Origin of the sequence: Acuticoccus sediminis (assembly GCF_003258595.1) — a bacterium.
GTDB classification, from domain to species: Bacteria; Pseudomonadota; Alphaproteobacteria; order Rhizobiales; family Amorphaceae; genus Acuticoccus; species Acuticoccus sediminis.
The window spans coordinates 1-57671 of the sequence record NZ_QHHQ01000012.1; the positions used below are offsets into that span (position 1 = coordinate 1).

Sequence of the window (57671 nt, forward strand, 5' to 3'; positions counted from 1 at the left end):
CACCTTGATGCCGCCGCTACCCGGCCCGGGGCCTCGTCTCCGCCCGGCCGGCTCCGGAAATCCGGCGCCGCGCCATGGCCCCCGGCGAGGGTCCGGGCCCCCGCCGTCACCCCTGCGGCCGGGCGGGGCCCGCTTGCCCACACATATCCACAGCCGATTCCCGGCCGCGGGCGTTTTTTTCAGCGCCCCCAGCGCATCGCGAGTCGGCTCTCGCGCATCAGCAGCAGCGCGCCGACGAGGAAGCAGAGCGCGCCCAGCCACAACGTGGCCGTCGAGGCGGCGGTTATCCACAGCGGCTCCGGTCCGCTGGGGATAAAGGCCAGGACCGCGGAGGCCATGAAGGCGGCGCATCCGAGGAGGTTGATGGTCACGATCCACCAGTCGAGGTCCCTCGGCCGGATGCTCCAGTAGGCGTGGCCCGCCTCGATGTAGGCGAGGTATCCCGACACCAGGAACAGGCCGGAGCCGACCAGATCCGGCCCCCAGATGGCGAGCTCGCGGACGAGCCACCCCTCGGGCGCGAGGAGCGCGTCGCCGGTGTTGAAGTTGAAGGCGACGGTGCCGACGAACTGGGTGAAGGTGCTGATCCAGCCCGGGCTGTGCGGGTGCCAGCCGATGAGGGCGACGCGCCCCCGCCGCCGCGTCGCGGCCGCCGCGGCGGTGCTCGCGACCGCCGGATCGGGGTGGAAGGCGGGGGCGTTCGCGGCCTGGAAGTGCTGCAGGTAGCCGGCCGTCGTGAACGGGATCGAGCCGAGGAAGAAGACGACGTTGATCGCCATCGTGGAGGCGCCACCGAACGTCTCCGGGGCGAGCGTCATCGTGCTCCCGGCGAGGAACAGGAAGGCCCCCACGGCAAAGAGCAGCCCCGTCAGCCAGTTGTAGAAGGGCCGCTGCCAGAACGGCAGGGCGGCCGCGTCGAGCCCGCGCGCGGCCGGCTTCGTGCCCTTGCGGTGCTCGCGCGCCCGCCAGACGAAGGGCCGGCCGCCGTGGCGGTAGCGGCGCAGGGTGACGAAGGGCCAGGGCCCCTTGCGGTGCTCGTGCCCCCCGCCCGCCGGCGCGCCCGGCCCCGTCCCGCCCCCCTGGACGGGTCGGTCCGGCGCGACGTCAGTGCGCAAACCCGGACGCCTCTTCGCTGGTGAGCGGTGCGGTGATCGGGTGGGCCGCGAAGTGGGCGAGCGCGGCCTTCATGTCCTCGACGAGGAGGGCGCAGAGGTCGTAGCTGACGCCGTTGCGCACGAGAATGCGCTGGATCGCCTGGTTCTGGCAGTTGGCGGGCAGCGTGTAGGCCGGCACCTGCCAGCCGCGCACGCGCAGCCGGTCGGCGAGGTCGAAGAGGGTGAAGCCGGGGTCGGCCCCCTCCCTGATCTTCCAGGAGACGGCGGGGATGCCGCGGTTCATGTCGCCGCCGTAGACGATCTCGAACGGGCCCATCCCGGCGATCTCCCCGGCGAGGAAGGTGGCGGAGCGGTAGCAGGCGGTGTGGACCTTGCGGTAGCCGTCGCGGCCGAGGCGCAGGAAGTTGTAGTACTGGCAGACGATCTGCCCGCCCGGGCGGGAGAAGTTCAGCGCGATGTCGCGCATGTTGCCGCCGAGATAGTTGACCCAGAAGACCATCTCGTCGGGCAGGTCCTTCTCCTCGCGCCACAGGACCCAGCCGACGCCGAGCGGGGCGAGGCCGAACTTGTGGCCGGACGCGTTGATGGAGCGCACGCGCGGCAGGCGGAAGTCCCAGGGAAGGTCCGGCGCGCAGAACGGCGCCAGGAATCCGCCGGAGGCGCCGTCGACGTGGATCGGGATGTCGAGCCCGGTCTGCGCCTGGTAGGCGTCGAGGGCGTCGCTGACGGCCTTCACCGGCTCGAACTCGCCGGTGAAGGTGACGCCGAGGGTCGGCACGACGCCGATGGTGTTCTCGTCGCAGCGGGCGAGCACCTCCTCGGGCGTCATGAGCAGGCGCCCCGGGTCCATCGGGATCTCGCGGTGCTCGACGTCCCAGTAGCGGGTGAACTTGTGCCAGCAGACCTGCACCGGGCCGGTGACGAGGTTGGGCCTGTCCGTGGGCCGGCCGGCGGCACGCTGGCGCGCCTCCCACCGGCGCTTCATGGCGAGGCCGCCGAGCATGGCCGCCTCGCTGGAGCCGGTGGTGGAGCAGCCGACGGCCTCCCCGCCGCCCGATCCCGGCGCGCCGCGCGCGGCCGGGGCGTTCCAGAGGTCGGCGAGCATCGCCACGCAGCGCGCCTCGATCTCGGCGGTCTGCGGATACTCGTCCTTGTCGATCATGTTCTTGTCGATGCAGTCGTCCATCAGGCGATGGACTTCCGGCTCCTCCCAGGTCTGGCAGAAGGTCGCCAGGTTCTGCCGGGAATTGCCGTCCAGCATCAGCTCGTCGTGGACCGCGGCATAGATCCGCCGCGGATCGCGGGAGATGGCCGGAAAGACCGACTTGGGAAGCGCGGAGGCGAGGTCCGCCGCGCCGTAGGTCTCGTCGTTGCCGCTTCCCGTGTCCTCGGAAAGGAGATCGTCCGCCATCTCGTGCCTCTTTCGATTCGCATCGGGGTGGTCCCGGGAAAGAGGCCTAGCGCATCATAAGATCTTATTGAAATCGTCGGCATCCCGGACCGGCACGCCGGACGGGGTGCGGGAGACGGCCCGTTGCGGCGGGGTCAGTGGACGCCGACGCCGGCGTCCTCGGCGCGGAGCCGGCCGAGAAGCTCGACCATCGGGGTGTCGAGGCCGAAGGCGTCGGCGACGAGGTTCTGCTCGGAGACGTAGGCCACCGACTCGACGCCCCGGTACTCGACGCGGACGCGGTAGAAGGGCTGGTCGCGGTCGGGGCGGTTCTCGGCCGGGATGGCCTGGAACCACGCCTCGGTCTCGGCGAACACGGGATCGGCGTCGACGATCACGCCGGCATAGTCGAAGGTCCGGTGACGGACGGCCTGACCGATGTTGAAGCGTGCGGCTTTGATGATCGTCATGATCCTGTCTCACTCTGGGCAGGTCCCGGGACCGGCGGTACACGAAGTCTTCGAGCGGGGGGACGACATCTTGGGGGCCTGGGCCCCGGCGTCGGCACCGCTCACGGTCCAGAACGCGGCAAGGGGGCGATCGGGTTTCATGGCGGAGCACCGCGAAACCCAGCTTCGTGCAAGATATCGCCTGTCCCGGCCGCGCCATCGGGGCGCCTGACCGAAAGATCGCGCAGATGACCCATCGGCGCTCAACATGTTTCACTTGAATGATTTATAGAGCTCTCGCATCATAACCGTCAGGGATCCCCGCGACGTCTTGCGTAAAGGTGGTATACGCGCCGCCGACATCGTCGTTCGGGCCTCTCGCCGCGTTCTCTTCCCGTCCCGCATCGGGGGAAAGGTTCTGCGTCCCATGGCCCGCACGACATCTTCGCTTGTCCGCCTCGTTGCCAGTCTCGCGGTCGCCGCGACCGTATTCGCGGCCGAAGCGACGCCCGCCCGCGCCGCGCCGCAGGCGCTGATCACCGCCTCTGCCGTGTCGACGACGGTGACGCCCGCGGAGTGGGCCGCCTACCGCGCCCGCTTCGTCCACGGCGACGGGCGGGTCGTGGACGTCGAGAAGGGCGGCCACACCCACTCCGAGGGGCAGGGCTACGGCATGCTCCTCGCCATGCGCGCCGACGACCGGGAGACCTTCGACCGGATCGCGGACTTCACCTTCCGCCGCATGCGCGGGCGCACGGACGGGCTCGTCTCCTGGCTCTACCACCCGCAGATGTCGCCCCGGATCCTCGACACCAACAACGCGTCCGACGGGGACATCCTGATCGCCTACGCGCTGATCCTCGCCGGGCTGAAGTGGGACGACGCGCGCTACCTCGCGGCGGCGATGCCCATGGTGACGGCGATCGGCGACCGCCTGCTGGAGCGGCGCGGCGGCTATGTGCGGGTGAAGCCAGCGGCGTTCGGCTTCGATCCCGGCCAGCACCCGGGCGGGGCCGTGGTGAACCTCTCCTACTATGTCTACGGCGCCTTCCTCGCCTTCGAGGCGGTCGACGACCGCCATCCCTGGCGCGAGGCCTGGCAGAGCGGGCTGATGCTGACCGAGGCCTCCCTCGCCGGGGACGAGCGCCTCGCGCCGGACTGGATCGCGCTGGAGGCCGGCGCCGCGCCGCGGCCCGCCCGGGGCCACGCCGCCAGGTCGAGCTACGACGCGGTTCGGGTGCCGCTCTACATGGCGCTCGGCGGCCGGGTCCCGGCCCGCTACTTCGCGCCGTTCGACCGGTCCTGGAACCTCAGGGGGCACGGCATCCCGAAGGACTACGACATCGCCTCCGGACGGGTGGTCGCCGAGATGGACGAGCCGGGCTACCGCGCGATCGCCGGGCTCGCGGCCTGCGCGGCGCGCGGCGTGCCCCTCCCCCGCGCGGTGCAGCGCTTCAAGCCGCGGACCTATTATTCCTCGACGCTGCATCTCCTCGCGCTGTCGGCCGCGCGGGCGCACTACGGCGGGTGCACGGCCCCCGCCGTCGCCTCGGCGGCCGGGCCGGACGGCGGCCCGAGGCAGGTGGCGCTCGCCGCGCCCGCCCGTCTGCGTCTGCGCTAGGGCCGGGACCTCGGTCCGGTTCCGGGAGGCCGGAGCCTCCGGCGGGCTCGGGACCCACCAGCGATCAGGTCCCGCCTGACCGCCGGAACCGCCGTCGCGCTTGCCCCCTGGCAGCGTCCGCGACCCGGCGCAAGGGCAAGCGGCTTCGCCGGCCTCCGGCCCCTTGCACCGGCTCCCGGACACTGCCTTTCAGGGGGCGCGACGGCGGCTCCGACGATCAGGCTCCCGCCCCGGATGGCGTGAGCGCCGCGCAAGGGGAGCGTTGCCCCTATGGAGGGCACGCCTCGCGGACATTCGCAGCCGGGGCCTCTGCGCTGCGCCGGATGCGCCGGATGTTCCGGCGTCTCGAGAACGTGGGGCGCTCCCTCCCCGGTCCGGAACGCGGGCCTCACCCCGTCTCCTCGCCGCGCGCGAAGAACTGGCCGACCTTGCGCAGCGGCTTGGCGACGAGCGCCCGGTCGACCCGGCCGGACCCGAGCCAGCGCCGGCGCGCCATCAGCGCCTCGAGATTGTGCCGGAGATGGGCCGCGAGGGAGGCCGTGCTGGCACCCCCCGTCATCATGTCGACGAGGACGCCGCGAACCCTCGCGATCCGGAAGTCGTGGAGCTCGACGGCGCGCAGCATGTAGTCGTAGTCGGCCGCCGTCTCCAGCGAGAGGTCGAAGGGACCGACCGCCTCGGCGACCGCCCGGCGGACGTAGAAGGTGGGGTGGGCGGGCATCCAGCCGGAGCGGAAGCCCCCCGCGGCCTCCGCCGGGGCGCGCCAGCGGCGCACGACCCGCTTGCGCCCGTGGTCGGCGACGAAGTCGAGGTCGCCGTGCACGATGTCGGCATGGCGCAGGGCGTCGGCGATGCGCGAGAGGGCGGTGCGGTCGTGATAGGCGTCGTCGGCGTTGAGGACGCCGACCGCCTCGCCCCGGTAGCGGCGGAGGCCGGCGTTCAGCGCGTCGTACATGCCCCGGTCGGGCGCCGAGGCGACGCGGATGCGCGGATCGCCGAACCGGGCGACCATGCCGAGAGTACCATCTGTGGATGCACCGTCGAGGATCAGGTGCTCGAAGTCCGCGTGGTCCTGGGCGAGGACGCTCTCGATCGTGTGCGCGATCGTCGCCGAGGCGTTCCGGCAGGGGGTCAATATGCTGATCTTCATGGAATGATTTGCCTCCTTCCGGCCGGCCGTGCGGTCGTGCCCGCCAGCGCGCCCCGGAGACCCTCACGCGTCCTCCCGTCCCCGGAACCGGCCTGCGCCCTCGGAGCATCGATTCCATAGATACAATTTTAAAGCGAGTAATAAATGCAGCCGGTCCGGACGGCGGAGAGGCCGGCCGGCGCAAGGACCGGGCCGTGCAAGGGCAGGGAGGCGCAGGGACCGGGAGGCGCAAGGGCCGGGAGGCGCAAGGGCCGGGAGGCGGACGCGCGCGACCGCGGCGCGTCCCGTCCGGAACGCGCCGTCAGCCGTGCGGGCGTGCGGTGGCGCGGGAGCGCGGCCGCAGAGGCGCTACTGGACGTTCTCGCAGAAGGCGGCCGCGCCGGCGCCGGGCTCGCCCGCGCGCGGCCCCGTCTCGGGCGCGAACTGCATCTCCAGCATCGCCCCGTTGATCGGCCGGCCGAGGCCGTAGCCCTGCAGGTGCGAGCAGCCGCAGCTCAGCGCCTCGCGCATGATCTCGTAGCTCTCCACGCCCTCGGCGCACACGCTCATGCCGAGCGAGTGGGCGAGCGCCGCCGTCGAGGACAGGATGCTGCGCGCGTCCTCGTCCTTGTCGGCCCGCACGACGAAGGAGCGGTCGATCTTGATCTGGTCGAAGAGGCCGCCCTGCAGGCGCTTCAGCGAGGAATAGCCGATGCCGAAGTCGTCCACGCTGATGGAGTAGCCGCGCATCTTGAGGCGCATCAGGACCGCCTTGTCGTCCAGCAGGGAGGCGAACTCGCCCTCCTCGGTCAGCTCGAGGATGATCTGGCTCGGGTCGACGTCGTGGCGCTGGGTGATGTCCTCGATGAGGCGGGGCAATTCGCGGTTGCCGAGCAGGAGCGGCGGGATGTTCACCGCGACGCGCGGGGTGAAGCCGCTCTGCCGCCAGGTCAGGATCTGCTCGCACACCAGGGTCAGCATCGCGCAGGTGAAGCGCTCCCAGGTGGCGACCGAATGGATCCGCGGCAGGAAGTCCCCCGGCATCAGCAGGCCGGCGACGGGGTGCTCCCAGCGCGCCAGCGCCTCCACGCTCCACAGCGACAGGCGCCGCCCCTCGGAGACGGAGAAGATCGGCTGGTAGTGGGCCCGCAGCTGGCCCTCCGCGAGGGCGGTCTCGATGTCGTAGTCGTCCGGCTCGCCTTCGAGGCGGCCGATGTGCTCGCAGATGCACGCCTCGAGCGCGGCGAAGTCGATCGGCTTGCCGAACACGCCGATGACGTCGACCCCGTACTCCTTGGCGAGGGCGCAGGCGAGCTGGCGGGTGCGCTCGTCCTGACCGCTGACCAGCACCAGGGCGGGACGCCCCTCGAGGCCCGCGAGCTTGGCGAAGAACTCCACGCCGTCGCAGTCGGGCATGATGAGGTCGCAGACGACGACGTCGACCGGCGAGCGGGCGAGCTCGTCGATCAGCTCCAGCCCGTTCCCCCAGACCGAGGTCGACAGACCCGCGCTGGACAGCACCATCGACAAAAGCGTGCGGATGTCCGCCTCGTCATCGAGAATGGCGACACGCTTCGATGTCATCACTCGTTTCCTCTCCTGGACTGCGCTCGACCGCGGGACCGGACCGGTCCCCCCGCGCGCATGGGCGCAGACGATTCTCTGGTGACCTGTCCACGCCGCGGTGGACCGTCGCGCCGCTTGGCTGGGGCACACGTCCCGCCCGGGTGGGACCACGGGAGCGGGACGATCGTGCCCCGGTCTCAGAACGCCCGAGCATCCCGTCCGTCCCCGGCCGGGCGCGCGGTGCTCTAGTCGATGACGTAGCCGACCCGGTGGACCGTGCGGATGATCGGCTCGTTGTCGGACCGCAGCTTGCGGCGAATGCTCGACACGTGCACGTCGATGCGGCGGTCGAGCGGATCGCGATGCCCGGCGCCGACGACGAAGTTGTAGATGTCGTCCCGCGACAGGACCTGGCCGCGCCGCTCCAGCAGCACCTGGAGGGTGCGGAACTCCGGCTCGGACAGGTAGGGGCTCTTCTTGTCGGACGCGCGGGTGACGGAGCGGCCGGCGATATCGACCGTCCAGCCGGCCACCTGGTAGGTGGTGGGCGCCTCGGTCACCACCGACACCGCGCTGGAGACGCGGCGGGCGTGGCGCTTGACGCGGGCGACGAACTCGCGCGCCTCGAAGGGTTTGACGATGTAGTCGTCGGCGCCGAGCTCGATGCCGACGACGCGGTCCATCGAGGTGCCGCGGCCGGAGACCACCACCACCGCGGTCGACGGCTTGTCGGCGAGCATCCGCACGAAGTCGAGGCCGTCGCCGTCGCTGAGGCGCAGGTCGACGAGGGCGACGGTGAAGCTCTGCCGCTCGATCAGGGTGTAGGCTTCCGCCAGATGACCCGCACAGGAGACGGCGAAGCCCTCGTCCTCGAGCAGGGTCGCGATGATCTCCCGGATGCTCGGATCATCTTCGAGGACCAGAACCGAGGATTGCGATTTGCCGTGAGTCGACGACTTATCCTGCCGTGTCAATTTATCTGCGGACGGTGTATCGAACGAATACACAGCGCGGCCTCCGGGAGCGATCCGAACCGCAGATGCCGTATTCAGACCATCAATCACTCCCATAAATGGCATTTTTCAACCGCCACCGTCAACGAAACTGATTTTCGATCGCGCAGAATTCCGTCACGAATAGGACTTTCGTGAAATAAGTTTCGCAGACGTTGCGCCGCCGCCACAGTCGTCCGTCCCGCCGTCGCCCCCCGCTCCGGCCAGAAAACGCCGGCGCCTAGCGGCGCACCGGCGCCCGGGAGCCGATCAGCACCGACACCGGCGTCACCCGCGGGAGCGGCGCAGCCCGGGCCACCGGGGCGCTCTCGCTCGAGCAGGCGTCCGTCCGGCGCACCGCCACCAGGCCGAGAAGGTGCAGGCTCGAGGCGAAGTAGGTCGTCGAGCGGTAGTGCATCAGCGCCGGCGGGATCGGCACGCCCCGGCTGGCGCAGGCCGACAGCGCCGCGATCATGCGGTAGCCGGGGTCGGCCATCGGCGCGATGGCCGCGTCCGACATCAGGTCGCGGTCGGACGGCGCGCCCGGGCCGTAGCGGTTCCAGGCGACGTCCTGCGCCGACAGGTCGAAGCCGGAGATGTCGGCGTAGGCCATGTAGAGCGGGATGCGGACCGCGTCGTAGGAGGCGCGGCGGGCGAATCCCTCGGCCATCCGCACGCTGCCGCGCGAGACCGACACCCAGTTCGGCACCAGGTTGCGGCGGCCGGTGCGGGCCTCCGCCGTCAGCGTCTTGCCGTGCCGGGCGAGCGCCGCCCAGGGATAGTCCGGCTGCACCACCGCGAAGAGGTCGAACGCGGCGTAGAAGTAGTAGGAGAGGTTGACGACCGGGCCGCGGTTGCCGGGGATGCTGTCGAAGCCGTAGGCGGCGGGCTTCAGGATCGGCTCGCCGCCCTCCCAGGCGATCAGCTTGCGGCCGATGTCGCGCACGATCCGGTCGGCCGCCACGGCATATTCCGGTGCCTGCCAGCGCGCCGCGCCGCGCAGCAGCGCGTAGGCGACGAGGACGTCGCCGTCCGTGGCGTTGTTGCGGTCGGTGACGTGCGGCGACTGGTCCGGCAGGTAGCGCCAGGCCAGCAGGGCGTCGTCGCCGCGGACCTGCAGCTCGCGCCGGGTGAAGCGCCAGATCCGGTCGAAGGTCTCGCGGTCGTCCGCGTGGACGGCGAGGATCAGGCCGTAGCCCTGGCCCTCGGAGTGGCTGATGCCGCCGTTCTCGACGTCGACGACGCGCCCGTCCCCGGCGACGAAGGCGGCCTTGTAGCTGGCCCATTCCTGGGGCGTGAGGAGGACCGCGTCCGGCCCCGCGACGGTGCGCCGGGCCGTGCCGGCCCGCTGGCCGGCCTCGTGCAGCCGCGCCGCCGCCACGTCCTCGCTGGAGACGCGGAACCAGTCCGCGGCCGCCGGCCCGGTGAGGGCGGCGAGCGCCATCACGACGATTGCAAAGGCGGCGGCAATTTTGTTACGGAGCCCGCACGGTGCGGAACGGAGAGCCATCGTCGTCGCTCGGAATGAACTGTGCACGTCGAGCACAATCCCGAGTTTAAAGCTCTCCTTCAGTACTATTGTTTTTCATGACTATGCGGTCTTATCGCGTGGTCGGAACTATTGTGCGCCCCGCACGGCAAATGTGGCGCTCGTGCGGAGTTGCGCGTCGCCTGTGCGACCTGCGTGATGGTCGCAGCCGTATAGTAAACGGCGTTTAACATTTTCCCATGATGTTCGGATTTTGTAGGATGCCCGGCGGTCCGGCCCGGCGCGTCCGGGGCCGGCGCGGCGGGCTTCGCCGCCCCTGTGGCGCCTGTCCGCCGACGTGTCCGGCGCGGCGCGGGGTGTCCGGCGGGGCGTCCGGCGGGTCGGGAGCCCGTCCCTGACAAAACCGGCACATCTCGCCGACACCGCTCGCCAAGTGCCGATAAACGGCGCCAAAGCGTTGTCTCTTTGTGCGCGCGAGGGCGGCCGCCGCGGCCGGGCGCGGCGATGCCCGGCGCCTCCGGGGAGGGTGCCCGCGCCCGCCCGGCCGTGGGACGCCGGCCCCGCGCCGCCCTGGCGCGGCCGCCTTCGCCGCAGCCTGGGATTGCAATGTTAGCCGAAGGTGGTCTCGTGCTGCGCCGCGCCGTCCTCGCGCACGACCGTCGCGGCGAGGGCGCGGGCGAGCTCGGCGAGGGTGTAGGGCTTGGTCAGCATCTTGCTCCTGGCGATCAGGGCGTGGTCGTCCAGCGAGCCGTGCGTGTAACCCGAGCAGAACAGGATCGGCAGGCACGGCCAGCGCTTGTGCGCCGTGGTGGCGAGGTCGAAGCCGGACATGCCGCCGGGCAGCACGATGTCGGTGAAGAGCACGTCGAACATGTCGCGCCGGGTCTCCAGCACGCGCACCGCGTCGATGGCGGTGCCGACCGTGGTCGGCCGATGCCCGAGCGCCTCCAGCATGGCGACGGAGTTGTCCTGCACGCGCGGGTCGTCCTCGACGAGGAGGATGTCGAGCGGGCGCGTGGTGCGCAGCTCCTCGGGTTGCAGCGGATCCTCCTCGCCCACTTCGTAGGAGCGCGGCAGGTAGAGGCGCACGGTCGTGCCGGTGCCCTCCTCGGAGTAGATCTGCAGGCTGCCGCCGGACTGCTTGACGAAGCCGTAGGTCATCGACAGGCCCAGTCCCGCGCCGGTTTTCCCCTCCGTCGCCTTGGTCGAGTAGAACGGCTCGATCGCCCGGCGCATCACCTCCGGCGACATGCCGCTGCCGTTGTCGGAGACCGACAGCACGATGAACTCGCCCTGCAGGCCGTCGGTCTGGGAGGCGACGTAGCTGTCGTCGAGGCTGGCGTTGCGCACGTCCACGACGATCCGCCCGATGCCCGGCTGGCAGGCGTCGCGGGCGTTGATGCACAGGTTGAGGAGCGCGCTGTCGAGCTTGGCCGGGTCGACGTCGGCGAGCCACAGGCCCGGCTCCATCTCGATCGACAGGCTGTACTGCTCGCCGATCGCCCGCTCGATGAGGGGGCGCGACTCGTCGATGAGGGCGGCGACGTCGGTCGCGGTCGGGTCGAGGGTCTGGCGCCGCGCGAAGGCGAGGAGCTGGCTGACGAGGTCGCGCCCGCGCTCGGCCGCGCCGCGGTTCATCTCCACGAGCTTCAGCGCCGCCGGGTTCTCCTTGAGGCGCACCTTGAGGAGGTCGGCCGAGCCCATGATGACGGTGAGCAGGTTGTTGAAGTCGTGGGCGATGCCGCCGGTGAGCTGGCCGATCGCGTCGAGGCGCGTCGCGGTCTGCATCTTCTCCGACAGGACCATCTTCTCGGACATGTCCTGGTAGACGACGAGGACGCCGTCCTTCATGCGGCCCTTGCCGACGATGAGCACCTTGTGGGCGAGCACGGTGATGTTGAGGCCGGAGCGGGACTTGTAGACGACCCGGCCCGACCAGGAGCCGCTGCGCATCATGCGCTCGGTGCGCGCGGCGTGCTCCTCCGGGTCGATCTGCAGGAGGTCGACCATGCTGGCGCCGAGCGCCTCGTCGCGGGTCCAGCCGAAGGTGCGCTCGGCCTGGCGGTTCCAGAACACGATCCGGCCCTCCGTGTCGTAGACGACGAAGGCCTCCCGCGCGTGGGAGAGGATCTCGAGCACCCACTCGAGCGCCGCCTCGCGGTCGCGCTGCACGGTGAGGTCCTGGATGATGCCGGCGAGGCGGCGCGGCTTGCCGTCGACGATCTCGGTGTCGCCCGCGGCGCTGACGCGCCGGACGCTGCCGTCGGGACGCACGATGTCGGCCTCGAAGGAATAGGCCTGGCCGGTCTCCATCGCCTGCCCGACGGCGCGCTCGATGACGCCGCGGTCCTCGGCGGCATAGAAGGTGATCGCCTCCTCGAGGGTGGGCATGCGCTTGCGCGCGAGGCCGTGGATCTCGAACACCTCGTCGGACCAGGTCAGCTCGCGGGTCTCGAGGTCGAGCGACCAGGCGCCGATGTGGCTCAGCCGCTCGATCTGCTGCCCGAGGGTCTCCCGGCGCCCCTGCTCGCGGACGAGCTGCTCCTCGAAGCGGTGGGCGTTGCGGGCGGCGGCGGCGGCCTGCAGCACGCTCGACGCGACGGCCGCGAGGTGGCCGAGCTGCTCGGCGAGGCGGGCGTCGGCGCGGTGCGGCACGGTGTCGAACACGCAGATCGTGCCGATGTCGTGGACCCCGTCGAGGGAGATGGGGTGGGACGCGTAGAACCGGACATTATTCTCAAGCCAGACGTCCCGGGCCGGCCCCGTGGCGTCCTTCAGGTCCTCGATGACGAGCATCTCGCCGAGCGCGATGGCCTCGTTGCAGAGCGCCTGCCCGCGCGCCAGGTCCAGGAACGGCGCGTCGACGGAGGAGAGCCAGTATTGCGTGTGTCTGTCGAGAACGGTGACGCCAGCACGCGGCAGCCCGGTCAGGCTGACCGCGAGCGCGGTGACATGATCCAGGTTGCTGACATGATCCTCGAAGAGCAGACCACTCGCATGGATGGCAGCCAGTCGTCCCTCTTCATTGACCGGTCTAGGATACGCCTCGAACGACATCACGTGATCTGGTTTACGTCGCGCAAAATCCTTGGAAATTTTGCATACGCTGACAATTCCCGCACTGTCCAGAGAAATTTAACCTAGCGCTGCAGGACGTCGCCGCGAAATTAACGCATTCCATCTGAAATCATTCACATGCGCATTGTTTCCAGGCCGCAACACCGGCCGCCGATCCGCAGGGTCGCCCGATGTCCCGGCCACGCCCGGCGACGTTACACGCATGGCGGGAGCGGCGCCACAACCGAACGCCCGCCCCGCGCGCGCCTCGCGCTGAAGGCCCTGCGGCGAAGACAATGGTCCTGCGGACCGCCGGAGACCGGCGCGCCCCGCGCTTGCCGGCGCCGGAGCGATCGTGCAGGGGCCGGACCGCGCCCGCGCCGTCGGCACGCTCTGCTGGGAGGGCCATTTCAGGGACGGGCGCGCGCCGCTCGCCTGCGTCGTCGGCGAGGACTGGCTGCTCGAGCGGGACGCCTCGGGGGCGCTGGGGTTCGTGCTGTGGCTGAACACCATGCACCACGTCCTGGAGCACTCCTCGGTCCAGCGCCTGACGCTCTGACGCGCCCCCGGCACCCCCGCCTCCCGCGCCCAGCCCCCTGCGCTCCCCCCCGCGCACGCGCCGACGGGCGCGAGTTGCCAGGATCCCGGGATCGGCGGATGATGCCGCATCGGGCGGGGGCGGCTGGGACAGCCGGAGGGCTCTGGGGGGTCGGATGCTGCGGCGTGACGTCCTGAAGCTGCTGGCCTTGCTGATCGCCGCCGGGCCGGCCCGCGCCCAGCCCGGCCGCGTCCACCGCGTCGGCTTCCTGTGGCAGGGGCGGCGGGGGACCGACGATTCCCCGCGCGAGGGGCTCGTCAACGGCCTTGCGGCCCTCGGCTACCGCGAGGGCGTCGACCTCGAGATCCACGCCCTCTACGCCGACGAGCATCCCGAGCGCCTGCCGGACCTTGTCGCCGCCCTCGTCGCGGCCGACGTCGACGTGATCCGCGCGCCCGGCACGATCGTGACCGAGGCGGCGATGGCCGGGACGCGGACGATCCCCATCGTCACCACCGCCGCCGACATCCTCGGCGCCGGCTTCGTCGAGAGCCTCGCCCGCCCGGGCGGCAACGTCACCGGCGTCAGCCTCTCGCTCGGCCCCGAGAACACCGGCAAGCGGGTCGAGATCCTGAAGGACCTCGTGCCCAGCATGGCCCGGGTCGGCTTCCTGCACGATCCGGCGAGCCGCTCCAGCGCCGACGACCTCGCCTGGCTCCGGGCGAACGCGGACGGGCTCGGCGTCGAGGTGGTCGCCGTCGGGGCGACGCGCTCGAAGGATTTCGAGGCCGCGTTCGCGCAGCTCGCCTCGGCCGGCGCCGAGGGGCTCATCGTCGACACCGCGCCGGTGATGACGGGCAACCGCGCCATGCTCGTCGCCCTCGCCGAGGCGCACCGCCTGCCGGCCATCTACGGCCGGCCGGAGTACGTGGCCGCGGGCGGGCTGATGGCCTTCGGCATCTCGCTGCCCGAGGTGCAGGCGCGCGTCGCCTCGATCGTCGACCGCATCCTGCGCGGAGCCGATCCGGCGACGATCCCCGTCGAGCAGCCGACCCGCTTCGAGCTCCTCGTCAACCTCGGCGCCGCCCGCCGCCTCGGCCTCGTCCTGCCCCAGGCGGTCCTCGCCCGCGCCGACGACATCGTCGAGTGACCCCTCGCCGCCCGGCCACGCCGTCGCGAGCGGGTATTTCAACCCATGGGGTTGGTCCGCAGGAGCAGCAATCATCGATGGAAATCGAGGCGCCACCCGTCCGGTTTGTTTTGGGTATGCCTTTCGGAAACCATCTGCCGGGTGGTTCACAAAACAGGCCTTGACGGTTCAAAGCGAACCATCTTACAGTGAACCATGCAAAGCGAACCGAAAGGCCCCGTGAGACCCTGATGGTCGTCCGCGCCTACCTCCGCGCCTCCACCGAGGACCAGAACGCCGAGCGCGCCCGCGCCGAGCTCGAGGCCTTCGCCGCCGAGCACGGCCTCCACATCACCTCCTCCTACGTCGAGAACGAGAGCGGGGCGACGCTCGCCCGGCCGGAGCTCTTCCGCCTGCTGCGCGACGCCAGGGCCGGCGACGTCCTCCTCATCGAGCAGGTCGACCGCCTCTCCCGCCTCACCTCGGCCGACTGGCAGTCCCTGCGCGCGGAGATCGACCGGCGGCAGATCCGCGTCGTCGCGCTCGACCTGCCGACGAGCTGGAGCCAGCTCGAGACGCGGCCCGACGACTTCACCGCCCGCATGTTCGCCGCCATCAACCAGATGATGCTCGACGTCCTCGCCGCCGTCGCCCGCAAGGACTACGAGGACCGCCGCCGCCGCCAGGCCCAGGGCCAGGCGCGCGCCAAGGCGGAGGGGCGCTACAAGGGCCGCCCGGAGAACGTGAAGCGCAACACCGCCATCGCCGAGATGCTGCGCCGCGGCGCGTCCTGGAGCCAGGTCCAGCACGCGACCGGCTGCTCGCGCGCCACCATCGCCAAGATCGCCAAGCGGATGAAGGCGGCCGCCGCGTAGCCGCCGCCCGTCCGTCCGTGCAGCCCGCGCGCCCGCGACCCGCGCCCGCAAGGCTGTTGATCTTGTCCGCATCGCCAGACTATCGCGGGAGGCCCCGGCCGACCGTGGCCGGGCTGAGGGGGAGGGGCGCTCCCGAGCTTGCCGTGACGACCGCCCGGAGCTGAAGAAAGGCACCTATGGCCACCGTGGCGCTCTACCCGGCCCTGACCAGCGCGGACGACGCCAGGGACGTCATCCCCCGCCTCGCCGCCCACCTCGCCCCGGTCCTGGCGCGGGTCGAGGCGGTGTCGGTCGCCTCGACCCTCGGCCCGCTGCAGCTCTCGGGCCTCGCGCCGCCGTCGTCGCTGGCCCTGCCGGCCTCGTCCGACGCGCTCGGCGACAGGCTCACCGTCTACCCGGCGAGGGGCATGGACGAGGCGGCCTGGACGAGCCTCATCGGCGCCGCCGACACATTATATATATGGCAGGTCCCGCGCGCCGGGACGGGCCCCTTCGCCACCCTCGAGGCGCTGCGGGCGGCCGCCCCCGGCACCGCCCTCGTGCTCGCCGACCCGGAGGTGACGCCGGACGACACCGCGCGCCTCGCGGCCATGACCCTCGCCCTGTCCGGCGCCGCCGGGACCCTCGCGGCCGAGAGCGAGGCGAAGCGCGCGGCCCTCGCCGGGCGCATCGGCGCGAGCGTGGCCCATCTCGTCGGCGCCGGCGCGTCGGCCGCCCAGCTCCGCCACTTCGACCTCCGGGAGGGCGACGTCGTCGCCGCCGGCGCGCTCGCCGTCGAGCCGGAGCGCTTCGCCGCCCTCGCCCCGCGGATCGTCTGCGCGGGGGACAGCGCCCTCCACGTCGGCCCGTCCGCCGCGGCGGTGCGCGTGCGCGCGGCCCTCGACGCCGCGCTCGAGGCGCACGACTTCACCCTCGTCGTGCCGCTGCGGGACCTGCCGGCCCACCTCGCTGCCATCGCGCCGGCGCACCATGGCCGGGTGATCGGCCTGCCGCTCGAGGCGGACGCGCCGGACGACGCGCTCGGCTTCATGCTGGCGTTCGCCGCCGCTCTTTATGAGAGCGTCACCGTGTCGGGCTGGGACGGCCTCGCCGTGCCGCGGGCGCTCGCGGCGAGCCTGAGCGCCGCCCATCCCGCCCACTGCGCCGCCCGCCTCCACCCCGGCGACGCCGATGGGGCGGACGCCGCGCTCGAGGGGATCGCCGCCGCGGCCGAGGCGCGGGGCGTCGCCATCGCCGCGCTCACCGCCTCGGACCGGCCGGCGCTGCTGCGCCGGGGCGCCGCCGAGCCCCGCGCCGCGGCGCCGCTCGCCGACCCGGACGGGCCGGTCACGGTCCTCTCCCTCGCCCCGGGGCTCGTCGACGCCGCCGGCCGCGCCTTCGCCGCCGAGGTCCGGCTGGCGGCCGAGCTCGCCGCGCGCGGCGTCCGCCACCGCGTGGCGGCGAGCCAGCACATGCGGCCCGACGCGGCGCCGGAGCTCGACATCGACCCGGCCCTCTCCCTCTCCTGCCGCACCCTCGGCACCGCGGCCGAGCGCGATCCCGCGGCGCTCCCCGTCCTGACGGCCCGCGTCGCGGCCGAGTTCGCCCGCACCGTCGACCGCGCGCTCGCCGGGGCGCCGGGCCCGCTCCTCGTCACCCTCGACGAGGGCAGCCTCGCCCACCTCGCGATCCTCGCGCGGCTCGCCGAGGGGCGGCCGGCGATGCGCGTCCTCGTCCACCTCTCGAGCCTGAGGACGGAGGAGATCCGGGCGACCGACTTCACCGTCCGGCACGCCGCGGCACTTTACGCCCTCGCCGCGAACGACGCGGTGCAGGCGACGGTCCCGACCGTCCACCAGCGCGACGCGCTCGTGGCGCGGACCGGCATCGCCCTTTCCGTCGCCCCGCGTCCCTCCCCGTTCTTCGCCGACGCCGAGGCGCGAGAGAGGGCGGCCGCGCCGCTGGCCCGTCCGGCGGGCGGGACGCCGCTTCGCATCCTCCTGCCGGCGGCGCGCGCGGCGGAAGGGGCTGCGCTGTCGGCCGGGATCGGCGCGGCGCTGCGCGTCCTCTTCACGGGCGAGCCGCTCAGCCTCGTCTTCGGCACCGACCCGCTGGCGGCGGCCGGGTCGTGGGCGCTCAAGGACGCGCTCGGCCCGTTCGAGGTGCTGCCGCCGGGCCTCTCCGGCGGGGCGTTCGTCGACGCCCTCGCGGCGGCGGACGCCGTCGTCCTCCCGCTGCTGCCGCCCGGCTTCGCCGACCGCCCGACCGACCTCGCCGCCGCCTGCCTCTATGCCGGAACGCCGGTCGCGACGTGCTCGGGCACGTGGCTCGCCGCGTTCGTCGCCGACCACCACGGCGGCATGGTGGTCGACGCGCCGGTCCCGCGCACGCTCGCCGAGGCGGCGGCCCGGCTCGCCCGCGCCGGGCGTGCCGGCCGGCTCGCCTTCGGCCACGGGGTCGAGACGTGCCTCGCGGCGCACTCCTGGTCGGGCCTCGCGGACCGGATCCTCGCGGCGGCGCCGCTGGCGAAGGGGGCGGCGTGGCGGCGGAGCGAGGCGGCCCACGTCGAGGCGATCGACGCGGGCGCCCTCCCCCTCGTCACCGCGCAGCGCGGCGCCGGGATCGACTATGGCCGCCTTTTCAATACCCTGGCGCTCGCGCCGGCGGCCTCGCGCACGCTCTGGAGCGGCCTGCGGACCGACGGGTTCGGGGTACCCCCGGACCCGGAGACGGACCTTTCAGCGGGCCTTTCGGGCACCCTGATCGTGGCCGACCCCTACGTCTACGCCGCCGCGCGGGCGGGCGCGGGCGGGGCGTGGCAGGTGGTCGACGCGCGGCCGCTGGAGCCGGACGCGCGGATCGCCCCGCTCACCGCGGCGACGGCCGGGGCGCTCGACGCCGCCGGCCCCGAGACCGCGCTCATCCTTCTGGAGAGCTTCGACGAGGGGATGGCCCCGGCGCTCTGGCGGGCGCTGGCGCGGGCGCCTCGCGCGGGTGTCGTGCTGGGCGTCGCCCGCCCGGCGTTCGACCGGCCGGGCCGCGTCGCCGCCCACCTCGGCGAGGAGCTGGAGCGGCTCGGCTTCACCGTCGCGCTGGTGGAGCGCCGCCCGGACGGCAGCGGGGCCGCGGCGCTCTGGCGGGCGACGCTCGGCCCCGTCTGGCCGGCGACGCCGAGTGTCCCGGCGGACGTGGTCGCCGTGCGCGGCGCGGGCGCCGCGGCGCTGAAGGCGGCCTTCGCCGCCGCCCTGACGATGCCCGACACCGGGCGCCTTCCGCCGGCCGAGATCGGGGCCGCCGCCCCGGCGGAGCCGGCGCAGGCCCTGCCGCTGAGCCCGGAGACGACACTGAAGGCGGTGCGCGACCCGGACACCGACGGCTGGACGCTCGCGAGCCTCGTCGCCGCCGGCGCGGCGGAGGACGGGTTCGTGCCGTTCGCCGAGGCGGAGGCGGCGGACAAGCGCGTCCACAGCGCCGGGGTGCGGATCGAGGCCGACACGCCGCTGACGGTGAGCGTCGAGGTGCAGCCGCTCACCACGCGCTACGTCACCCTGGCGCTCGCCGACCCCGGCAACCGCCCCCTCGCGGCGGCGGTGTTCGATCTGGTGGAGGACGAGGTCCTCTCGGTGACGCGCGACTCGCGTGCCGTGCCGGTGACCCCGAGCGCCGGGCTCGCCGCCGACGGCGCGGTGCGGCGGATCTGGCTGTCGCTGGAGGAGCTGGAGGCGGTCGGCCCGGTCATCACGCAGGTGGTGCTGCGCGAGGACGCCTCCGGCTCGGTCCATTATGTCGGCACGCCGCGGCGGCGGATCGGGCTGCGCCACCTGGTGGTGGAGCGGCGCGCCGAGCCGAGCGTCCTGCCGGACGAAGGCCTCGCCCCTCTGGCTCCTCCGTCCCCCGGCGCGCCGGCGGTCCCGGCGGCGGGCGAGCCGGCCCCCGCCTCCGGTCCGGCCCCGGCAGCCCCGGCGCCCCGGCAGGAGCGCTTCGCCGCCGACCTCATGGCGCGCCAGGTGGGCGCGGACCCGGCGACGGCCTGGGTCGCCGCCGAGACGGCGGAGGTCGAGGCGGCGCCGGAGGGCCTCGCCTTCGCGCGCAACGGCTGCCCGTACACGGGCCAGCTGGCGACGGTCGTCGACGTCGGCCGGTCCGGGCCCTACCGGATCGCGTTCGACTTCGCGGCGGTGGAGCCGGAGGTCCACATCGTGGTGAACGACAAGGTGGTGCAGCGGATCAACGATCCGGGCGCGGTGACCGTCGAGGTCGGCGCGACGACGCCGAGGATCGCGATCGAGCTGCGGGCCGCCAACTCGCACATGGGCCGCTTCGTCCTGAAGGGTCTCACGGTCGAGGCCGCGGCCTGAGCTGCGGCGATGCCCGAACGGCGCACCGCGCTCCCCTCGCGCGGCGCCCGCATGATCCGGGGCGGGAGCCTGATCGCCGGAGCCGCCGTCGCGCCCCCTGAAAGGCAGTGTCCGGGGCCCGGTGCAAGGGGCCGGAGGCCGGCGAAGCCGCTTGCCCTTGCGCCGGGTCCCGGACGCTGCCAGGGGGCAAGCGCGACGGTGGTTCCGGCGGTCAGGCGGGACTTGATCGCTGGTGGGACCCGAGCCCGCCGGAGGCTCCGGCCTTCCGGACCCGGCGCCTAGTCCTCGAAGATGGCGACGGCGCGGGTGAAGCCGGCGGAGGCGCCTTTGATCTTGAAGGGGAAGCAGGCGACCCTGAAGCCGCTCGCCGGCAGCGTCTCGAGGTTGGCGAGCTTTTCCATGTGGCAGTAGCCGGTCGTCATCGACGCCCGGTGCCCTTCCCAGATGATCGAGGGATCGTGCGTCTCGGCCCATCGCCTGGCGGTGTGGACGAAGGGCGCGTCCCACGACCAGGCGTCGGTGCCGGTGACGCGCACGCCTCTGGAGAGGAGCCACTCGGTCGCCTCGCGGCCGACGCCGCAGCCGGAGGCGAGGTAGTCCGGCCCGCCGTACCGGGCGCCCGCGGCGGTGTTGACGAGGACGATCTCGAGGGGGGCGAGGGTGTGGCCGATGGCGGCGAGCTCGGCCTCGATTTCGGCCGCCGTGACCACGTGGCCGTCGGCGTAGTGGCGCAGGTCGAGCTTCACCGCCGGGGCGAAGCACCACTCGAGCGGCACCTCGTCGATGGTGATCGCCCGCTCGCCGCCGTTCATGGTGGAGTGGTGGTGATAGGGCGCGTCGAGGTGGGTGCCGTTGTGGGTGGAGACGGTGAGGCGCTCGACGGCCCAGCCTTCGCCGCCGGGCAGGTCGTCGGCGGTGAGGCCGGGGAAGGCGGAGGCCATCTGGCCGACGCTCTCTCTGTGGGAGACGTACTCGATCCCGGGCAGCATCATCGGCGGGTCGCTGGCGATCCCGGCTTCGAGGGCGTTGGAAATATCGACGATCCGCATGGGCGCCTCCCTGTTGCAGCGCGCCGTCCGGAGCGGACGGCGCGCTGGTGTCTTCGCTGCCGAGGGCGCGCACGACCGCGGCCTTGTCAACGCCCTCCCCGCCCCGGAGCGCCCCCCGAAGCGCCTGCGGACAGGGAACCGGCCGACCCGCCGACCGGGGCAGGCGCCCTCACAGCAGGGCGACGTCCTCGACCGTGTCGCTCACCGTGTCGATCACGAAGGAATAGAGCCCGCTGACGCCGTAGACGCCGGGGACGTTCACCTGCGTCAGCACCACCAGCTCGTCGTCGAAGTGCTCGGGCGCCTCGAAGCGCACGAGGGGCAGGTCGGGGATCTCGAACGGGAGCGGCTCGGTGCGCAGGAGGCAGGGCACCTGCAGCACGGCCTCCTCGCTCCAGCTGGCGCCGCCGTCCTCGCTCTCGTAGACGACGAGGCGGCCCGGGCTGTCGTGGTCGTCGGCGACCAGGTGGAGGCTGCCGTCGGCCCCGGCGCTGATCTGCACGTTCGTGGCCGCGAGGTCGCCGAGGGGCGCCGCGGGCGCACCCCAGGTCCCGGTCCCGCCGTCGTAGAGCACGACGCGCACCACCTCGTCCTCGCCGACGCTCGCCAGGACGATGTCCTCGCCGAGGGTGGTCGTGCTGAAGTGGCTGGCGAAGCGGCCGGCCGCGCCGGTGCCGCTCACCGGCTCGGAGGTCCATTCGCCGGTGCCGGCGTCGTAGGCGAGGAAGGTGAAGGCGTCGGCGGTGGCGGCGAGGACGCCGATCCCGTCCGGCGTCGACAGGACGCGGAAGGAGCCTGCCGCCACGTCCGGGTCGACGAGGGGCTCGGCCCGGGTCCAGGTCAGGCCGTCGTCCGACCAGGCGAGCACCAGGGCGAGCCCGTCCGGGGTCTCGACGTTGCAGGCGACGGCGAGCCGCCCGCCGTCGTCCATGACGATCGTCGGGTTGGTGCTGGCGTCGTCGACGCCGCCCGTCACCTCGGAGGTGACGGCAAGGCTCCAGCTCCCGTCGGCCGGGTCGTAGTCGTAGGCGGCGTAGATCACGCTGCCCTCGCCCGTCGCGGTCACCACCAGGAGGCGGTCCTCCCCGTCCACGAGGCGGATGTCGGCGGAGGAATCGGCGGTGTCGGGGATCTCTCCGGCGCGCTGCCAGCTCTGGCCGGCGTCCTCGCTCGACAGCAGCGTGAGGCCGCGCCGTCCGCCGAGGTTGACGAGGGCGTGCAGGTGGCCGTCGGAGGTTTCGACCACGTGGTCCTGCATGCGCGAGACGATCAGCTTGGGGGCGTTGAACGTCCAGGCCTGGCGCACCGGACCCTGATCGATCACCGGGCCCGCGCCCGCCCGGCTACCGCTCCAGGGGTCGCCGCCTGGGGGATCGCCGCCCGAGGGATCTTCGCCGTGGCCGGGCGGGGTCTCGGCGCCGAAGAGCGCCGTGCCGGAGCGCTCGCGCGGGAACAGGGTCATCGAAGGCTCCGGCTCTCGTGGGTCGTGTCGACGGCGGCCCGCCGCCTGCGCCGCCGCTCTCGCGGACGCCCGGTCGTGCGCGCCACGCTTTTAGAGGAGCGACAGGTCCTCGGGCACGGCGTGGGCATCGGCGAGGGCGTGGATTTCGGAGCCGGCCGCGGCGGTGCGGGCGGGCGCTGCGGACTCGGAGTCGGGGTCGGTGTCGACGACGAAATAATAGAGGCCGTTCGGGCCTTTGAAGCCGTCGAGGAAGGGGAAGTAGAACTGGTAGGCGACGTAGAGCTCGTCGTCGAAATGCTCCGGCGTCTCGAACCAGCGGACCGGGGCGAGCTCGAAGAAGCCCGGCACGTCGAGGACGGCTTCCTGCTCCCAGGTCGTGCCTTCGTCCTCGCTCTTGAGGACGACCAGCGTGCCGTCGTCGTAGTCGTCGTAGGTGATGTAGATGTTGCCGTGCGAGTCGGCGCTCATCTGCACCGACGTCGCCTTGTCCGACAGGGCGAGAGACGGGGTCGCCGCGTCGGTCCAGGCCTTGGTTTCGGCATCGTAGTGCAGGAACTGGATCCGGTTGTCGTCCGACACGGTGACGAGGAAGATGTCGTTGCCGACGGTCGTGGTCGAGAAGTGGGTGGCGTAGATGCCGAGCGGGCCCTGGTCGGCGATCTTCTCGTAGACCCAGGCGCCGTCCTCGAAGGTGACCCAGAAGAGTTCGTTCTCGTTGGCGTAGATGCCGCCGAAGCCGTCCTCGGTCGGCAGCACGCGGAGGGCGCCGGCGGTGACGGTCGGGTCGAAGCCGTCGATCTTCAGCCAGTGCCCGTCCTCGGTCTCGATGGCGATGACGCCGCGCACGCCGTCCTCGCCCGACACGTTGTAGGCGACGAGGGTGCGGCCCTGGCCGCCTTCGATGATCGTCGGGTTGGTGGTCTCGGCGTCGATGCCGCGGGCGACGACGACGGAGGTGTCCTCGACCGTCCAGCTCGCGTCGGCCTCGTCGTAGTCGAGGGTGGCGGTGGTGATGCCGTTGGTGTCGTTGGTGTAGACGATCATCAGCTCGTCCTCGCCTTCGACGAGGCGCAGGTCGGACGAGCCGAGGGTGTGGAAGTCGTCGAAGTGGCCGGTGACGTCCCAGGAGGCGCCGTTGTCGATGCTGGTGAAGAGCGTCAGGCCGCGCTCGGGGCCGAGGTTGATCGCCATGTGGAGGGCGCCGTCGGAGGTTTCGACGATGTGGTCTTGCATGCGCGAGACGAGCATCTTGGGCGCCTGGCGGGTGAAGGCTTCCCAGACGACGCCCTGATCGATGATGTTGCCCTCGTTGGCGGAGGCTCTCCCTCCACGGTCGTTCAGGCGGGGCGCGAGGGCCATCAGGGTCTCTCCAGCAATAGCTTCGTCACAAAATCAACGCACTCGCCGCCGGTTCCGGAGCGCGGCTCCGGTCCGGGCGGGCGCCGTCGTTCCGCCGGTCGGATCGGCAAGACCGGAGGGATCGACCGGCCGGATCGCCGAACGGCGCGCGGTGCGCCCGGGGCTATGTCATAAGAAAGACCTTGCCTCCAGTGAATTTCCGGCGGGATCGAGCAGTACAGTTCACGATCGCTTGTACCCGGCCTGGGGAAGACCGGTTTTCCCGGTCGCCGGAGGAGGAAAGACATATTCTCGACTCGGGATCCGGGAGGAAATACCTTGGAGGGGGTGGCCTATTTCTCGCACAGCTCAAGAATAAATTCGTTTCACAAGGTTGTGAAGTAAGCGAAGGTCCTGCCGATTCCGGGCCTATTCCGATCCGGGCCGGGCCGCGGATGGCCTTCCGGTCGCCCCAATCCCTCCGCAACAGGGGCATTCGCCCGGCCGGACGCCGGGTTCGGGCCGCGATATAAGGTCCGCCTGCCCCATGCCGCCGAGAGGCGGACGCCCGGCGGGATTCGCCCGCGCAGAGCGCTCCCCTTCCCCGGCGCTCCTCGCGCGGCGCCGACGCAATCCGGGGCGGGAGCCTGATCGCCGGAGCCGCCGTCGCGCCCCCTGAACGGCGGTGTCCGGGAGCCGGTGCAAGGGGCCGGAGGCCGGCGAAGCCGCTTGCCCTTGCGCCGGGTCCCGGACACCGCCAGGGGGCAAGCGCGACGGCGGTTCCGGCGGTCAGGCGGGACTTGATCGCTGGTGGGACCCGAGCCCGCCGGAGGCTCCGGCGGTCCCGGGGAGGGCCGGCGCCCTCGTCCGCGCCCTCGTCTGCGCCGTCGTCCCGGGGGAAGCTACGCCGCCGCCCGGTGCGCCGCGCCGCGCTCGTACCAGCCGCGCGAGCGGCGCACGATGGCGGCGACCGAGAGCATCACCGGCACCTCCACCAGGACGCCGACGACGGTCGCGAGGGCGGCGCCCGACTGGAAGCCGAAGAGGGCGATGGCCGTTGCCACGGCGAGCTCGAAGAAGTTGCTGGCGCCGATCAGCGCCGAGGGTCCGGCGACGCACCAGGCGACGCCGAGGCGGCGGTTCAGCCAGTAGGCGAGGCCGGCGTTGAAGTAGACCTGCACCAGGATCGGCACGGCGAGCATCAGGATGACGGCCGGCTGCTCCAGGATCGCCCGGCCCTGCAGGCCGAACAGGATGACGAGGGTCAGGAGCAGGGCGGCGAGCGAGAGCGGGCCGAGCCGCCGCAGGGTGGAGGCGAGCGCCGCGGCGCCGCCGTGCGCCAGGATCGCGCGGCGCCAGAGCTGGGCCGCCACCACCGGCACGACGATGTAGAGGACGACCGACAGCACCAGCGTGTCCCACGGCACGACGATCGCCGACAGGCCGAGGAGCAGGCCGACGATGGGCGCGAAGGCGAACACCATGATGACGTCGTTGAGGGCGACCTGGCTCAGGGTGAAGTGCGGCTCGCCGTCGACGAGGCCGGACCAGACGAAGACCATCGCGGTGCAGGGCGCGGCCGCCAGCAGGATGAGGCCGGCCATGTAGAAGTCGATCTGGTCGGCCGGCAGGAAGGGGCGGAAGATGACGCCGACGAAGAGCCAGCCCAGCAGCGCCATCGAGAACGGCTTGACGAGCCAGTTGACGCCGACGGTGGCGAGGATGCCGCGCCAGTGCCGGCCGACCTCGCCGAGCGCGGCGGGGTCGATCTTCAGGAGCATCGGCACGATCATCAGCCACACGAGGACCGCGACGGGGATGTTGACCTCGGCGAGGGTCGCGTTGCCGACCGCCTCGAACAGGCCCGGCGCCTGCCGGCCGAGGACGATGCCGGCGACGATGCAGAGCGCCACCCACAGGGTGAGATAGCGTTCGAAGACCCCCAGCCGGGCGCCCTCCCGGGGCGCCGTCGCGGCGGGGCCGGGAGCCGGGGACGGGGCAGCGACGCCGCCGCCGGCGATGTCGCTGCTCACGGCTTCACCGGGCGCCCGGCGGCGTCCACGACCGTCTCGCCGTCTTCCTTGGCGAAGGCGCCCTGCTGCGGCGCCGGCAGGATCTCGAGCACCGTCTCGGACGGGCGGCACAGCCTGACGCCGAGGGGCGTCACCACGATCGGCCGGTTGATGAGGATCGGGTGGGCGATCATCGCGTCGATCAGCGCGTCGTCGGAGAGGCTCGGGTCGTCGAGGCCGAGCTCGTCGTAGGGGGTGCCCTTGCGGCGGATGACGTCGCGCACGGGAAGGCCCGTGCGGGCGACGAGGTCGACGAGGGTCTCCCGGCTCGGCGGGGTCTTCAGGTACTCGATCACCTCGGGCGTCTCGCCGCTGTTGCGGATCATCGCGAGGACGTTGCGGGAGGTCCCGCAGGCGGGGTTGTGGTAGATCGTGACGCTCACGACGCGGCTCCCGTCCCGCAGCACGCCGCCTCCCGGGCGGGGCCGCAGCAGGCCGGCTCCGGGACGGCGGGCGCGGGGCCGCAGCAGCCTCCGCTCCGCGGCCCGGCCGGGTCGGCGGCGTCGGCGGGGTGGCGGATCGGGCCGAGGTCGACGCTGTCGCCGTAGTCGACGCTCTCGCCGCTGGTGAGGAAGGTCTCCCAGGAGACGCCCTGCGGGTCGGCGACCCAGGCCTTCTCCGAGCGGGCGTAGCAGCACACGGTCTCGCCCTCCTCCAGGACCGGCCGGCCGGCCTCTTCCAGGCGGGCGTAGACGTCGGCGAGCTCCGCCCTGGTCTCGACCTGGATGCCGAGGTGCTCGACCCCGCCCTCCCGCCCGCGGGCGGAGATGGCGAAGTTCACGCGCGGGTCGTCGAGCATCCACTTGGCGTAGTCGCTCTTCACGACGGTCGGCTCGGCCGCGAAGAGGGTCGAGTAGAAGCGGATGGAGGGGTCGAGGTCCGTCACGGACACGTGGACGTGGAGGCGCTTCATAGGATCGGGATCCCGCTCAGGAGGGGGTGAAGACGGTGTCGCAACGGGGGGCGGCGACGTCGCAGGCGGCGCCGCTTTCCCGGCAGCAGTTCTCGGTGAGGTAGGCGACGAGGCCGTTCATGGCCTCGTAGCGGGCGGCGTAGATCATCGACCGTCCGTCGCGGCGGACGCTGACGAGGCCGGCCTGGCGCAGCTGCGTCAGGTGGAAGGAGAGGGTGGCGGAGGCCATGCCGCCGAGCCGCTCGCCGATCTGGCCGACGGCGAGTCCGTCCGGCCCGACCTCGACGAGGAGGCGGTAGATGTCGAGCCGCGACTCCTGGGCGAGGGCGGACAGGGCGGTGATGGCCTGTGACTTTTCCATATTTCTAGATCTATCGAAACAATTGCTCCCGTCAAGTCCCCGCCGGCCCCCGGGGACGGGCGGCGCGGCCCCCCGGAGACGCCGCTCGTGTGGCGGCAAAGTCCTGACCGTGAATGCGTTTACCCCGCTGGCGCGTTGCTCTATAGCGGGACCAGGCACGTACGAAGGGCTTCCCGTGGACTGCACCCCGCTCAGAATTTCGGACGTCATCCTCCTTCAGCCGAAGCGCTTCGAAGACGACCGGGGATGGTTCCAGGAGACCTGGAACGCCCGCACCCTCGAAAAGAACGGCATCACGCTCGACTTCGTGCAGGACAACCAGAGCCTGTCGCGCAAGGCGGGCACGGTGCGCGGCCTCCACCTGCAGGTGGCCCCCTACGCCCAGGCCAAGCTGGTGCGGGTCGTCGTCGGCGCGATCATCGACGTCGCGGTCGACATCCGCGAGGGCTCGCCCACCTACGGCCAGTGGGTCTCGGCCGAGCTCTCCGCCGAGAACGGCGCGCAGCTCCTCGTCCCGCGCGGCTTCGCGCACGGCTTCCGAACCCTCGTTCCGGACACCGAGGTCTGCTACAAGGTGGACGGCTTCTACGACCGCGCCAGCGAGCGGGGCATCCGCTACGACGACCCCGAGCTCGGGATCGACTGGGGCCCGGAGGCAGAGATCCTGCTCTCCGAGAAGGACAAGGTGCTCCCCCTCCTCAAGGACCTCGGTCCCGTCAGCTTCTAGGCACGCCATGAAGGTTCTCGTCATCGGCCATTCCGGGCAGGTCGCACGCGCGCTGGTGGAGCGGGCCGACGGGGACACGGTGACGGCCCTCGGCCGCCCCGAGATCGACCTCGCGGCGCCCGACACCCTCGCCCGCGCGTTCGACGCGGCGACGCCCGACGTCGTCGTCAACGCCGCCGCCTACACCGCCGTCGACGCCGCCGAGAGCGACGAGGACGCCGCCCGCGCCCTCAACGCGACCGGTCCGGGCCGCCTCGCCGAGCGCTGCGCGGCCGACGGCGTGCCGCTCATCCACATCTCCACCGACTACGTGTTCGACGGGACGCTCGACCGGCCCTACCGCGAGGACGACCCCATCGCGCCGCAGAGCGCCTACGGGCGCACCAAGGCGGAGGGCGAGGCCGCCGTGCGCGCCGCCGGCGGCAGGACCCTCGTCGCCCGCACCGCCTGGGTCTACTCCCCGTTCGGCAAGAACTTCGTGAAGACCATGCTGCGCGTGGGCGCCGAGCGGGACACCCTGACGGTCGTCGCCGACCAGCACGGCAACCCGACGAGCGCCCTCGACATCGCCGACGCCCTCCTCGCCCTCGCCCGCCAGAGCGCGGCCTGGCCGGACGGCGGCGAGATCGTCCACGTCGCCGGCCGCGGCGACACCACCTGGTGCGACTTCGCCCGCGCGATCGTCGCCAGCCTCCCCGAGCCGCCGACGGTGAAGGCGATCACCACCGCCGACTACCCGACCCCGGCGACGCGCCCGGCCAACTCCCGCCTCGACGGCACGCGCCTCGCCGAGCGCTACGGCATCGCCATGCCGCACTGGACGCAGTCGCTCGACGTCGTCCTCGCCCGCCTCGCCGGGTCCCCGGAAGGCTGACCGGCCGTTCCAGGGACACCTGATCGGGACCGCCGGAGCCTCCGGCGGGCTCGGGTCCCACCAGCGATCAAGTCCCGCCCGACCGCCGGAACCGCCGTCGCGCTTGCCCCCTGGCAGCGTCCGGGAGCCGGCGCAAGGGCAAGCGGCTTCGCCGGCCTCCGGCCCCTTGCACCGGCTCCCGGACACTGCCTTTCAGGGGGCGCGACGGCGGCTCCGGCGATCAGGCTCCCGCCCCGGATTGCGTCGGCGCCGCGCGAGGGGAGCGCGGTGCGGTGAACGGTCCTACGCGGCCTTGCGCGGGCCCCTGAGCTGCAGCGCGAGCATCGCCACGAAGGCGACCGAGAGCCCCAGCGAGATCGGGTGGGACACGAAATCCCACAGGAAGACGAGCGGATCCCCCCGCGCGCCGATCATCGCGCGGCGGTAGTTGGCGTCCATCATCGGCCCCAGGATGACGCCCAGGATCACCGGCGCCACGGGGAAGCCGTAGAGCTTCATCGCGTAGCCGAGGACGCCGAAGCCCAGCATCCAGACGATGTCGACCGGGTTGTTCTGGATCGCGTACGCGCCGACCGCCGACAGCACCACGATGAGCGGCACCAGCACCGCCTTCGGGCACTCGATCACCTTGGCGAAGACGCGCACCCCGGTGAGGCCGAACACCAGCAGGAAGGCGTTCGCGAGCACCAGCGCGCCGACGATGAAGCGGAAGAGGTCGGGCGTCTCGGTGATGAGGAGCGGCCCCGGCTTCAGGCCGTGGATGAAGAGCGCGCCGATGATCACCGCGGTCACCGCGTCGCCCGGGATGCCGAGCGTCAGCATCGGGATGAAGGCGCCGCCGACGGCCGCGTTGTTGGCCGATTCGGGCGCCACCAGGCCCTCCTTCGCCCCCTGGCCGAACGGCACCTCCGGGTTCTTCACGGTGCGCTTGGCCTGGTCGTAGGCGAGCAGCGCGGCGATGTCCCCGCCCGTCCCCGGCAGCGCGCCGATCAGCGTGCCGATGCCCGAGGAGCGGATCGCGAGCCCCAGATAGCGCCGCACGTCGCGCCATGCGGGGACGATCCTCGACACGTTCTGCTTCACCGCCGGCAGGTTGATGTCGCGCAGCTGCATCAGCGCCTCGGCGACGCCGAAGAAGCCGATCATCGCCACCACGTAGTGGATGCCGCCCATCAGGTGGATGGTGCCGAAGGTGAAGCGGCCCTGCGCGGTCATCGGGTCGAGGCCGACCATGCCGATGAGCACCCCCAGCGCCCCCGCGAAGGCGCCCCGGGTGAAGTCGCCCGACAGGGAGCCGACGAGCAGGATGCCGATCAGCCCCAGCAGCAGGTAGTCGCGCGACTGGAAGAGGATCGCGAACTGGCTGATCGGCGGCGCGAAGAGGGCGAGCGCCGCGACGCCGATCATGCCGCCGATGACGCTCATCACCGTGGTGAGGCCGATGGCGGCCCCCGCCTCGCCGCGCTGGGCGAGCGGATAGCCGTCGAGCGCGGTCGCGACGGCCGACGGCGCGCCGGGGATGTTGAGGAGGATCGCCGTGCGCGAGCCGCCGTAGACGCCGCCGACGTAGACGCCGGCGATCAGGGCGAGCGCCTCGTTCACGTCCCACGCGTGGGTGAAGGAGATGAGGATCGACGTCGCCATCGTCACCGAGAGGCCGGGGATGGCACCGACGTAGATGCCCGCGAAGGTCCCCGCCGCGACCAGCGCGAGCGTCCACGGATCGAGGATCGGACCCAGGATTTGCAGCAGAACGTCCATCGCCGGGCCTCAGAACACGGACGTCCAGAGCGTCCCGGACGGGAGCACCACCTGGAACGCGACACGGAAGACCAGCCACACGAGGAGGAGCACCACCGCCGTGACGGCCGCCGACGCCGGCACGCCGCGGCGCCAGTTCACCGCGATCGACGCGAACAGGAAGAGACCCGCCGCCACCATGAAGCCGAGCCGCGGGACCAGCAGCACGAAGCCGAGCACGAAGACGAGGAAGAGCCCGGTCCGCGGCGGCACGATCCAGGCGAGGCCCGCCAGCCCGCGCGGACCGGCGCCGGCCCTGGCGAGGCGCGCCAGCGTGAGGCCGAGCGCCGTCGCCAGCATCGTCGCCGCGGCGAGCATCGGGAAGACACCCGGCCCCGAGGCCGAGGTGAAGCCGGAGATCCCGTAGGACTGCCAGAGCGCCAGCGCCGAGAAGACGGTGAGCGCCAGCAGGAACCAGCGCTCCCCCGGCTGCACGGGACGGGGCCCGTGCGGGGCGCCTTCGGCGATGTCGTGTTCGGGATCGGTCATGGTCGCCTCGGTTGCGCTGCGAGGGCGTGAGGCCGGAGACGCTCCGGCTTCCGTCGGTCTTCAGCGATGGCTGGCCGCGGGGCCCGCGACGGCGGACCTCGCCTTGAACGGTGCCGATCCGCGCGGCGGCGCGGATCGGCGGGGCCGGCGGGGGCCGCCGCGCCTCGATGGCGGGTTGTCAGCTGACAACCCCGGGACGAAGGCGGCGGCAAAGGTGGGCGGCGGTGGAACGGACCGCCCCGCCCCGCGCGTTAGGGGCGCTGGATGCCGAGCGACTCCGGGTCGACCTTCGCCGCGCCCGTGTCCTTCAGGGCGTACGCGGTGACGCGCTGCCACTGGTCGAGGAAGCTGCGCGCCTCGTCGCCAGAGATCGACATCACCACGTTGCCGCGGTTCGCCATCAGCTCCTGGAACGAGGCGTCCCCGGCGGCCTTGGCGAACGCCTCGGTGAGGGTCGCGACGACGTCGTCCGGCGTCCCCTTCTTCACGAACACGCCGTAGAACGGCCCCCACGGCAGGTAGGCCGCCATGTCCGGCAGCGCGTCGGTGATCGCCGGCACGTCCGGGAGCTGGCCGACCGGCTCGGTGTTGACGACCGCGAGCGCCTTCATGTTGCCGGCCTTGATCTGCTCGGCCGCGGCGGAGATGCCCGACGGCATGAAGTCCACCTCGCCGCCCAGCATCGCGGTGAGGCCCGGCCCCTCGCCGTCGAACGGGATCGCGGTGACCTCGAAGTCGGTCGCGTTGGCGATCAGGGCGCCGACGGTCGACGGCAGGCCGCCGGGGCCGGTCGAGCCCATCTTCACCTCGCCCGGACGCGCCGCGATGTCCTGCAGCAGCGCCTCCATGGTGTCGTACCCGGAGCCGGCCGGGACCACGATCACCGCGACGCCGCGGCCGAGGATGTTGATCGGCACGAACTGCGAATAGTCGAGCGGCGAGACCCCCATCACCGGGTGGAGCTGCGGGTTCTCCGCGCCGTAGAGGAAGGTGTAGCCGTCCGCCGGGGCGGCGTTGACGTAGGCGGTCGAGATGGCCCCTGCCCCGCCCGACTTGTTGAGCACCACGATGGGCTTGCCGAGCGCGGCCTCCGCCGCCGGGTTCACCGCCCGGGCGACGGTGTCGGTCGCCCCGCCCGCGCCCCACATCACGACGCCCAGGAGCTCGCGCTCGGGGAACCCCTGGGCCATCGCCGGAATGGCCGCCGGGACGGACATCGCCCCCGCCAGGCCGAGCGCAACGATGAGCGCCTTCGCGCCCGTGAACTTGATCATATCGGTCCTCCCTCCGCGGCGATGCTTGTCGTGCGGCCTCCCCCACCGCGGGAGGCGCTCGCCGATTGGAGCCAACGCATAGACCGCGCCGTGCCCCCAAGGAAAGTCCGGCCGCGGCGGTCCGGCGCCGGAAACCCGCCTCGGGCGGGACTGTCCCCGGGCACGGCGCGGGACCGGGGGGGGACGGCGCCCGGTCACCCGCCGCGCACCGCCTTGTCCCCAACCGCCCTGTCCTGAGCGGCCTTGTCCTGAGCAGCCCTGTCCTGACCGGCCCGGCCCTGGACCGCCTCGCGGTCGAGGATCAGCCTGGTCATGGCGATCACGTGCTCGGGTTCGGCCGCGTAGCCGTGGTCGAGGAACCAGAGCTGGACAAGATGGGCGGTGTCCATCACGTCGAGGAGCGCCAGCTGGTGCGGCCGCCGAACCCTGTTCAGGCTCTGTTCGAAGCGATTGTCTTGCATGATGTTTCCTCCTCGGAGGCGGTCGCCTCGCGACCGGCGCTCGAGACGGTGAAGGGGCAGCGGCCGGCGCCGGGAGAGCGCGCAGGGCGCCCGGCCGGGACGGCGGGTCCGGCGGACGGACCGCCGCGGCCGCAGGCCCCGGTGCCGGATGGCCGCGGGGCCGTGGATGGATCGGAAAGGCCGGGGTCACGGAGCGGCCGGCCGCCCGGGCGGCCCCGTGGCCACGCCGGCGGAGGGCCGCACGACGCCCGTACCGTCGAAGTCGAAGATGCCGCCGGCGCCGTTCGCCGGGCTCACGCGCGCCGGCGATCGCGCCGATCGCGCCGCCCGCGTCCCCGTGGCCTGCATGGACGTCGTGGGTGTCGAAGACGGGGCGGGGCCCGCCGCCGGATCCACCGTCCCGGCTGTCCTTGCTGTCCTCCCTGCTTGCCTTTCCTCGGGTGGCCGGACCGTGCTCCCCTCCCGGTCCGGCCGCTGTGACGGGGGTCACGGAATGCTCGCCCGTCCGCGGGCGGCCCGCACCGGGCCGTGACGGCGTGCTGCGAAAAGACGCTGCGGCGGGCATGACCCGGAGGCCGGCTTCGGCCACCCTGCGGGCGCCGGCGAGACGACCGGCCCGCCGCCGAAGGATGACCGCGATGGCCGCTCCGCCCGCCACACCGACCCGCCGCAGCGTCCTGGTGCGGACGACGCTGTCGAGCCTGGCGCTCGCCTCCGGCGCGCTGGCGATGCCGGCCCTCGTGCGCGGCGCCGGCGCCCGCCCGGCGCTCCCTTGCGGCGTCCAGTCCGGCGACGTCGACGCCGGGTCGGGGGTGGCCTGGACACGCGCGGACCGGCCCTCCCTGGTCGAGTTCGAGTGGGCCACCACCGCGAGCTTCGCGGACGCCGTCCGGCTCCCGGCCGTCGCCGCGCTGCCGGAGACGGACTTCGCCGTGAAGTGCCTCCTCACGGGCCTGCCGGCGGACCAGGAGATCGTCTGGCGCGCCGTCGCCCGGGACCTGTCGGACGTCAACGCCGTCTCCGAGCCGGTCACCGGGCGGTTCCGCACCGCGCCCGCCTCGCGCCGGTCGGTGAAGTTCGTCTGGTCGGGCGACACCGTGGGCCAGGGCTGGGGCATCGACGAGGCCCGCGGCGGCATGCTGACCTACGCCGCGATGGCGGCCCGCGCGCCGGACTTCTTCATCCACTCCGGCGACACGGTCTACGCCGACGGCCCGTTGCGGGAGACCGTGGCGCTGGCCGACGGGACGGTCTGGCGCAACCTCGTCACGCCGGCGAAGGCGAAGGTCGCCGAGACGCTGGACGAGTTCCGCGGCCAGTGGACCTACAACCTGCTCGACGCCAACCTGCGCGCCTTCAACGCGGCGGTGCCGACCTTCTTCCAGTGGGACGACCACGAGGTCGTCGACAACTGGTCGCCGGGCAAGGACCTGTCGGCGGACGGGCGCTACACGGAGACGTCCGTCGCCCGGCTGTCGGCGCGGGCGCGGCGCGCCTTCCACGAGATGACGCCGATCCGCCGCACGCCGGGAGCGCCGGGGCGGATCTACCGCGTGATCCGCCACGGCCCGCTCCTCGACGTCTTCTTCCTCGACCTGCGCAGCTATCGCGGTCCGAACGGGCCGTCGCTGGAGACCGCGCCGACGCCGGAGGCGCGCATCCTCGGCGCGGCGCAGCTCGCGTGGCTGAAGCGGGCGCTGGCGGCCTCCACCGCCACCTGGAAGGTGATCGCGTGCGACATGCCGATCGGCCTCGTGGTGTGGGACGACTGGCGGGCGAAGGCGGGGGTCGAGGCGGTCGCGAACGGCGAGGACGGGGCGCCGAAGGGGCGCGAGCTGGAGTTCGCCGGGCTCCTGTCGTTCATCCGGCGGGGCGGGATCGACAACGTGGTGTGGCTGACGGCGGACGTGCACTACACGGCCGCGCACCACTATTCGCCCGACCGCGCCGCCTTCCAGGACTTCGAGCCGTTCTGGGAGTTCGTCTCCGGGCCGATCCACGCCGGCACCTTCGGCCCCAACGCGCTCGACATGACGTTCGGCCCGGAGGCGAGGTTCGTGAAGGCCCCCGGCCCGGACCAGGGGGTGAACCTGCCGCCCTCGATGGGCCTCCAGTTCTTCGGCGAGGTGGAGATCGAGGGGGCGACGGGCGTCATGACGGTGCGCCTCCTCGACAGCGCCTCGACGGTCCTCCACGCCGAGACGCTGGAGCCCGCGCGCCGCGGCTGACCTCCCGGCCGGACCCGCCCGGCCGGAGCGCCTCAGGCGGCCCGGTACAGCCGCTCGATCTCCTCGGCGTACTTCTCGGTGATGTTGGCGCGGCGGACCTTCATGGTGGCGGTCACCTCGTTGTCGTCGTGGTCGAGCTCCTTGGCGAGGAGGTGGAAGCGGCGCACCCGGGCGACGGGGGCCATCGCGGCGTTGGCCGCGTCCACCTCGGCGGCGATGAGGTCGCGCACGGCCGGCATCTCGGCAAGGCTCCGGAAGGTGGTGTAGGCGAGGCGCTGCTCCTCGGCCCACTGGGCGACGGTGTCGAAGTCGAGCTGGATGAGGGCGGCGACGAACCTGCGCTTCTCGCCGATGACGACGCATTCCTTGATGTAGGGGCTCGCCTTCATGGCGTTCTCGATCTCGGACGGGGCGAGGTTCTTGCCGCCGGCGGTGATCATGATGTCCTTGAGGCGGTCGACGATGAGGTACTGGCCATCCTCGACGCGGGCGACGTCGCCGGTGTGGAGCCAGCCGTCGCGGACGGCGGCGGCCGTCGCGGCCTCGTTCCTGTAGTATCCGGCGAAGACGACCTCGCCCTTCACGAGGATCTCGCCGTCCTCGCCGAGGCGCACCGCGGCGTTCTCGATCGGCACGCCGACGGAGCCGGCGAGGAGCGTCCCGCGCCGCTGGCCGAGGACGATGCCGGAGGTCTCGGTGGCGCCGTAGACCTCGACGAGCGGCACGCCGATGGTGCGGAAGTAGGCGACGATGCGCGGCGAGATGGGGGCCGCGCCGGTCATGGCGATGCGGGCGCGCGAGAGGCCGATCGACTGCAGCAGGCCGCGGAAGACGAGGACGTACCAGAGCGCGGCGGTGAGCCTCTGGCCGGCCGTCCGCCGTTCGCGCGGGACGGTCGCGAAGGAGGCGCAGGCGGCGAGCGCGGCGTCGTAGAGGCGCTTGCGGATCCCGCCGGCCTCGACCATGCGGATGTGGATCGCGGCGTGCAGCTTCTCCCAGATGCGCGGCACGCCGAGGAAGATGGTGGGGGCGAGCTCGCGCAGGTCCTCCTGCACGGTGCGCAGGGATTCGCCGAAGTTCACCTGCGAGCCGACGTAGATGGGCGCCATGGTGGTGACGATCTGCTCGGCGACGTGGCAGAGCGGCAGGTAGGAGAGGTGCGTGTCGGCGGCGGTCAGCCCCAGCACGCCGGTCGCCGCGATCGCCTGGGCGCGCAGGTTGCGATAGGTGAGCATCGCGCCCTTGGGCCGTCCGGTGGAGCCGGAGGTGTAGATCATCAGGGCGACGTCATCGAGGCTCTGCCGCTCCAGCCCGGCCCGGAGCATGGCGGGGTCGGCGGCGAGGTGGGCCCGCCCCATCTCCTCGAGCGCGTCGAAGGCGATCACGAGGTCGGCCGGGTAGGCGCGCATCCCCTTGGTCTCGACCACCACGATGCGCTTCAGCGCCGGCAGGCGGTGGCGCTCCTCGAGCACCTTGTCGACCTGCTCCTGGTCCTCGCAGACGACGATCTGGCTGTCGGAGTGCTCCAGGACGTAGCCGACCTCCGGGTGGGGGCTGGTCGGATAGACGCCGACGGTGATCGCCCGCAGCATGGCGGCGCCGAGCTGGGAGAGCACCCACTCGATGCGGTTCTCGGAGAGGACGGCGACGTGTCCTTCCGGCGGGAGGCCGATGGCGGCGAGCCCGGCGCCGACCGCCTCGGCGCGCTCGGCGTAGCCGCGCCAGGTGGTCGGCGCCCAGATGCCGAAGTCCTTCTGGCGGATGGCGACGCGGTCGGGGTGCGTCCCGGCCTGCCGCAGCAGCATCTGCGGGAGGGTCAGCCCGGGCGGGGTCATCGCGCGGATCTCCCGTCGGGCCGTGCGGGACGGCACGGCGGCGGCGTGCTTGCGCCGGGCCGCGGGCGGGTCAAGGGCGCGAAGCGGGCGAAGCCTTCACCCTTGACGCGCCCGCGGCCCGGCAGAGCCTCGAAGCAGGGGACCGGAACAGCCGGGCGCGCAGCGGCCGTCTGATCCGGACCCCTGCCCGTCGGCGAGACGGAGGGGAGCGCGAGGGGGGGAACGCCCCCTCGCCTTCGCGGCACGGCCTCCCGCCCCGGTGCGGCCCCCGTTCGCGCCCTCACGACAGCCACCGCTTGCGCCGCTTGTAGTGCTTCACGTCGCGGTAGCTCCTGCGGCCCTCGCCGCCGCCGGTGCCGAGGTAGAACTCGCGCACGTCCTCGTCCCGGGCGAGCCGCTCGACCGGCCCGTCGATCTGCACCTTGCCCGTCTCCATGATGTAGCCGGTGTGGGCGATCGCGAAGGCGACGGCCGCGTTCTGCTCCACCAGCACCATGGAGACGCCCATCTGCCGGTTGATCCGGGCGATGATGGCGAAGATCTCCTCCACCAGGATCGGCGAGAGCCCCAGCGACGGCTCGTCGAGGAGGATCAGCTTGGGGCTGGCGACGAGCGCGCGCCCGATCGCCAGCATCTGCTGCTCGCCGCCGGAGAGGTATCCCGCCCGTCCGCGCCGCCGCTCGTGAAGCCGCGGGAAATACTCGTAGACGAGGTCGAACGAGGCCGCCTTCACGCCGCGCCCCGACAGGGCGAAGGTCGCCGCGGTGAGGTTCTCCTCCACGGTGAGGTCCTCGAAGACGCGCCGCCCCTCCATCACGTGGAAGAGGCCGCGGCGCACCAGGGCGTGCGGGGCCTCCGCGCCGGTCGGCGCCCCGTCGAAGAGGATGCGCCCGGCCGTCACCGCCCCGTTCTCGAGCCCCAGGAGCCCGGAGATCGCCTTCAGCGTCGTCGACTTGCCGGCGCCGTTGGAGCCGAGCAGCGCCACCACCTGTCCCCGCGGCACGTGGAGCGAGAGGCCGCGCAGGACCTGGATCGTGTCGTTGTAGACGACCTCGATGTTCTCGACCGACAGGATCGGCGCCTCGGCCGGCGTCGGGGCCAGCACGGCCTCAGTCCCTGGTGCCGGTCTTCGGCTCGAGCGTGATCCAGTCGCTCACCGGCTCCATGTGGCTGCTGGCGGCGTCGAACCGGTAGATCCGCCCGACCGGGACCGAGTTGCCCGGCACGGAGATCGGCACGCCGATGATGCCGCCGGTGTCGAAGTCCTCGATGGTGTTGAGGGCGGCCTTGAGGGTGTCGCCGTTCAGCGCCTCGCCCTTCTCCAGGACGCGCCTGGTGGCCTCGAGGGCGAGCATCGCGGAGAGGAAGCCCTGCGTGTAGTAGGACGCCTGGTATTCCGGCCGGCGCTTGCGGATCTCCTCGAGCATGGGCGCGTTCTCGGCCTCGTCGTCGTAGTAGCGGTAGGGCATCACGCCCATGAAGCCGTCCGCCGGCGCGCCGACCGAGCGCCAGATCGAGGCGTCCATCGACCAGAAGGTCCCCATGAACTTGGTCTCGAGGCCCAGTTCGCGGGCCTGGGACATGAACTCCGGCAGCGGCGACAGGACGTAGCCGTGGAAGATCGTGTAGTCCGGCCGCGCCCGGCGCAGCTTCAGCACCTCGGTGGAGACGTCGACCGAGCCCGGGGCGGTGACGATCTCCTCGACGATGTTCAGCCCCAGCCGCTCGGCTGCGGCGCGCGAGGCCGCGATCGGGTCGCGCCCGAACTCGGTGTCGGAGTTGACGAGCACGACCTTGGCGCCCGGCGTCTCCCTGGCGATGTACTCCATCAGGATCCCGACCATCTCGCCGTAGTCGGGCCCGGCCATGTACTGGTACGGGAACTTGACCGGGTCGTTGATCTCCGAGGCGAAGGAGGCGCCGCCGACGATCATCGTCTTCATGCGCTCGAGCTCCGGCGCGATCGTCTTCGCGAAGGCGGTGGAGTCGCCGTAGTAGAGCGAGACCGGGTACTGGCTGGTCAGCTTGTTGAAGACGGCGATGGACTGGTTCACCTGGTAGCCGGTGTCCTCGTACTCGAAGCGCACCTTGCGTCCGGCGATGCCGCCCTGCTCGTTGACGATGTCGATGTAGTCGGCGATGCCCTTCACGCCTTCCTCGCCGGCGAAGGCGAAGACGCCGGTCAGCGGCAGCGAGCCGCCGTAGACGATCTCGTCCTGCGCCGCCGCCGGCAGGGCGAAGAGCGCGGTGCCGAGAATGGCTCCGATCATGCGGTTCATGGTTGGTCCTCCCCTTATCGCTTGTATGGCCAGAGCTGCAGGAAACGGCGCATGCGCTGGATGATCTCGGCGAGCCCCTGAGGCTCGAACACCAGGAAGAGAATGATGAGGCCGCCGAAGACGACGGTGCGGATCGGCGACAGCACGCCCGCCGCGTTGTCGACGAAGAGCGACAGGATATCGACGACGACGCGCAGCGCCTCGGGCGTCAGCGTCATGAAGACGGCGCCGATGATGCCGCCCAGGATCGTCCCCATGCCGCCGACGATGATCGCCGCGAGCAGGAAGATCGAGGTCAGCAGCGGGAACGTCTCGGGCGTGACGAGGCGGAAGAAGTAGGCCCACAGCCCGCCCGCGACGCCGGCGTAGAAGGCGGCGACGGCGAAGCTCATCAGCTTGTAGCGCAGCAGCGGGATGCCCAGCACCTCGGCCGAGATGTCCCGGTCGCGGATCGCGATGAAGGCCCGCCCGATGCGGGTGCGGAAGAGGTTCGCCGCCCCCAGGACGAGCAGCACCGTGACCGGCATGATCACGTAGTAGAGGTCGAAGTAGGTGGAGAGCTCGTGCCCGAAGATCGTCGCCGGGGCGACGTTGATGCCGCGGTTGCCCCCCGTCACCCCCTCGAAGTGCACGAAGACGAAGTGGAGGATGAACGAGAAGGCGATCGTCGCGATGGCGAGGTAGAGCCCCTTCACCCGGAGCGACGGCAGCCCCACCACGGCCCCCAGCGCCGCCGCCAGAAGCCCGCCCAGGAGGATGTTGAGGAGGAACGGCAGTCCCGTCTCCCGCTCCAGGAAGGCGACCGTGTAGGCGCCGACGGCCATGAACGCGGCGTGGCCGAGGCTGACGAGGCCGGTGTAGCCGGTGAGGATGTTGAGGCCCGTCGCCGAGGCCACGTAGATCGTGGCGAGGCACAGGAGGTAGAGCCAGTAGTCGTTGAGCAGGAACGGCGCGACGGCGAGCAGCGCCATGAACGCGGCCATCCAGAGCTTGTGCGGCCGCGTCGTCAGCAGCGCCTCGTCGGCGGCGTAGGTCTCCTTCGCGGTGCCGGTCAGCATGGCCGGGGCTCCGATGCGAGGATGGCGCCGCCGGGCGCGGGAAGGGCCGCGCCCCGTCCCCGCCATGCTCCTCTGCGGCCGCGCGCGGCTCCGGGCGGCCCTTGACGAGGATGCGGCCCTCCGGCCGGAAGGGCGTCGATGCCGCTGGAGCCGGTCATCCTAGAGCCTCTCGATGTCATGGGTGCCGAACAGGCCGTAGGGGCGCACCACCAGGGCCGCGAGGAGGATCGAGAAGGTCGTGAGGTTCACGTACTCCCCGCCCCAGTAGGTGCTGGTCCACGACTGGACGAGGCCGAGCGTCAGGCCGCCGATCAGCGCCCCCAGGATCGAGTCGAGGCCGCCGACGATGACCACCGCCAGCGCCGACAGGCCGAACGCGCCCATCTCCACCGACAGGCCGCCGATCGAGCCCAGCAGCACCCCTGCTCCCGCCGCCGTGGCGCAGCCGAGGATCCACGCCGCCGCGAACACCCGCGGCACGTCGATCCCGCACGAATAGGCCGCCGCCTGGTCCGTCGCCGTCGCCCGGAGCGCCACCCCGCCCCGCCAGAAGCGGAACAGCAACGCGAAGAGCGCGATCACCACCCCCGCCACCACGAAGCTCACCAGGATCTTGCGCGACACGTAGGCTTCGCCGATGAACACCGGCGAGGACGGGACGAAGGCCGGCACCGAGCGCGGGTTCGGCCCCCAGATCAGCTCCGTGAGGCCGATCAGCACCGAGCCCAGCCCCACCGTCACCATGAACACCGAGATCGGGTTCTCCCCCAGCATCGGCCGGATGATCCCCCGCTCGACGATGCCGCCGACGACGCCGCCGCCGATCACCGCGAGCGGGATCGAAGCCCACGCCGGCAGGCCCCACCCCGCCGCGAACGCGAAGTAGAGGTAGCCGCCGAACATCAGGACCTCGCCGACCGCGAGGTTGATGATCTTCGTCGCCTTGTAGATCAGCACGAAGGCGAGCGCCGTCAGCGCCAGGAGCGCCCCCGAGCCCAGCCCCGCCATCGAGACCTCGGCGAAGAACAGCCAGTCCATTACTCGGCCGCCTCCCGGGCGAGGCGCGTCATCAGCGCCGCCGGGTCGCCCGAGCCGAGGTAGGCCTCCGTCACGTGCGGGTCGTCGCGCACGCGCCCGGGCGTGCCGTCGGCGATGATCTCGCCGAAGTTCAGGACCGCGACGTGGTCGGAGATGTCCATGACGAGGCCCATGTCGTGCTCCACCATCAGGATGGTGAGGCCCCACTCCTCCTTCGCGTCGAGGATGAAGCGGGCCATGTCCTCGGTCTCCTCCCGGTTCATGCCCGCGACCGGCTCGTCCAGCATCAGGACGCGCGGCTTCATGGCGAGCGCCCGGGCGAGTTCCACCCGCTTCTGCAGGCCGTAGGAGAGCGCCGCGACCGGGGCGTGGCGGATGTGGTCGATCTCCAGGAAGTCGATGATCCGCCGCTCGACCTCCTCGCGCAGGGCAAGTTCCTCGCGCTGGGCCGGCCCGAAATAGACGAGCGCCTGCAAGAGGTTGGTCGACATGTGCGCGTGCCGGCCGAGCTTGATGTTGTCGAGCACCGTCATGCCGCGGAAGAGCGCGATGTTCTGGAACGAGCGCGCGAGCCCGAGCTTCGCCCGCGCCGGCGGCCGCAGCCGCGTGATGTCCCGCCCGTCCACGCTGATCGTGCCCGAGGAGGGGCGGTAGAAGCCCGAGATGCAGTTGAAGAGGCTCGTCTTGCCGGCCCCGTTCGGGCCGATCAACGCGTTGATCGCCCCGGGCCGGACGTCGAACGTCACGTTCTTCAGCGCCTTGATGCCGCCGAAGGACAGCGTCACCCCGTCGACCCGGACATGTCCGGCACCATTGGTGTCGATCAAATCCCCCGCCCTTGTCTGGACCGTTTCCACCGTGATGACGCGCTCGTTTGATGGCGCGTTTATTCGAAACGACGTTCCACTGTTGGCCGCTCGTCTGTCAATCCACTTGAAGAGACAAGAGGATGACGGATCTCCCCGAAGTCGATCGCAACCACGGGGCCAGGATCGACCGAACGATCATTTCGTCTTTGCAAAAAAGGACTTAGATCACCCGTCGCCCGACCGGGCTCCACGCCCGAGGCCGCCCCGTCCCCGGCGCTCTCCGACGACCGCGCCGCAGGCACCTTCGCGCGGCGCCTACGCAATTCGGGGCGGGAGCCTGATCGTCGGAGCCGCCGTCGCGCCCCCTGAAAGGCGGCGTCCGGGACCCGGCGCAAGGGGCCGGAGGCCGGCGAAGCCGCTTGCCCTTGTGCCGGGTCCCGGACGCTGCCAGGGGGCCAGCGCGACGGCGGCTTCGACGGTCAGGCGGGACCTGATCGCTGGTGGGACCCGAGCCCGCCGGAGGCTCCGGCGTTTCCGAACGCGAACGAGGACCCCGAAAAGGCGCCGTCAGGAGGCCGCCGGCTCGGCCGCCACCCCCGCCAGGCGCTCCAGATGCGCCGAGACGCCGATGCCGAGCGCGGCCATGCGGTCCGCCAGGGTGGCCGCGGTCCGCCGGCGCCAGGCGTCGAAGGCGGGGCCGTCGAAGCGGACCGCCGCCAGGACCTCGCCGATCGAGGACGCGGCCATCACCGCCTCCATGTCGACGGCGGGCAGATGCATCGTCTCGGCGAGCTCGCCGGTGCGCGAATCGTGCGCGATGACGACGCCGGGCGTGCCGGCCGCGATCGCCGCCATGTTGCCGTGGAGGCGCGTGCCCAGCATCAGTGCGAGCTGGCCCATCTCCTTCATCCACTCCGGCGCGCTGGTGTAGAAGCGGCCGCGGCGGGCCATGAAGCTCCAGAACTCGTCGTCGCCCGCGCCCGGTTCCAGCACCGACTTGATGGTCCCGCGCGCGCCGGCCGGGACCGTCTGCCATGAGCGCCCCGCGGCGTGGACCGCCTCCGGCCCGCCGGACTGCTGCACGTAGAGCCCGCCGCGGGCGCGCAGCCAGGCGAAGAGCCTGCGCTCGAGGGCCCGCTTCTCGGTCTCGCGGGCGATCTCGAAGGGGGCCGCCGCGGTGAGGCCGAAGAGCGGCACCTCGGGGCTCGCCCTCGCCGCCTCGAGCTTCGCCGCCATCGCCGCGCCCGCCTCCGGGTCCGGGTTGAGGAGCGCGGAGGGGCAGCCCAGCACCTCGACGTTGTCGATCCCGAACTCGGCGCAGACCGTCTGCGAGAAGGCCCCGCGCACCGAGACGAACGCCGCCCGCTCGCGGATGACGCCGGCGAGGCGGGAGACCTGGGGGTCGGCCTTCAGCGCCTCGATGGTGCCGCGCTCGCCGCCGAGCCGGGGCGACTGGGCGCCGAGGCCGAGCACCACCAGCGGCCGCCGGGCCCGCTCCAGGAAGTTGGAGAAGCCGGTCCAGTCGGCGCCGAGGCGCAGGTGGTTGGCGGCCGGCACGACGACGTACTTCGCCCCGCGGAGCGCCGCGGGATCGGTGTAGGGGATCTCGGAGCGGCCGATGTGGCGCTGCGGGCCGGCGAGGAGCTGCGCCGCCGCGTACTGGAACATCAGGTTGCCGGAGTTGGCCCCCAGCGCGGCGAGCAGGCCGGGGGTGTCGAACCGGGAGGGGTCGCGCACGAATCCCGGCGTTCCCATGAAGGCCAGCGGCTCACTCATCACACCCTCTCCGCCCGGCCTTCTCTCGTCAGGCCTTCTCTCGTCAGGCCTTTTCCCGTCCGGCCTTCTGCCGTTCCGCGATCCGCGCGACCGCGTCCCGACGGTCCTTCTGCTGCGCCCACGGCCGCCAGATCGTCACAGTCGCCCGGCGAGGTCAACGGCCGAGCTCCGCGATGTCCTCGGCGGGGGCGAGGCCGATGCGCGCGAAGGCGGCGGCGAGGCCCGCGGCGATGCGGCGGCGGCCGGCGTCGAAGAGGCCGGCGTCGAAGCGCACGCGCTCCAGCATGGCCTCGACGCGCCCGGCCGCGACCACCTCGGCGAGGGTGAGGGTGGGGAGCGCCATCGTCTCGACGAGCTCGGCGGTGCGCGCATCGTGCGTCACCACGACGCCCGGGACCGCGGCCGCGAGGGCGGCCATGCTGCCGTGGAGGCGCGTGCCGAAGACCGCGTCGAACGGCTTCACCGCCTCGATCCAGCGCGCCGCGTCGGTGAAGAGGCGCCCGCGCCGGCGCATGACGGCGACGAAGTCGTCGAGGCCCATCTCCGGCGCCAGGATCCGGCGCATCGAGAGGACCGCCGACAGGGGCACCTCGGCGAAGGTGCCCCTCGCCATGGCGGCGGCCGCCGTCCCGCCCGACTGCTGGACGTAGAGGCCGTTGCCGCGCACCGTCCCGGCGAAGAGGACGCGCTCGGCGGCGAGCTTCTCGTCCTGGTCCTGGATCTCGAAGGGCGCGGCGGCGGCGAGGGCGATGCGGGCGGCGCCGCCCTTCTCGCGCGCCTTGCCGAGGCGCCAGGCGACGGCCCGGCCGAGGTCCGGCCGCGGGTTGAGGAAGAGGGAGGGGCAGCCGAGCGGCTCGGTGCCGGTGAGCCCGAGCGCCTCGCAGACCCGCTGCGAGAAGGTCCCGCGCACCGAGACGAACACCGCCTTCTCGGCGAGGACGGCGGCGAGGCGGGAGACGGACGGGTCGCGCGTCAGCGCCGCGACGGTGGCCGCCTCGCCGTCGGCGGACGGGGCCTGGCTGCCGAGGCCGAGGACGACGAGCGGGCAGTCGGTCCGGGCGAGGCCGTTGGCGAGCCCCGTCCAGTCGGTGCCGAGGCGCAGGTGGTTGGCGGCGGGGAAGACGAGCGCCCTGGCGTCCGCGAGGACGGCCTCCGCCTCGGGCCCGGAGAGGGTGGTGAGGTGGCGCGCCTCGTGCGCGAAGAGGCGCGGCGCGGCGTGCTGGAACATCAGGTTGCCGGCGTTGGCGCCGAGCCGGGCGAGCAGCGCCTCGGTGGAGAGCGTGCCGGCATCGGCGACGGCGCCGGGCGAGCCGAGGAAGGCGAGGTGCCCGCCGTCCCTGACGCGCCTCATCGGCGTTCCCGCCGGCGGGCCCGGGTCTCCGGCGGGCGACGCCCTATACCCGGCGTCCGCCGCGAGCGGCCCGCAGGAGCGGTGACGAGGGTGCCGTGCATGGCGTTCTCCGGTCGGTCCGGGGCGTGGGCCCGGAGGAATTCCCCGGATCCTTCGGGACCCTCCGGGATCCTTCTGGATTCCGGGCGAGAGGGCTGTAGCGGGAGGGAAAGCATCTTCACAAGCCCGAAGCGGGCGCCGGGGGGCCGGCCCCCCGACGAAAGCCCAACCTGTGGTTTCAGGGCCTCAGGTCCCCCTGGCCCCCTGCCTTCCTGCAGCCCCGGTTCCTAGAGCCCCGTTCCCAGAGCCCCGTGGCGCCGGGTCCGGACAGCCGGTCCCGCGGTCCGGACAGGACCCTGGCCCCCGCCGCGCGCCTCCCGCCGGCGTCGTCGGCCCCGGCGTCGTCGCCCTGGTGCCGTCGGCCGCGGTGCCGTCCATCGCCGGACCGTTGCCGTCGCTTCCGGCTTCAGCGTCTTCCGCGGGTGCCTCGGACAGGACGATGCTAGGAGGTTCGAGCCGAGGCCTCGCGGAGGACGCTGTCATGGGCGACCGGCTTGAGGACGACATCGAAACGGACGTCTCCCGCTTCGGGCGGCATGCGCGGTTCGTCGTCGGAGACCAGGCGTTCCCGTCCTTCACGTATTCGATCGGCTTTGGTTTCGATCGTGGCTGGCCGGAGGTGGTCGCCGTCGGGGCGGAGGCGGACCTCGCTCACGCGAAGCCGTGCGGCATCGGGGAGGATGCGCGGCGACCGGCGCCGGGGATGGATCACGACGGCATCCCGGACGGCTTTCGGTGCCGCTTTCCCGCCGTCACCGCTCCGGACGCGCCCATGCGGTCCACGGGGCGTGTCGCACCATGTTTCGCGTCATGTTTCGCACCGTGGGCCGCGGCGCCCTCGCGGGGAGCCGGGAGGGCGCCTCAGCCGGCCTGCCGGCTCACCGCCGCGGCCAGGGCCTCGACGATGTCGGCCGCGGAGTAGGGCTTCTTGATGGACATCGTGCCGGGCACGGCCTCGTCCGGCAGGTCGAGCGTCTCGCCGTAGCCGGTGACGAAGACGTAGGGCACGCCCTTGGCGTTGAGCGGCTCGATGAGGGGGAAGCTCGTCTCGTTGCCGAGGTTCACGTCGAGCATGGCGACGTCGAGCCGTTCCTCGACGACGATGCGCATGGCGTCGGCGAGGCTCATCGCGGTGAAGACGTTGCCGAGGCCGTGCTCCAGGAGCATCTGCTCGGCGTCGAGGGCCATGATCATGTTGTCCTCGACGAGCAGCGCGGTCAGGCCGGCGAGGGCGCCCGGCGAGGCGGGTGCGGCGGCCTGGGCCGGCGCCGGGGCCGCGTTGGGGCTGCCCATGGAGATGACCTTCGCCGGCAGCACGAAGCGCGCCTCGAGGCCCTTGAGGCGCCAGTTGAGGGTCGCCTCGCCGCCCAGCTCGTGCGGGATCGAGCGCTCGATGATGGTGGAGCCGAAGCCGCGGCGGGTGGGCGCCTGGACCGCCGGGCCGCCGCTCTCGCGCCAGTCGATGGTGCAGGCGGCGTTGTCGTCGAGGCTCCAGTCGACGCTGACGATGCCGGTGGAGTCCGACAGCGCGCCGTACTTGGCCGAGTTGGTCACCATCTCGTGCATCACGAGGGCGAGGGTCGAGAAGGCCTCGGCGTTGACGAGGACCGGGGGTCCTGAGAGCTCGAAGCGGCCGGCCTTCTCGCCGACATAGGCCTCCGCCTCGGTGCGCACGAGGCCCTCGAGGCTCTGCGCGGCGAAGGAGGAATCGGTGATCTGGTCGTGGGCGCGGGCGAGCGCCTGGATGCGGCCGCCGATGATCGAGGCGAAGTCGTTCACCGAGGTGGCGCTGCCGCGGCTCTGCAGCACCACGGCGCGGATGACGGCGAGGATGTTGCGGACCCGGTGGTTGAGCTCGGCGATCAGCAGCTCCTGGCGCTGCGAGGCGACCTCGCGCAGGCGCTCGTTCTCCTCGTTGAAGCGCAGCAGCACCTCCAGGATGGCGACGCGCAGCGCCTCGGCGGACTTGCGCTCCGAGGCGCTCCAGGGGGCGGACTTGCCGCGCACGGTCTCCTGCCAGGCCTCGAAGCTCTTGCGCGGCGACAGGCGCGGGCCGTTGGGGCCGTAGCTCGCCTCCTTGCGGGTCGGGTCGCCCGCCCAGGTGACCGTCTCCACCAGCTCGCGGCGGAAGAAGATCAGGTAGTCGCGCGGCGTGCGCGAGATCGGGATGGCGATGAGGCCGGCGGCGCGGTCGGCGAAGTCGGCGGCCTTGGGATAGGCGGCGGAGATCTCGTCGGTGACGTAGACGCGGCTCGCCGCGGCGCGGTTGAGGAAGCGCGCGAGGCCCGGCATGTCGTCGGGGAAGGGGCAGGTGCCGACGGTGCGCACGCGGCCCTCCGACCAGACCGCGAAGCCGTCGGAGGGGATCATCTCGCGGAAGTCGGCGGCGAAGTTGATGAGCTCGTCCGGCGAGGGCGAGGTGGAGACGAGGCGGCCGACGACCTTGTCGTGGAGGTTGCGGGCGGCCTCCTCCACCAGGCGCATCTGCTTGGCGAGGCGCCCCTCGATGACGAGGGCGACGATCTGGCCGAACAGCTCGAGGGTGGAGCGCAGCTCCATGGAGAGGCGGCGCGGCCCGTAGTGGTGCAGCGCGAAGAGGCCCCACAGCTCCCCGCCGATGACGATGGAGATCGAGAACGAGGCGCCGACGCCCATGTTGGTGAGGTACTCGACGTGGATCGGCGAGACCGCGCGCGTCACCGACAGCGAGAGGTCGAGGACGGTGCCGTCCGGGTCGACGCCGGGGACGACGGGGACCGTCTCGGCGCCGACGTCGGCGATGATGCGGGTGCGGTTGCGCACGTAGAGACGGCGCGCCTGGGCGGGGATGTCGGTCGCCGGATAGTTGAGGCCGAGGAAGGGCTCGATGCCGCGGCGGGCGGCCTCGGCGATGACGCTGCCGGAGCCGTCGGGGGCGAAGCGGTAGAGCATGACCCGGTCGAAGCCGGTGACGGCGCGGAGCTGGCGCACGGCCTCGACGTGGAGCGCCTCGAGGGTGGTGCAGCGCTCGATGCGGCCGATCATGGTCTTGACGAGGATGCCGGAGCCGGTCGCGGACGGCATGCACGGCTCGGCCTCCAGCACGATGGAGTGGTGGCCGGAGACGTGGATCGCGAGGTCGAAGCGGCGGCCGTTGCCGAAGAGGTCGATGCCGAAGATGCGCTCCGAGCCCTCGCCGGGCGAGAGGCCCTGGAGGCGGTCGCGGATGTCGTGGACGCTCGGCGAGGGCAGCAGCTCGGACAGCGGGATGCCGAGGCAGTCGTCGGGGCTGCGGCCGGCGATCTCGGCGATGTTGGCCGAGACGTGCTGGACCATCCAGTCCATGGACACGGCGATGAGGTAGCCGAAGGCCTGGATCCGCCCGAGGAGGTGGATCGGCTCCCGGTCGCAGTTCGACAGGTCGACGGAGAAGGCTTGGGGGTCGTCCGTCATGCCTCGCCTTGGGTCGTCAGGGCGCTGGCCCTTTCAAATAGTTTAAAAGCTGCTTGAGCAGCAACGATGGTCTGCGCGACATCAGCCGGGTCGATGTGCGCGCACAAGGCGTCGAATGCGCCGAAAACAGGCCCTGAGCTGGCCGCTGCTGCCGTCAAATACACCGTGGAAGGCAAGCCTTTACTCTGTCGCGCCCACCCTTTGAGGATCATGCGCGCACCAAGCCTGGAACCGTCCAGCACATAGAGAACACCTGCCGCCTCGGAAAGACCCTGTGGCAGCGCGGTCACGAGATCGGCGAGCCCGTCGCGGGGCAGCGGGGCGAGGTCCAGGGCGGCAAGGTCGGCGGCGAGGGCGGCCGTGAGGGGCTGGCGCGGGGGCACCGCGCCGGCCGGGGCCGCCGCCCGCCCCGCGGGATCCCGCGCCGGGCCGACGACCGGCGCGAGCCAGGCCTCGAGGAGGGCGTGGCAGGCGTGGTTCATGCGCAGGAAGGCGTGGTAGGCGCGCGTGTCGCCGGGATCGGCGAGGGTCTCGAAGCGGCGGTCGAGGGTCTCGTGCGCCGCCGCCGTCGCGCCGCGCAGGCGCCAGCGGAGGTCCGCGGGGTCGACGCGGCTGGCACTGTCGGCGAGAGGCGGCTGGGCAGACTGAAGCATAAAGACCTGTGAGACGGCCGCGACCCCGGACAGGCCCCGGGTCCGTGGACGGAGGGATTTGCCTATTTGCGATCCTTAGCCGATTTCGCGGCGTCTGCGCGTGCCTTCCACGTCGCACCCGGCCCGGCGCGGCGCATATCAGGTCTCCCCGGATCCGCGCCCTCCCCCGGCCGGGACGCGGCGGGACCGCGGCCGGGATGCGGGCGGGACGCGGCCATCGGCGCCTACCTCTGGTCCCAGCCGCCGATCTGGCGGCGCTCGGACGCCGGCGGGACCGGCGGCGCCTCGCCGGCGAGGCGCAGCGTGCGCTCCAGGAGGACCTCGTAGATCGGCCGCCCGCCCAGCCGGTCGGCGACGAGATTGGCGAACAGGCAGGTGACGATCGCCGGCACGAAGGCGTTGTAGTCGCCGGTCAGCTCGGCGATGAGGACGACGCCGACGAGGGGGGCGCGGACCGTCGCCGAGAAGAGCCCGCCCATCGCCGCGACCGCCAGCGCCGGCAGCGCGCCGGACGGCAGCGCCCCCGCCGGCAGCAGGTACGGCAGCGCCGCGTCGAGGACGAGGCCGTAGAGGAGGCCGATCGCCGTCGCCAGCGCCAGGATCGGCGCGAAGATGCCGCCCGGCACGCCGGTCGCGTAGCTCGCCATCGTCATGATGAAGCGGATGAAGACCGCGAGCGCCATCATCGCGAGCGGGAGGTTCTCGCTCATCAGCGAGACGGCGAGCTGCTCGCCGCCCATGGTGGCGAAGGGCAGCACGATGAGGAGGATGCCGACGACGAAGCCGACGACGGCCGGGATGATGTAGAACGAGGTGCGCCGGCCGAAGGCGAGGGCCCGGTCCATCGACCACACCAGCGAGCGGTTGAAGCCGACGCCGACGATGCCGAGGACGATGCCGAGCCCGACGAAGGCGGGCAGCGCGGCGAGCGGCAGCTCGGGGACGGAGACGAACATGAAGGGTCTGCGCCCGGTCAGCTCCTCGGTGACGATGCCGCTGGTCACGGAGGCGAGCATCACGGCGGTGTAGGTCCTGAGGCAGTAGGGGAACTGGCGGCGCGTCTCCTCGATGACGAAGAGGATGGAGGCGAGCGGGGCGCTGAAGGCGGCGGCGAGGCCGGCGGCGGCGCCGGCGGCGAGGAGGCCGCGGGTCTCGCGCACGGGCAGGCCCAGCGTTTCGGACGCGGCCTGGGCGACCGAGGCGCCCATGTGGATGGTGGGTCCCTCGCGCCCGACGACGAGGCCGGAGCCGAGCGCCAGGAGGCCGCCGCAGAACTTCACCGGCAGGACGCGCCGCCAGCGGACCTCGCGCCGGCCCTCCATCGCCCCTTCGATCTCCTGGACGCCCGACCCGCCGGCTTCCGGCGCGAAGGTGCGGGTGATCCAGACCGACAGCACGACGGCGAGGGCGGCCGCGCCGCCGGCGATCAGGATGGCCTGCGGGACGCTGACGTCGACGAGGTCGTCGATGACGCGGTGCAGGGCCTTGGGCCAGTGCAGCAGCGTGTCGACCCCGAGGTGGAGGAGCGTGCCGATGACGCCGGTGACGGCGCCGACGAGGATGGCGACGATGTAGTAGGCGGTGTCGCCGATCTGGCGGGGGCCTGCTGCGTCCGGGGAAGGGGTCACCGCGATCTCATTGCTCTGGGGTCCCCTCGCTCCCGGGTTCCCTCGTCCATGGTTCCCCGTCCGTCGGGTCTTTCGTCCGCGGGCTCCTCGTCGGCGGGCCTCTCGCCGACGGGGACACGGGACGGGGCGCCGCGCCGGGGAGCGGGGGTTGCGACCTTCCCTCGTCGCTACACCGGGCCCGGCGGTTTCGGCAACGGCCTCAAGCGGATCGGCGGCCGGCGCAGCCGGGGACCGGGCCGGCCGCTCGGGGGTCGGGCCGGCGCCAGGGCGACCCGGGGCGACCCGGGGCACCCGGCGGCGGGCCGCGCGGGGCGGCCCCGCCCCGGTGCTCCGGTGCGCCGCGTGGCGAAGTTGTCCCCGGCCGGCGGGGCGGCTGTAGAACTTGGCGGGTGAACCCGAGGGGGCGGCCCCTCGAGACCGACCCGCTCAAGGAGGCGCGCCGATGGCCGACAATCCGTTCCAGACGTATTCGCAGAGCGTCACCGCCCCGGCGGTCGATGCCTTTCCGATCACCCCGAACGACACCACGGACCTGACCCAGGCGGTGCGGGCGATCTACGTGGGCAACGGGGGCGACGTGAACCTCATCACCGCGAGCGGCTCGACGGTGACCTTCCCGGCGGTGGGCGGCAGCATGGTGCTTCCGGTGGCGACGACGCGCGTGCGCGCGACCGGCACGACGGCCAGCGGGATCGTCGGCCTGGTCTGACCCGGGTCCGGCCCGTGTCCGGCCGGCGGGACCGACTGGCGGGCCGGACTGGCCGGCCTGACGGCAGGGCCTGACTGGCGGCTCCGCCCCGTTCGCGGCGGCGGGCACCCGGGAGGCGGTGGCCGGGACCGCCTCGCGGTTTCACGGCTTCCCCGCCCCCGCTCCCCTCCGAGTTGCCGGCGTCCGCAAGGTCTTCACCCCGGCGACGCGCTCCCCTTCCCCTTCCCCTGCCCCTCTTCTTCGGCACCCCTTGCGCGGCGCTCACGCAATCCGGGGCGGGAGCCTGATCGTCGGAGCCGCCGTCGCGCCCCCTGAAAGGCAGTGTCCGGGACCCGGTGCAAGGGGCCGGAGGCCGGCGAAGCCGCTTGCCCTTGCGCCGGGTCCCGGACGCTGCCAGGGGGCAAGCGCGACGGCGGTTCCGGCGGTCAGGCGGGACCTGATCGCTGGTGGGTCCCGAGCCCGCCGGAGGCTCCGGCGGTTCCGAGGAGGGTCGGCGGAACGTGCGCCCCCGCCCCTCGTGCCGTCGTCGCCCTCCTTCCCCCGGGCTTTCGCGGCGTCGGCCGGCGCCTGCCGAATTGCCCGTGGACGACGCCTTCCCGCGCCTCAACCTTTGCGGGGCGAGGGGCTATTCTGGCCGGCCTCGGCTCGCGTCGCTGCGATGATGGAGTAAGTGTTGGCAATCGTGCAGCTCGACCTGTTTCCGACCGACGTGAGGCTGCGCTGCATCGACCCGACGCACAACAAGCGGCGGTTCTACAGCCTGTCGATCCAGCCGACGCTGTTCGGGGAGTGGGCGCTGGTGCGCGAGTGGGGCCGGCTGGGGTCGGCGGGGCGCGTGCGGACCGACCGCTACGCCTCGGCGGGTCAGGCGATCGACGCGCTGTGCGCGCTCACGCGTGCCAAGCAGCGCCGCGGCTACAGCGCGTAGATTCCGCTCATCCCGCCTCTTATCCCCGCGCCATCGACGCTGCGGGGCCGCCGCGGCGGGTTGTCAGCTGACAACCCGGGGGTCGGGAGCGGCGGGGAGCGGTCGGGCGCGGCTCACGCGGATGTGCCTTTCGCCTCGATTGACCCTCCGGCGGTGACATGCGGAGATCGCCGCTTCCGACCCTTGCCGCCGGCGCCCGTCGCGCATCCCGAGGGCGCAGCGCAGGCACGGACATCCGCATGACGCTCCCTCGGCATGACGCCCCCTCGCACGATGCCTCCTTGCACGATGCCTCCTTGCACGATGCCAAGCCGCCCCGCCGCTCCGCTTTCCCGATGCACGCCGTCGATGCCCGTCCCGTCCCCCTGCCCCGTCTCATGCCCCGCCCCGGTCCCTTTCAGGGCCGCCCGGCCCATGTCGGCCGGCCCTGCCGGCGGCGCCGTCCGTCATGACCGGTAAGCTCGCGTCCGTCGCCGTCCTCGTGCTGGCCGAGGTGCTGGCGATCACCCTGTGGTTCTCGGCGACGTCCGCCGCGGCGAGCCTCATCGAGGCGGGGGCGATCTCGCGCCAGCAGGCGGGGCTCCTCACCGGCGCGGTGCAGCTCGGCTTCGTCGCCGGCACGCTGGTGAGCGCCTGGTACGGGCTCGCCGACCGGCTCGACCCGCGGCGGCTGTTCGCGGCGGCGGCGGCGATCGGCGCGACGGCGAACCTCCTCGTCCTCGTCGCCGGGTTCGACACCGCGGCGACGGTGGGGCTGCGCTTTGTCACCGGGGCGATGATGGCGGGGGTCTACCCGGTCGGGATGAAGATCGCGGCGGGGTGGGCGGACCGCGGCGTGGGGCTTCTCATCGGCATCCTGGTGGGCGCCCTCACCTTCGGCTCGGCGCTGCCGCACCTCATCGCCGCGGTGTCGGGGCTCGACTGGCGCGTCACCATCGTCGTGTCGTCGGCCGCGGCCTACCTGGCGGCGGGGATGATCCTGACGATCGGGCTCGGCCCGCGCCATACCGTGAGCCCGCGCTTCATTCCGGGCGAGGCGTGGACGGCGCTGCGGCGGCCGGCCCTCCTGCTCGCCAACGCGGGCTATCTCGGCCACATGTTCGAGCTCTACGCGATGTGGGCGTGGATCGGCGTCTTCCTCGGCTGGGGGCTCATGGAGAGCGGGCGCGCGGCGCCGTCGGCGAGCCTCCTCACCTTCGTCGTCATCGCCTCGGGCGGGGCCGGCTCGATCGTGGCGGGCGTCCTCGCCGACCGCTTCGGCCGGACCGCGGTGACGATGGCGGCGATGGCGGTCTCGGGGACGTGCGCGGCGCTCATCGGCTTCGTGCCGCCCCTGGGGCCGGCGGTGCTGATCACGGTCGCGGTGATCTGGGGGGTCACCATCGTCGCGGACTCGGCGCAGTTCTCGGCGGCGATCGCCGAGCTCGCCGAGCCGCGCCTGATCGGCACGATGCTCACGCTGCAGACCTCGCTCGGCTTCCTGCTGACCTTCGGGACCATCCAGGCGATGCCCCTGCTCATCGAGGCGCTCACCTGGCGCTACGCGTTCGCGGTGCTGGCGATCGGCCCGGCGCTCGGGGTGCTCGCCATGTGGCGGCTGCGCGCCCAGCCCGACAGCGTGAAGATCGCCGGCGGGCGGCGCTGAGGCGGGGCCCGGCGCCGCCGTTAACGCCGCCTTAGCCCTCACGCGCGATAGCTTGTGTCACGCCGTCGGGGAGCGATGGCGTGTTTTTGTGTGAACGGGAGGCGCGGCCCGGGATGACGCACACCGGCGTGACACACATGAGTCCGGTCCAGGCGGGTCCGGCACAGGTGAGCGGAACGGGGAGCGTCGGCTACGACACGATCGCCGGCGACGCCGCCACCCTGAGCGCGCAGATCGCGCGGCTGAGGGCGCAGATCTTCGAGCCGGAGATGGTCAAGACGCTGCGCCCGTTCACCAGCGCCGAGGCGGCCCGGCTGCTCGGCGTGACGGATTCGTACCTGCGCCACCTGGCGCGGGCGGGCGAGGGGCCGGAGCCGGCGCGCCAGTCCGGCAACCGCCACGCCTACAGCCTCGCCCAGATCCACGAGCTGCGCGCCCACCTCGCCCGGAAGGGCGGGGCGAAGGCGCGGGTGATCCTGCCGAACCGGCCGCCGCACGAGGGGGCGCAGGTCGTCGCCGTCGCCAACTTCAAGGGCGGTTCGGGCAAGACCACGACGACGGTCCACCTCGCCCAGCACCTCGCGATGCGCGGCTTCCGGGTGCTCGCCGTCGACCTCGACCCGCAGGCCTCGCTGTCGAGCCTCTTCGGCTACCAGCCGGAGGCGGACGTCTCGTCGGGCGAGACGCTCTACGGGGCGATCCGCTACGACGAGCCGCGGCCGGTCGAGGAGGTCATCCGCACCACCTATTTCCCCAACCTCGACCTGGTGCCGGGGAACCTCGAGCTCCACGAGTTCGAGCACGAGACGCCGCGGGCGCTGATGGAGCGCGGCACGCGGCAGGCGCCGTTCTACAGCCGCGTGGCGACGGCGCTGGCCGCGGTGTCGGCGCGCTACGACGTGATCCTGATCGACTGCCCGCCGCAGCTCGGCTTCCTCACGCTGGGCGCGCTGTGCGCGGCGTCCGGGGTGCTGGTGACGGTGCACCCGCAGATGCTGGACATCGCCTCGATGAGCCAGTTCCTCAACATGACGGCCGACCTCATGGACGTGGTGCGCCGGGCGGGCGCCAACGTCGAGCTCGACTTCTTCCGCTACGTGCTGACGCGCTACGAGCCGAAGGACGGGCCGCAGGCGCAGGTGGCCGGGTTCCTGCGCTCGCTGTTCGGCGAGCGGGTGCTGACGAACGCCATGGTGAAGTCGACCGCGCTCGCCGACGCCGGGCTCTCCAAGCAGACGCTCTACGAGGTGGGCCGCGAGGGCATGACGCGCTCGACCTACGACCGGGCGCTGGAAAGCCTCGACGCGGTCAACGGCGAGATCGAGGCGCTGATCCGCGGCGTCTGGGACCGGCGCTCGGTGCCGGCGCAGGCGGCCGAATGATGCCGGCCCGGGGGATGCCGGACCCGGCGACATCGGACCCGGCGACATCCGATCCGGTGGCGCCGGGCCGGACGGCGGCCGGCGGGCGAGGGGGCCGGTGCCGGCCGGACACGCCGGCGGACGGCGCCGGCGCGGCGGAGCCGACGTTGACAGCTGACAACGGGAGAGGGCGATGACCAAGCGGCGACTGGCCATGGAACGGCTTCTCTCGGTCGAGGCGGCGCCGGGCGGCGAGGCGGCGCCCCCCCGGCCGGCGGCGCCGGTGCGCTCCGGCGCGGTGCGCACCATGGGCCTCGCGCTCGACAGGATCACCGACCCGGCCGAGGCGCGCGAGAGCGTCGTCGAGCTCGACACCGGCCTCGTCGACCCGTCCTTCGTGCGCGACCGTCTCGACGAGGCCGAGCCGGAGGGCACCGTGGAGGACCCGGCCGAGATCGACCCGACCGGCCTCACCGCGCTCGCCCAGAGCATCGCCGAGGGCGGCCAGGCGGTCCCCATCCTGGTGCGCCCGCACCCCGGGACGCCGGGGCGCTACCAGATCGCCTACGGGCACCGCCGCTGGCGCGCGTGCCAGATGCTGCGCCGTCCGGTGCGGGCGATCGTGCGGCCCCTCGACGACGAGGCCCTGGTGCTCGCCCAGGGGCGCGAGAACAACGCCCGGCGCGACCTCACCTTCATCGAGCGGGCGCACTTCGCGGCGGCGCTCGTGGCGCGCGGCATGGCGCGGCCGACGGTCGGCAAGGCGCTCGGCGTCGACAAGTCCGAGCTCGCCCGGCTGCTCGCCGTCGCGAACGGCCTGCCGGAGGGGCTGGCGCCGCGGATCGGCCGCGCGCCCAAGGCCGGCCGGCCGCGCTGGCTGCGCCTGGTGACGCTCTGCCGGGAGGAGGGGGCCGAGGCGGCGCTCACCGCCGTGGCGGCGGCGGCGCATCTGCCGACCGACGAGCGCTTCAAGACCGTCTTCGACGCCCTCGCGATGCGCGCCGCGGCCGCCCGGGCGGCCCGTGCCGCCGCGACGACGGCGCCGCGGCCGGTGCAGGAGGCCTCGCCGATGACCGTCTCGCGCGGGCCCGGCCGCACGGTGATCACCATCGACACCCGGACCGCGCCGGCGTTCGCGGCCTTCGTGGAGGAGCGCCTGGAGGCGCTCTACCGCGAGTTCCGCGCCGGCGAAGGCTGAGCCCGGCGAACGGAACGACCCGAGGACGGGGCGGCCAGAGAACGGCGCGGCCAGAGAACCGGGGGGACCGGACGGCGCCGGGCGCTCCGCCCCGCAGCGGCGGGACCACGGCCACGGGGTGAGGCGCGCCGGTCCGCCGCGCCCGCCCGCGTCCCGGACTTGACGCCCCTCGCCGAACGCGGTCCAAACCGGCTAGCTGCGTGCCGTCCGGCGCACCCCGCGCGAACCCAAGGTGAGACGTGTCCGACCGATCCCTCAAGCAACGCCTCGCCGCCAAGGAGCTGCTGTTCGGCTCCTGGAACCAGCTCGGCTATCCGCAGACCACCGAGATCCAGGCCCGCGCCGCGTTCGACTTCTGCGCCATCGACATGGAGCACACCTCGATCGCGACGAACGAGCTGCTCACCTCGATCCAGATCAGCCAGCTCGCCGGCAAGCCCGTCCTGGTGCGCGTCTCGGGCCACGACCCGCTCTACGCCAAGCGCGCGCTCGACGCCGGCGCGAACGGCATCATCTGCCCCATGGTGGAGACGGTCGAGCAGGCCGAGCGCGCCCGCGACAGCGTCTACTACGCCCCCCGCGGCAGCCGCGGCGTCGGCCTCGCCCGGGCCCAGGGCTTCGGCCTCGACTTCGACACCTACCGCGACCGGAGCGACGACGAGCTCGTCCTGATCGTCCAGATCGAGCACTGGCGCGGCGCCGAGAACCTCGAGAAGATCCTCGACGTCGACGGCGTCGACGGCTTCCTGGTGGGGCCCTACGACCTCTCCGCCTCGTTCGGGAAGCCCGGCCGGTTCGACGACCCCGAGGTCGCCGCCGCGCTCTCGCGCATCGCCTCCATCGTCAGGGAGCACGACAAGCCCTCCGGGCTCCACGTCGTCCATCCCGACCGCGAGGGGCTCCGCAAGCGCGTCGAGGAGGGCTACCGCTTCATCGCCTACGGCACCGACATGCTGCTCTTCGCCAGGGCCGTCGCCGAGACCGCCGACCACTTCACCGGGCTGCGCGCCGAGAACCCGTCCGCCTGAGCATGCCCCCCGTCATCGCCATCGTGCCCATGAAGGGCCACTCGGCCCGCGTGCCGAAGAAGAACCTCCGCCCCATGTGCGGCCGCCCGCTCTACCACTGGATCACCCG

General features: G+C 72.5%; 46 protein-coding genes (1 of these 46 running past the window's edge). 16 read left to right on the plus strand and 30 right to left on the minus strand.

Annotated features, from left to right (window positions below; genetic code table 11):
• Window positions 1–179: 179 nt before the first annotated feature.
• From DLJ53_RS31845 to hspQ, 3 genes are all read right to left on the minus strand, one after another.
• The gene (locus tag DLJ53_RS31845) at window positions 180–1115 is read right to left on the minus strand and encodes a hypothetical protein (RefSeq protein ID WP_202913470.1); all 936 of its coding nucleotides are present in this window, start codon (window positions 1113–1115) and stop codon (window positions 180–182) included.
• Window positions 1105–2526, minus strand: coding sequence for a glutamate decarboxylase (gene gad / locus DLJ53_RS31850; RefSeq protein ID WP_111352369.1), 1422 nt, complete (start codon window positions 2524–2526; stop codon window positions 1105–1107). Before gad ends, DLJ53_RS31845 begins: the two co-directional genes overlap by 11 nt.
• Window positions 2527–2660: 134 nt before the next feature.
• Window positions 2661–2975 carry a heat shock protein HspQ gene (gene hspQ, locus DLJ53_RS31855; protein WP_111352370.1) on the minus strand — a complete coding sequence of 105 codons (315 nt, stop codon included), beginning with the start codon at window positions 2973–2975 and terminating at the stop codon, window positions 2661–2663.
• A 406-nt stretch (window positions 2976–3381) separates the two neighbouring features.
• On the opposite strand from hspQ, the gene DLJ53_RS31860 reads away from it, so the two are divergent.
• A complete protein-coding gene (locus tag DLJ53_RS31860; protein ID WP_111352371.1) occupies window positions 3382–4575 on the plus strand; it encodes a family 8 glycosyl hydrolase in 1194 nt (397 codons plus the stop codon).
• Window positions 4576–4963: 388 nt separating this feature from the next.
• Here the strand turns inward: DLJ53_RS31860 and DLJ53_RS31865 are convergent, their stop codons facing one another.
• The 5 genes from DLJ53_RS31865 to DLJ53_RS31885 all read right to left on the minus strand — a co-directional run bounded on the left by DLJ53_RS31865 (window position 4964) and on the right by DLJ53_RS31885 (window position 12808).
• Entirely contained in the window at window positions 4964–5725 is a 762-nt protein-coding gene (locus DLJ53_RS31865; RefSeq protein ID WP_111352372.1) for a glycosyltransferase family 2 protein, read from the minus strand.
• Window positions 5726–6073: 348 nt separating this feature from the next.
• Window positions 6074–7288 (minus strand): EAL domain-containing response regulator, encoded by a 1215-nt coding sequence (locus DLJ53_RS31870; RefSeq protein WP_111352373.1) that lies wholly within the window; start codon window positions 7286–7288, stop codon window positions 6074–6076.
• Window positions 7289–7515: 227 nt separating this feature from the next.
• Window positions 7516–8244 carry a response regulator transcription factor gene (locus tag DLJ53_RS31875; protein ID WP_162409767.1) on the minus strand — a complete coding sequence of 243 codons (729 nt, stop codon included), beginning with the start codon at window positions 8242–8244 and terminating at the stop codon, window positions 7516–7518.
• A gap of 259 nt (window positions 8245–8503) precedes the next feature.
• Complete coding sequence (locus DLJ53_RS31880) at window positions 8504–9706, minus strand: family 8 glycosyl hydrolase (protein ID WP_162409769.1); 1203 nt, start codon at window positions 9704–9706, stop codon at window positions 8504–8506.
• A gap of 654 nt (window positions 9707–10360) precedes the next feature.
• On the minus strand, window positions 10361–12808 hold the full coding sequence (locus tag DLJ53_RS31885; protein ID WP_111352376.1) for a PAS domain S-box protein: 2448 nt from the start codon (window positions 12806–12808) through the stop codon (window positions 10361–10363).
• A 355-nt stretch (window positions 12809–13163) separates the two neighbouring features.
• On the opposite strand from DLJ53_RS31885, the gene DLJ53_RS31890 reads away from it, so the two are divergent.
• From DLJ53_RS31890 to DLJ53_RS31905, 4 genes are all read left to right on the plus strand, one after another.
• Window positions 13164–13367, plus strand: coding sequence for a hypothetical protein (locus DLJ53_RS31890; RefSeq protein WP_111352377.1), 204 nt, complete (start codon window positions 13164–13166; stop codon window positions 13365–13367).
• A gap of 154 nt (window positions 13368–13521) precedes the next feature.
• Window positions 13522–14496 (plus strand): ABC transporter substrate-binding protein, encoded by a 975-nt coding sequence (locus tag DLJ53_RS31895; RefSeq protein ID WP_111352378.1) that lies wholly within the window; start codon window positions 13522–13524, stop codon window positions 14494–14496.
• 230 nt (window positions 14497–14726) lie between these two features.
• On the plus strand, window positions 14727–15350 hold the full coding sequence (locus DLJ53_RS31900) for a recombinase family protein (RefSeq protein ID WP_111352379.1): 624 nt from the start codon (window positions 14727–14729) through the stop codon (window positions 15348–15350).
• A 176-nt stretch (window positions 15351–15526) separates the two neighbouring features.
• Window positions 15527–19687, plus strand: a complete 4161-nt coding sequence (locus tag DLJ53_RS31905) for a hypothetical protein (protein WP_111352380.1) — start codon at window positions 15527–15529, stop codon at window positions 19685–19687.
• Between the two features lie 278 nt (window positions 19688–19965).
• Here DLJ53_RS31905 and DLJ53_RS31910 read toward each other — a convergent pair whose 3' ends face one another.
• From DLJ53_RS31910 to DLJ53_RS31940, 7 genes are all read right to left on the minus strand, one after another.
• Window positions 19966–20736 (minus strand): cyclase family protein, encoded by a 771-nt coding sequence (locus DLJ53_RS31910; protein ID WP_111352381.1) that lies wholly within the window; start codon window positions 20734–20736, stop codon window positions 19966–19968.
• 169 nt (window positions 20737–20905) lie between these two features.
• The gene (locus tag DLJ53_RS31915) at window positions 20906–22198 is read right to left on the minus strand and encodes a sialidase/neuraminidase family protein (RefSeq protein WP_111352382.1); all 1293 of its coding nucleotides are present in this window, start codon (window positions 22196–22198) and stop codon (window positions 20906–20908) included.
• 90 nt (window positions 22199–22288) lie between these two features.
• The gene (locus DLJ53_RS31920; protein WP_111352383.1) at window positions 22289–23557 is read right to left on the minus strand and encodes a hypothetical protein; all 1269 of its coding nucleotides are present in this window, start codon (window positions 23555–23557) and stop codon (window positions 22289–22291) included.
• A gap of 881 nt (window positions 23558–24438) precedes the next feature.
• Window positions 24439–25482 (minus strand): ACR3 family arsenite efflux transporter, encoded by a 1044-nt coding sequence (arsB, locus tag DLJ53_RS31925; protein WP_111352446.1) that lies wholly within the window; start codon window positions 25480–25482, stop codon window positions 24439–24441.
• 83 nt (window positions 25483–25565) lie between these two features.
• The gene (arsC, locus tag DLJ53_RS31930; RefSeq protein ID WP_111352447.1) at window positions 25566–25991 is read right to left on the minus strand and encodes an arsenate reductase (glutaredoxin); all 426 of its coding nucleotides are present in this window, start codon (window positions 25989–25991) and stop codon (window positions 25566–25568) included.
• Window positions 25988–26521, minus strand: coding sequence for an ArsI/CadI family heavy metal resistance metalloenzyme (locus tag DLJ53_RS31935; RefSeq protein WP_111352384.1), 534 nt, complete (start codon window positions 26519–26521; stop codon window positions 25988–25990). Before DLJ53_RS31935 ends, arsC begins: the two co-directional genes overlap by 4 nt.
• 16 nt (window positions 26522–26537) lie before the next feature.
• The gene (locus tag DLJ53_RS31940; protein WP_111352385.1) at window positions 26538–26882 is read right to left on the minus strand and encodes an ArsR/SmtB family transcription factor; all 345 of its coding nucleotides are present in this window, start codon (window positions 26880–26882) and stop codon (window positions 26538–26540) included.
• Between the two features lie 175 nt (window positions 26883–27057).
• Here DLJ53_RS31940 and rfbC point away from each other — a divergent pair, with 175 nt between their 5' ends.
• Together rfbC and rfbD are read left to right on the plus strand one after the other, a co-directional pair.
• The gene (rfbC, locus tag DLJ53_RS31945) at window positions 27058–27609 is read left to right on the plus strand and encodes a dTDP-4-dehydrorhamnose 3,5-epimerase (protein WP_226584379.1); all 552 of its coding nucleotides are present in this window, start codon (window positions 27058–27060) and stop codon (window positions 27607–27609) included.
• 7 nt (window positions 27610–27616) lie between these two features.
• On the plus strand, window positions 27617–28483 hold the full coding sequence (gene rfbD, locus DLJ53_RS31950; protein WP_111352386.1) for a dTDP-4-dehydrorhamnose reductase: 867 nt from the start codon (window positions 27617–27619) through the stop codon (window positions 28481–28483).
• A gap of 282 nt (window positions 28484–28765) precedes the next feature.
• On the opposite strand, the gene DLJ53_RS31955 is transcribed toward rfbD, so the two are convergent.
• From DLJ53_RS31955 to DLJ53_RS31970, 4 genes are all read right to left on the minus strand, one after another.
• On the minus strand, window positions 28766–30244 hold the full coding sequence (locus DLJ53_RS31955; RefSeq protein WP_111352387.1) for a tripartite tricarboxylate transporter permease: 1479 nt from the start codon (window positions 30242–30244) through the stop codon (window positions 28766–28768).
• Between the two features lie 9 nt (window positions 30245–30253).
• Window positions 30254–30772, minus strand: a complete 519-nt coding sequence (locus DLJ53_RS31960; protein WP_111352388.1) for a tripartite tricarboxylate transporter TctB family protein — start codon at window positions 30770–30772, stop codon at window positions 30254–30256.
• A 251-nt stretch (window positions 30773–31023) separates the two neighbouring features.
• The gene (locus DLJ53_RS31965) at window positions 31024–32046 is read right to left on the minus strand and encodes a tripartite tricarboxylate transporter substrate binding protein (RefSeq protein ID WP_111352389.1); all 1023 of its coding nucleotides are present in this window, start codon (window positions 32044–32046) and stop codon (window positions 31024–31026) included.
• 194 nt (window positions 32047–32240) lie between these two features.
• On the minus strand, window positions 32241–32507 hold the full coding sequence (locus DLJ53_RS31970; RefSeq protein ID WP_111352390.1) for a hypothetical protein: 267 nt from the start codon (window positions 32505–32507) through the stop codon (window positions 32241–32243).
• 638 nt (window positions 32508–33145) lie between these two features.
• On the opposite strand from DLJ53_RS31970, the gene DLJ53_RS31975 reads away from it, so the two are divergent.
• Complete coding sequence (locus DLJ53_RS31975; RefSeq protein ID WP_162409771.1) at window positions 33146–34735, plus strand: alkaline phosphatase D family protein; 1590 nt, start codon at window positions 33146–33148, stop codon at window positions 34733–34735.
• Window positions 34736–34767: 32 nt separating this feature from the next.
• Here the strand turns inward: DLJ53_RS31975 and DLJ53_RS31980 are convergent, their stop codons facing one another.
• The 8 genes from DLJ53_RS31980 to DLJ53_RS32015 all read right to left on the minus strand — a co-directional run bounded on the left by DLJ53_RS31980 (window position 34768) and on the right by DLJ53_RS32015 (window position 44881).
• Entirely contained in the window at window positions 34768–36570 is a 1803-nt protein-coding gene (locus DLJ53_RS31980) for an AMP-dependent synthetase/ligase (protein ID WP_111352391.1), read from the minus strand.
• A 280-nt stretch (window positions 36571–36850) separates the two neighbouring features.
• Window positions 36851–37675, minus strand: a complete 825-nt coding sequence (locus tag DLJ53_RS31985) for an ABC transporter ATP-binding protein (protein ID WP_211100714.1) — start codon at window positions 37673–37675, stop codon at window positions 36851–36853.
• 4 nt (window positions 37676–37679) lie between these two features.
• Window positions 37680–38849, minus strand: a complete 1170-nt coding sequence (locus DLJ53_RS31990; protein WP_111352392.1) for an ABC transporter substrate-binding protein — start codon at window positions 38847–38849, stop codon at window positions 37680–37682.
• A gap of 14 nt (window positions 38850–38863) precedes the next feature.
• The gene (locus tag DLJ53_RS31995; protein WP_111352393.1) at window positions 38864–39907 is read right to left on the minus strand and encodes a branched-chain amino acid ABC transporter permease; all 1044 of its coding nucleotides are present in this window, start codon (window positions 39905–39907) and stop codon (window positions 38864–38866) included.
• A 159-nt stretch (window positions 39908–40066) separates the two neighbouring features.
• On the minus strand, window positions 40067–40945 hold the full coding sequence (locus DLJ53_RS32000) for a branched-chain amino acid ABC transporter permease (protein ID WP_111352394.1): 879 nt from the start codon (window positions 40943–40945) through the stop codon (window positions 40067–40069).
• Entirely contained in the window at window positions 40945–41772 is an 828-nt protein-coding gene (locus DLJ53_RS32005; protein WP_111352395.1) for an ABC transporter ATP-binding protein, read from the minus strand. The genes DLJ53_RS32000 and DLJ53_RS32005 overlap by 1 nt, the downstream gene beginning before the upstream one ends.
• Before the next feature lie 549 nt (window positions 41773–42321).
• Complete coding sequence (locus DLJ53_RS32010) at window positions 42322–43530, minus strand: polysaccharide pyruvyl transferase family protein (protein WP_111352396.1); 1209 nt, start codon at window positions 43528–43530, stop codon at window positions 42322–42324.
• 154 nt (window positions 43531–43684) lie between these two features.
• Window positions 43685–44881, minus strand: a complete 1197-nt coding sequence (locus DLJ53_RS32015) for a glycosyltransferase family protein (protein WP_111352397.1) — start codon at window positions 44879–44881, stop codon at window positions 43685–43687.
• Window positions 44882–45461: 580 nt separating this feature from the next.
• Between DLJ53_RS32015 and DLJ53_RS32020 the strand changes: the two genes are divergently transcribed.
• Window positions 45462–45902, plus strand: coding sequence for a DUF4262 domain-containing protein (locus tag DLJ53_RS32020; protein WP_111352398.1), 441 nt, complete (start codon window positions 45462–45464; stop codon window positions 45900–45902).
• Here DLJ53_RS32020 and DLJ53_RS32025 read toward each other — a convergent pair.
• The 3 genes from DLJ53_RS32025 to clcA form a co-directional block, all read right to left on the minus strand.
• Entirely contained in the window at window positions 45842–48412 is a 2571-nt protein-coding gene (locus DLJ53_RS32025) for an HWE histidine kinase domain-containing protein (RefSeq protein ID WP_111352399.1), read from the minus strand. The genes DLJ53_RS32020 and DLJ53_RS32025 overlap by 61 nt on opposite strands.
• Window positions 48409–49065: a biliverdin-producing heme oxygenase gene (locus DLJ53_RS32030; protein WP_111352400.1), complete on the minus strand. Its 657-nt coding sequence runs from the start codon at window positions 49063–49065 to the stop codon at window positions 48409–48411. The genes DLJ53_RS32025 and DLJ53_RS32030 overlap by 4 nt, the downstream gene beginning before the upstream one ends.
• A gap of 224 nt (window positions 49066–49289) precedes the next feature.
• Window positions 49290–50693 carry a H(+)/Cl(-) exchange transporter ClcA gene (gene clcA, locus DLJ53_RS32035; RefSeq protein WP_244935210.1) on the minus strand — a complete coding sequence of 468 codons (1404 nt, stop codon included), beginning with the start codon at window positions 50691–50693 and terminating at the stop codon, window positions 49290–49292.
• Window positions 50694–51135: 442 nt separating this feature from the next.
• Here clcA and DLJ53_RS32040 point away from each other — a divergent pair, with 442 nt between their 5' ends.
• From DLJ53_RS32040 to DLJ53_RS32070, 7 genes are all read left to right on the plus strand, one after another.
• Window positions 51136–51402 (plus strand): spike base protein, RCAP_Rcc01079 family, encoded by a 267-nt coding sequence (locus DLJ53_RS32040; RefSeq protein ID WP_111352401.1) that lies wholly within the window; start codon window positions 51136–51138, stop codon window positions 51400–51402.
• A gap of 682 nt (window positions 51403–52084) precedes the next feature.
• Window positions 52085–52330: a WGR domain-containing protein gene (locus DLJ53_RS32045; protein ID WP_319005154.1), complete on the plus strand. Its 246-nt coding sequence runs from the start codon at window positions 52085–52087 to the stop codon at window positions 52328–52330.
• A 448-nt stretch (window positions 52331–52778) separates the two neighbouring features.
• Window positions 52779–53975 carry an MFS transporter gene (locus tag DLJ53_RS32050; RefSeq protein WP_111352402.1) on the plus strand — a complete coding sequence of 399 codons (1197 nt, stop codon included), beginning with the start codon at window positions 52779–52781 and terminating at the stop codon, window positions 53973–53975.
• Window positions 53976–54112: 137 nt separating this feature from the next.
• A complete protein-coding gene (gene repA, locus DLJ53_RS32055; protein ID WP_111352453.1) occupies window positions 54113–55357 on the plus strand; it encodes a plasmid partitioning protein RepA in 1245 nt (414 codons plus the stop codon).
• A gap of 172 nt (window positions 55358–55529) precedes the next feature.
• On the plus strand, window positions 55530–56534 hold the full coding sequence (repB, locus tag DLJ53_RS32060) for a plasmid partitioning protein RepB (RefSeq protein ID WP_111352403.1): 1005 nt from the start codon (window positions 55530–55532) through the stop codon (window positions 56532–56534).
• Window positions 56535–56773: 239 nt separating this feature from the next.
• On the plus strand, window positions 56774–57562 hold the full coding sequence (locus DLJ53_RS32065; RefSeq protein ID WP_202913471.1) for an HpcH/HpaI aldolase family protein: 789 nt from the start codon (window positions 56774–56776) through the stop codon (window positions 57560–57562).
• Window positions 57563–57564: 2 nt separating this feature from the next.
• A protein-coding gene (locus tag DLJ53_RS32070; RefSeq protein ID WP_111352404.1) for an acylneuraminate cytidylyltransferase family protein crosses the window boundary here: on the plus strand, window positions 57565–57671 show its beginning. The gene runs 592 nt beyond the window's last position; the window shows 107 of its 699 coding nt (coding positions 1–107); its start codon is at window positions 57565–57567; its stop codon lies beyond the right edge, outside the window.

Coding starts and splice junctions, on each gene's coding strand:
- DLJ53_RS31905 (WP_111352380.1), top strand. CDS start 15,527: ATGGCCACCGTGGCGCTCTACCCGGCCCTGACCAGCGCGGACGACGCC.
- DLJ53_RS31880 (WP_162409769.1), bottom strand. CDS start 9,706: ATGGCGCTCGCCGCCCTCACCGGGCCGGCGGCCGCGGACTGGTTCCGC.
- DLJ53_RS31870 (WP_111352373.1), bottom strand. CDS start 7,288: ATGACATCGAAGCGTGTCGCCATTCTCGATGACGAGGCGGACATCCGC.
- DLJ53_RS31900 (WP_111352379.1), top strand. CDS start 14,727: ATGGTCGTCCGCGCCTACCTCCGCGCCTCCACCGAGGACCAGAACGCC.
- DLJ53_RS32030 (WP_111352400.1), bottom strand. CDS start 49,065: ATGCTTCAGTCTGCCCAGCCGCCTCTCGCCGACAGTGCCAGCCGCGTC.
- hspQ (WP_111352370.1), bottom strand. CDS start 2,975: ATGACGATCATCAAAGCCGCACGCTTCAACATCGGTCAGGCCGTCCGT.
- DLJ53_RS32015 (WP_111352397.1), bottom strand. CDS start 44,881: ATGAGGCGCGTCAGGGACGGCGGGCACCTCGCCTTCCTCGGCTCGCCC.
- DLJ53_RS31975 (WP_162409771.1), top strand. CDS start 33,146: ATGGCCGCTCCGCCCGCCACACCGACCCGCCGCAGCGTCCTGGTGCGG.
- DLJ53_RS31970 (WP_111352390.1), bottom strand. CDS start 32,507: ATGCAAGACAATCGCTTCGAACAGAGCCTGAACAGGGTTCGGCGGCCG.
- DLJ53_RS31915 (WP_111352382.1), bottom strand. CDS start 22,198: ATGACCCTGTTCCCGCGCGAGCGCTCCGGCACGGCGCTCTTCGGCGCC.
- DLJ53_RS31895 (WP_111352378.1), top strand. CDS start 13,522: ATGCTGCGGCGTGACGTCCTGAAGCTGCTGGCCTTGCTGATCGCCGCC.
- DLJ53_RS32050 (WP_111352402.1), top strand. CDS start 52,779: ATGACCGGTAAGCTCGCGTCCGTCGCCGTCCTCGTGCTGGCCGAGGTG.
- DLJ53_RS31885 (WP_111352376.1), bottom strand. CDS start 12,808: ATGTCGTTCGAGGCGTATCCTAGACCGGTCAATGAAGAGGGACGACTG.
- DLJ53_RS32000 (WP_111352394.1), bottom strand. CDS start 40,945: ATGGACTGGCTGTTCTTCGCCGAGGTCTCGATGGCGGGGCTGGGCTCG.
- DLJ53_RS31860 (WP_111352371.1), top strand. CDS start 3,382: ATGGCCCGCACGACATCTTCGCTTGTCCGCCTCGTTGCCAGTCTCGCG.
- DLJ53_RS31935 (WP_111352384.1), bottom strand. CDS start 26,521: ATGAAGCGCCTCCACGTCCACGTGTCCGTGACGGACCTCGACCCCTCC.
- repA (WP_111352453.1), top strand. CDS start 54,113: ATGAGTCCGGTCCAGGCGGGTCCGGCACAGGTGAGCGGAACGGGGAGC.
- DLJ53_RS32025 (WP_111352399.1), bottom strand. CDS start 48,412: ATGACGGACGACCCCCAAGCCTTCTCCGTCGACCTGTCGAACTGCGAC.
- DLJ53_RS32010 (WP_111352396.1), bottom strand. CDS start 43,530: ATGAGTGAGCCGCTGGCCTTCATGGGAACGCCGGGATTCGTGCGCGAC.
- DLJ53_RS31990 (WP_111352392.1), bottom strand. CDS start 38,849: ATGAACCGCATGATCGGAGCCATTCTCGGCACCGCGCTCTTCGCCCTG.
- DLJ53_RS32040 (WP_111352401.1), top strand. CDS start 51,136: ATGGCCGACAATCCGTTCCAGACGTATTCGCAGAGCGTCACCGCCCCG.
- DLJ53_RS31960 (WP_111352388.1), bottom strand. CDS start 30,772: ATGACCGATCCCGAACACGACATCGCCGAAGGCGCCCCGCACGGGCCC.
- gad (WP_111352369.1), bottom strand. CDS start 2,526: ATGGCGGACGATCTCCTTTCCGAGGACACGGGAAGCGGCAACGACGAG.
- repB (WP_111352403.1), top strand. CDS start 55,530: ATGACCAAGCGGCGACTGGCCATGGAACGGCTTCTCTCGGTCGAGGCG.
- DLJ53_RS32020 (WP_111352398.1), top strand. CDS start 45,462: ATGGGCGACCGGCTTGAGGACGACATCGAAACGGACGTCTCCCGCTTC.
- DLJ53_RS31995 (WP_111352393.1), bottom strand. CDS start 39,907: ATGCTGACCGGCACCGCGAAGGAGACCTACGCCGCCGACGAGGCGCTG.
- DLJ53_RS31965 (WP_111352389.1), bottom strand. CDS start 32,046: ATGATCAAGTTCACGGGCGCGAAGGCGCTCATCGTTGCGCTCGGCCTG.
- DLJ53_RS31910 (WP_111352381.1), bottom strand. CDS start 20,736: ATGCGGATCGTCGATATTTCCAACGCCCTCGAAGCCGGGATCGCCAGC.
- rfbD (WP_111352386.1), top strand. CDS start 27,617: ATGAAGGTTCTCGTCATCGGCCATTCCGGGCAGGTCGCACGCGCGCTG.
- DLJ53_RS31865 (WP_111352372.1), bottom strand. CDS start 5,725: ATGAAGATCAGCATATTGACCCCCTGCCGGAACGCCTCGGCGACGATC.
- DLJ53_RS31940 (WP_111352385.1), bottom strand. CDS start 26,882: ATGGAAAAGTCACAGGCCATCACCGCCCTGTCCGCCCTCGCCCAGGAG.
- DLJ53_RS31955 (WP_111352387.1), bottom strand. CDS start 30,244: ATGGACGTTCTGCTGCAAATCCTGGGTCCGATCCTCGATCCGTGGACG.
- DLJ53_RS31980 (WP_111352391.1), bottom strand. CDS start 36,570: ATGACCCCGCCCGGGCTGACCCTCCCGCAGATGCTGCTGCGGCAGGCC.
- DLJ53_RS31920 (WP_111352383.1), bottom strand. CDS start 23,557: ATGGCCCTCGCGCCCCGCCTGAACGACCGTGGAGGGAGAGCCTCCGCC.